Source organism: Geminicoccus harenae, assembly GCF_019800005.1.
Taxonomy (GTDB): Bacteria; Pseudomonadota; Alphaproteobacteria; order Geminicoccales; family Geminicoccaceae; genus Geminicoccus; species Geminicoccus harenae.
The window spans coordinates 1-57671 of record NZ_JABGCL010000002.1; the positions used below are offsets into that span (position 1 = coordinate 1).

The 57671-nt window shown below is 69.5% G+C and carries 48 protein-coding genes (1 of these 48 running past the window's edge); 12 read left to right on the top strand and 36 right to left on the bottom strand.

Annotated features, from left to right (window positions below; all coding sequences use genetic code 11):
* A partial coding sequence (locus HLA95_RS01385) for a hypothetical protein (protein WP_222182149.1) occupies positions 1-287 on the top strand: 287 nt, incomplete at its 5' end.
* A 229-nt stretch (positions 288-516) separates the two neighbouring features.
* On the opposite strand, the gene HLA95_RS01390 is transcribed toward HLA95_RS01385, so the two are convergent.
* Entirely contained in the window at positions 517-870 is a 354-nt protein-coding gene (locus HLA95_RS01390; protein WP_191061739.1) for an FtsB family cell division protein, read from the bottom strand.
* A 432-nt stretch (positions 871-1302) separates the two neighbouring features.
* On the opposite strand from HLA95_RS01390, the gene pdhA reads away from it, so the two are divergent.
* Genes pdhA through HLA95_RS01425 form a run of 7 tightly spaced genes read left to right on the top strand, consistent with a single transcriptional unit; the run spans position 1303 to position 8661 of the window.
* Positions 1303-2322 carry a pyruvate dehydrogenase (acetyl-transferring) E1 component subunit alpha gene (gene pdhA, locus HLA95_RS01395; protein ID WP_191061738.1) on the top strand — a complete coding sequence of 340 codons (1020 nt, stop codon included), beginning with the start codon at positions 1303-1305 and terminating at the stop codon, positions 2320-2322.
* Positions 2323-2339: 17 nt separating this feature from the next.
* Positions 2340-3788, top strand: coding sequence for a pyruvate dehydrogenase complex E1 component subunit beta (locus HLA95_RS01400; protein WP_222182150.1), 1449 nt, complete (start codon positions 2340-2342; stop codon positions 3786-3788).
* Between the two features lie 25 nt (positions 3789-3813).
* Positions 3814-5187 carry a pyruvate dehydrogenase complex dihydrolipoamide acetyltransferase gene (locus HLA95_RS01405; protein ID WP_222182151.1) on the top strand — a complete coding sequence of 458 codons (1374 nt, stop codon included), beginning with the start codon at positions 3814-3816 and terminating at the stop codon, positions 5185-5187.
* 14 nt (positions 5188-5201) lie between these two features.
* Positions 5202-5771, top strand: a complete 570-nt coding sequence (locus HLA95_RS01410; RefSeq protein ID WP_191061173.1) for a mismatch-specific DNA-glycosylase — start codon at positions 5202-5204, stop codon at positions 5769-5771.
* The gene (gene lpdA / locus HLA95_RS01415) at positions 5771-7171 is read left to right on the top strand and encodes a dihydrolipoyl dehydrogenase (RefSeq protein ID WP_191061174.1); all 1401 of its coding nucleotides are present in this window, start codon (positions 5771-5773) and stop codon (positions 7169-7171) included. Before HLA95_RS01410 ends, lpdA begins: the two co-directional genes overlap by 1 nt.
* Positions 7172-7228: 57 nt before the next feature.
* A complete protein-coding gene (gene lipA / locus HLA95_RS01420; protein WP_191061175.1) occupies positions 7229-8167 on the top strand; it encodes a lipoyl synthase in 939 nt (312 codons plus the stop codon).
* A complete protein-coding gene (locus HLA95_RS01425; RefSeq protein ID WP_222182153.1) occupies positions 8167-8661 on the top strand; it encodes a type II toxin-antitoxin system RatA family toxin in 495 nt (164 codons plus the stop codon). The genes lipA and HLA95_RS01425 overlap by 1 nt, the downstream gene beginning before the upstream one ends.
* Before the next feature lie 48 nt (positions 8662-8709).
* Here the strand turns inward: HLA95_RS01425 and HLA95_RS01430 are convergent, their stop codons facing one another.
* From HLA95_RS01430 to HLA95_RS01455, 6 genes are all read right to left on the bottom strand, one after another.
* Positions 8710-9852 carry a calcium-binding protein gene (locus tag HLA95_RS01430; protein ID WP_191061638.1) on the bottom strand — a complete coding sequence of 381 codons (1143 nt, stop codon included), beginning with the start codon at positions 9850-9852 and terminating at the stop codon, positions 8710-8712.
* Positions 9853-9937: 85 nt separating this feature from the next.
* Positions 9938-11080 carry a calcium-binding protein gene (locus HLA95_RS01435; protein ID WP_191061639.1) on the bottom strand — a complete coding sequence of 381 codons (1143 nt, stop codon included), beginning with the start codon at positions 11078-11080 and terminating at the stop codon, positions 9938-9940.
* 245 nt (positions 11081-11325) lie between these two features.
* Positions 11326-12462, bottom strand: a complete 1137-nt coding sequence (locus tag HLA95_RS01440) for a calcium-binding protein (RefSeq protein WP_222182155.1) — start codon at positions 12460-12462, stop codon at positions 11326-11328.
* A gap of 217 nt (positions 12463-12679) precedes the next feature.
* Positions 12680-13831 (bottom strand): calcium-binding protein, encoded by a 1152-nt coding sequence (locus HLA95_RS01445; RefSeq protein WP_191061255.1) that lies wholly within the window; start codon positions 13829-13831, stop codon positions 12680-12682.
* A 267-nt stretch (positions 13832-14098) separates the two neighbouring features.
* Complete coding sequence (locus tag HLA95_RS01450) at positions 14099-15019, bottom strand: calcium-binding protein (protein ID WP_191061256.1); 921 nt, start codon at positions 15017-15019, stop codon at positions 14099-14101.
* A gap of 117 nt (positions 15020-15136) precedes the next feature.
* Positions 15137-16273 (bottom strand): calcium-binding protein, encoded by a 1137-nt coding sequence (locus HLA95_RS01455; protein ID WP_222182157.1) that lies wholly within the window; start codon positions 16271-16273, stop codon positions 15137-15139.
* Between the two features lie 410 nt (positions 16274-16683).
* Between HLA95_RS01455 and HLA95_RS01460 the strand changes: the two genes are divergently transcribed.
* On the top strand, positions 16684-17283 hold the full coding sequence (locus HLA95_RS01460; protein WP_191061751.1) for a DUF4136 domain-containing protein: 600 nt from the start codon (positions 16684-16686) through the stop codon (positions 17281-17283).
* 40 nt (positions 17284-17323) lie between these two features.
* On the opposite strand, the gene gyrB is transcribed toward HLA95_RS01460, so the two are convergent.
* From gyrB to HLA95_RS01530, 14 genes are all read right to left on the bottom strand, one after another.
* The gene (gene gyrB / locus HLA95_RS01465; RefSeq protein WP_222182159.1) at positions 17324-19729 is read right to left on the bottom strand and encodes a DNA topoisomerase (ATP-hydrolyzing) subunit B; all 2406 of its coding nucleotides are present in this window, start codon (positions 19727-19729) and stop codon (positions 17324-17326) included.
* The gene (gene recF, locus HLA95_RS01470; protein ID WP_222182161.1) at positions 19722-20888 is read right to left on the bottom strand and encodes a DNA replication/repair protein RecF; all 1167 of its coding nucleotides are present in this window, start codon (positions 20886-20888) and stop codon (positions 19722-19724) included. The genes gyrB and recF overlap by 8 nt, the downstream gene beginning before the upstream one ends.
* On the bottom strand, positions 20885-22012 hold the full coding sequence (gene dnaN, locus HLA95_RS01475; RefSeq protein WP_191059582.1) for a DNA polymerase III subunit beta: 1128 nt from the start codon (positions 22010-22012) through the stop codon (positions 20885-20887). Before dnaN ends, recF begins: the two co-directional genes overlap by 4 nt.
* A 158-nt stretch (positions 22013-22170) precedes the next feature.
* On the bottom strand, positions 22171-22788 hold the full coding sequence (locus tag HLA95_RS01480) for a hypothetical protein (protein WP_191059583.1): 618 nt from the start codon (positions 22786-22788) through the stop codon (positions 22171-22173).
* Between the two features lie 30 nt (positions 22789-22818).
* Positions 22819-23727 (bottom strand): GIY-YIG nuclease family protein, encoded by a 909-nt coding sequence (locus HLA95_RS01485; protein ID WP_191059584.1) that lies wholly within the window; start codon positions 23725-23727, stop codon positions 22819-22821.
* 78 nt (positions 23728-23805) lie between these two features.
* Complete coding sequence (dnaA, locus tag HLA95_RS01490; protein ID WP_191059585.1) at positions 23806-25185, bottom strand: chromosomal replication initiator protein DnaA; 1380 nt, start codon at positions 25183-25185, stop codon at positions 23806-23808.
* A gap of 488 nt (positions 25186-25673) precedes the next feature.
* Complete coding sequence (gene rpsT / locus HLA95_RS01495) at positions 25674-25949, bottom strand: 30S ribosomal protein S20 (protein ID WP_191059586.1); 276 nt, start codon at positions 25947-25949, stop codon at positions 25674-25676.
* A 99-nt stretch (positions 25950-26048) separates the two neighbouring features.
* Positions 26049-26822 carry an enoyl-CoA hydratase gene (locus tag HLA95_RS01500; RefSeq protein ID WP_191059587.1) on the bottom strand — a complete coding sequence of 258 codons (774 nt, stop codon included), beginning with the start codon at positions 26820-26822 and terminating at the stop codon, positions 26049-26051.
* 3 nt (positions 26823-26825) lie between these two features.
* Positions 26826-28454: an OpgD/OpgG family glucan biosynthesis protein gene (locus tag HLA95_RS01505; protein ID WP_191059588.1), complete on the bottom strand. Its 1629-nt coding sequence runs from the start codon at positions 28452-28454 to the stop codon at positions 26826-26828.
* A 73-nt stretch (positions 28455-28527) separates the two neighbouring features.
* Complete coding sequence (gene nikE / locus HLA95_RS01510; RefSeq protein ID WP_222182164.1) at positions 28528-30096, bottom strand: nickel ABC transporter ATP-binding protein NikE; 1569 nt, start codon at positions 30094-30096, stop codon at positions 28528-28530.
* Positions 30093-30920 carry an ABC transporter permease gene (locus HLA95_RS01515; protein ID WP_191062337.1) on the bottom strand — a complete coding sequence of 276 codons (828 nt, stop codon included), beginning with the start codon at positions 30918-30920 and terminating at the stop codon, positions 30093-30095. The genes nikE and HLA95_RS01515 overlap by 4 nt, the downstream gene beginning before the upstream one ends.
* Positions 30913-31854, bottom strand: coding sequence for an ABC transporter permease (locus HLA95_RS01520; protein ID WP_222182166.1), 942 nt, complete (start codon positions 31852-31854; stop codon positions 30913-30915). The genes HLA95_RS01515 and HLA95_RS01520 overlap by 8 nt, the downstream gene beginning before the upstream one ends.
* A gap of 41 nt (positions 31855-31895) precedes the next feature.
* Positions 31896-33359 carry an ABC transporter substrate-binding protein gene (locus HLA95_RS01525; protein ID WP_191062161.1) on the bottom strand — a complete coding sequence of 488 codons (1464 nt, stop codon included), beginning with the start codon at positions 33357-33359 and terminating at the stop codon, positions 31896-31898.
* Complete coding sequence (locus tag HLA95_RS01530) at positions 33356-34366, bottom strand: P1 family peptidase (RefSeq protein ID WP_222182168.1); 1011 nt, start codon at positions 34364-34366, stop codon at positions 33356-33358. The genes HLA95_RS01525 and HLA95_RS01530 overlap by 4 nt, the downstream gene beginning before the upstream one ends.
* A gap of 152 nt (positions 34367-34518) precedes the next feature.
* On the opposite strand from HLA95_RS01530, the gene HLA95_RS01535 reads away from it, so the two are divergent.
* Complete coding sequence (locus HLA95_RS01535) at positions 34519-36186, top strand: thiamine pyrophosphate-dependent enzyme (RefSeq protein WP_191060857.1); 1668 nt, start codon at positions 34519-34521, stop codon at positions 36184-36186.
* A gap of 180 nt (positions 36187-36366) precedes the next feature.
* Here the strand turns inward: HLA95_RS01535 and HLA95_RS01540 are convergent, their stop codons facing one another.
* The 10 genes from HLA95_RS01540 to HLA95_RS01585 form a co-directional block, all read right to left on the bottom strand.
* Entirely contained in the window at positions 36367-37716 is a 1350-nt protein-coding gene (locus HLA95_RS01540) for a glutamine synthetase family protein (RefSeq protein WP_191060858.1), read from the bottom strand.
* 113 nt (positions 37717-37829) lie between these two features.
* Positions 37830-38150 (bottom strand): thioredoxin TrxA, encoded by a 321-nt coding sequence (gene trxA, locus HLA95_RS01545; RefSeq protein WP_191060859.1) that lies wholly within the window; start codon positions 38148-38150, stop codon positions 37830-37832.
* 94 nt (positions 38151-38244) lie between these two features.
* The gene (gene addA / locus HLA95_RS01550; RefSeq protein ID WP_222182170.1) at positions 38245-41685 is read right to left on the bottom strand and encodes a double-strand break repair helicase AddA; all 3441 of its coding nucleotides are present in this window, start codon (positions 41683-41685) and stop codon (positions 38245-38247) included.
* Positions 41682-44606 (bottom strand): double-strand break repair protein AddB, encoded by a 2925-nt coding sequence (addB, locus tag HLA95_RS01555; protein WP_222182172.1) that lies wholly within the window; start codon positions 44604-44606, stop codon positions 41682-41684. Before addB ends, addA begins: the two co-directional genes overlap by 4 nt.
* A 9-nt stretch (positions 44607-44615) precedes the next feature.
* Positions 44616-45551 (bottom strand): aminoglycoside phosphotransferase family protein, encoded by a 936-nt coding sequence (locus tag HLA95_RS01560; RefSeq protein WP_222182174.1) that lies wholly within the window; start codon positions 45549-45551, stop codon positions 44616-44618.
* Positions 45548-46030 carry a tRNA (adenosine(37)-N6)-threonylcarbamoyltransferase complex ATPase subunit type 1 TsaE gene (tsaE, locus tag HLA95_RS01565; protein ID WP_306422228.1) on the bottom strand — a complete coding sequence of 161 codons (483 nt, stop codon included), beginning with the start codon at positions 46028-46030 and terminating at the stop codon, positions 45548-45550. The genes HLA95_RS01560 and tsaE overlap by 4 nt, the downstream gene beginning before the upstream one ends.
* The gene (gene ahcY, locus HLA95_RS01570; RefSeq protein ID WP_191062137.1) at positions 46027-47322 is read right to left on the bottom strand and encodes an adenosylhomocysteinase; all 1296 of its coding nucleotides are present in this window, start codon (positions 47320-47322) and stop codon (positions 46027-46029) included. The genes tsaE and ahcY overlap by 4 nt, the downstream gene beginning before the upstream one ends.
* 152 nt (positions 47323-47474) lie before the next feature.
* On the bottom strand, positions 47475-48350 hold the full coding sequence (locus HLA95_RS01575) for a DMT family transporter (protein ID WP_222182176.1): 876 nt from the start codon (positions 48348-48350) through the stop codon (positions 47475-47477).
* A gap of 88 nt (positions 48351-48438) precedes the next feature.
* The gene (locus tag HLA95_RS01580; RefSeq protein WP_191062113.1) at positions 48439-49152 is read right to left on the bottom strand and encodes a transcriptional regulator NanR; all 714 of its coding nucleotides are present in this window, start codon (positions 49150-49152) and stop codon (positions 48439-48441) included.
* Between the two features lie 26 nt (positions 49153-49178).
* Positions 49179-50486, bottom strand: coding sequence for a four-carbon acid sugar kinase family protein (locus HLA95_RS01585; protein WP_222182178.1), 1308 nt, complete (start codon positions 50484-50486; stop codon positions 49179-49181).
* 72 nt (positions 50487-50558) lie between these two features.
* Here HLA95_RS01585 and oiaX point away from each other — a divergent pair, with 72 nt between their 5' ends.
* The gene (oiaX, locus tag HLA95_RS01590) at positions 50559-51833 is read left to right on the top strand and encodes a 3-oxo-isoapionate-4-phosphate decarboxylase OiaX (protein WP_191059843.1); all 1275 of its coding nucleotides are present in this window, start codon (positions 50559-50561) and stop codon (positions 51831-51833) included.
* Positions 51834-52072: 239 nt separating this feature from the next.
* The gene (locus HLA95_RS01595; protein WP_222182180.1) at positions 52073-52411 is read left to right on the top strand and encodes a hypothetical protein; all 339 of its coding nucleotides are present in this window, start codon (positions 52073-52075) and stop codon (positions 52409-52411) included.
* Positions 52412-54220: 1809 nt separating this feature from the next.
* On the opposite strand, the gene HLA95_RS01600 is transcribed toward HLA95_RS01595, so the two are convergent.
* The 5 genes in view from HLA95_RS01600 to rpoN are tightly spaced (at most 29 nt apart) and all read right to left on the bottom strand, a layout consistent with a single transcriptional unit that may run on beyond the window.
* The gene (locus tag HLA95_RS01600) at positions 54221-54496 is read right to left on the bottom strand and encodes an HPr family phosphocarrier protein (protein WP_191059845.1); all 276 of its coding nucleotides are present in this window, start codon (positions 54494-54496) and stop codon (positions 54221-54223) included.
* A gap of 19 nt (positions 54497-54515) precedes the next feature.
* Complete coding sequence (locus HLA95_RS01605; protein WP_191059846.1) at positions 54516-54923, bottom strand: PTS sugar transporter subunit IIA; 408 nt, start codon at positions 54921-54923, stop codon at positions 54516-54518.
* Positions 54920-55807 carry an RNase adapter RapZ gene (gene rapZ / locus HLA95_RS01610; protein WP_223861522.1) on the bottom strand — a complete coding sequence of 296 codons (888 nt, stop codon included), beginning with the start codon at positions 55805-55807 and terminating at the stop codon, positions 54920-54922. Before rapZ ends, HLA95_RS01605 begins: the two co-directional genes overlap by 4 nt.
* Complete coding sequence (locus HLA95_RS01615; protein WP_191059847.1) at positions 55804-56208, bottom strand: HPr kinase/phosphorylase; 405 nt, start codon at positions 56206-56208, stop codon at positions 55804-55806. Before HLA95_RS01615 ends, rapZ begins: the two co-directional genes overlap by 4 nt.
* Positions 56209-56237: 29 nt before the next feature.
* Positions 56238-57671: the 3' portion of an RNA polymerase factor sigma-54 gene (gene rpoN, locus HLA95_RS01620; protein WP_222182182.1), read on the bottom strand. It continues 27 nt past the right edge of the window; only the last 1434 of its 1461 coding nucleotides appear in the window; its start codon lies off the right edge, out of view — the gene reads right to left on this strand; it ends in the stop codon at positions 56238-56240.

The following is a 57671-nucleotide window of genomic DNA, read 5'->3' on the forward strand; positions in this document are numbered from 1 at the left end:
TCGCCGAGGCGCGCCAGTACGGCAAGCCGGTGATCCCGTTCATCTGGCCGCAGATCCACAACTGGAACTCCAGCGACGGCCGCAAGTACATGTCCGGCAGCTTCTGGAAGACCCAGCTCAAGACCGTCCACAGCCTGGCTGATGGCGTGGTGATCTGGGGCTCGATGACCACCAAGAAGGGCAAGAGCGGCTGGGACACCTGGAAGAGCGGCGCCGAGTGGTGGAAGGTCACCAAGGAGTTCGCCAAGTCGAACGGCACCGCCAAGTTCAGCGGCTGCAAGGCGTAACTTCCAAGACAAGGGCACGGTGCCGCGACGGAGCGGCCCGTACCCGGCAGGAAGACAGAAAGGGCTGTGCCAAGGGGCGCAGCCCTTTTTTCGTGTTCGAGGCAGCTTGTCCGGCCCGCTGGCCGGCCGCGGGATCGCCACTGATAGTTCTGGCAGCCCGACCGATGCGGTGGTCGCATGGATGCTGCGAGATGAGCGAGCGGCCCCCAGGCGGGCCGCCATGTCCCGGCTACTTGTTCAGCGCGTCGCCGATCATGTGGTCGGGAATGAACACGTCACCGCGGCGTGCCCAGCCCAGGCCCAGCAGCTTCTCCTCCAGGAGATCGGCGTCCATGGTCCGGTCGCCGAGCAGGGCCTGCTGGCGCTTGAGCGCGTCGCGCCTGGCCACGAGCTCGGTCAGGTCCTGCTCCAGCACCTGCACCGAGCGGCGCTGGTCCATATAGGCATAGAAGCCGCGCGAGCCATGCAGCGCGTGCCAGGCGAACCAGGCGCTGAGGAGGAGCAGGAGGCTGCCGAGCCAGCGCCAGCGGATCTCCCGGCGCAGCCAGATCCAGAATCGGTCGACATAGTCTGCCGCGATCATGTTCGCTCCAACTCCGCATGGTAGCGGAACTAGCGCGAATTCGCGCGTGCGGCGAGTGGAAATCCGGTCGCCATCGCCGCGGCCAGCCCGGCTGCGTCCGCCCGGTGCCCCGGAACCTGATCCGGGCTCGGACGCTGTTCAGGGGTGGTACAGTCACGCCGGTCTGGCCGGTGCCACAGTCGGGACGAAGTATCGGGGGAAGACATCCGTTGTGCAATGCAGCATACGCCCGTCGTTCTAGCTGCGCATGACGCCCATGCATCGTCGAGGACTGTCAGGGCCGACCGGTTGATGGCATCTGCACGTGGAAGCCATGCAGCTTCGGACTTGCGCAAAACGCGCCGCCGCCACAGGTTGCCGGCCAGCGAAGGCGGCCGGCGCTGCACGAGTGCCTAAGACGCCGCTATCCAGGGGGGAAGCTGGATGACCGCCATGAGCAAGCGCAAGAACGGGAACGGTGGGGAGGCTGCCGCGGCCGGCAGTAATCTGCCCCAGCCCGAGACCCTGATGGCTTGGTACCGGGAGATGTTGCTGATCCGCCGGTTCGAGGAGAAGGCCGGCCAGCTCTACGGCATGGGCCTGATCGGTGGCTTCTGCCATCTCTATATCGGCCAGGAAGCGGTCGCGGTCGGGATCCAGCATACGCTCACCGAGAAGGATTCGGTGATCACCGGCTACCGTGACCATGGCCACATGCTGGTGTGCGGGATGGAACCGCGCCGGGTGATGGCCGAGCTGACCGGCCGCGAGACCGGCTATTCCAAGGGCAAGGGCGGCTCGATGCACATGTTCGCCAAGGACAAGAAGTTCTATGGCGGCCATGGCATCGTCGGCGCGCAGATCCCGCTCGGTACCGGCATCGCGTTCGCGCACAAGTATGAAGAGGATGGCGGGCTGTGCGCCGCCTATTGCGGCGACGGCGCGGTCAACCAGGGCCAGGTCTACGAATCGTTCAACATGGCGGCCTTGTGGAAGCTGCCGGTGCTCTACGTGATCGAGAACAACCGCTACGGCATGGGCACCTCGGTGCAGCGTGCGGCGGCCGGCGAGCGCCTGTGCGACCGGGGCCGGGCCTACGGCATCCCGGGCGAGCAGGTCGACGGCATGGACGTGCTCGCGGTGGAGGCGACCGCCAACCGGCTGGTCGAGAAGATCCGTGCCGGGGAAGGGCCGCAGATCCTGGAAGCGATGACCTATCGCTATCGCGGCCACTCCATGTCCGACCCGGCCAAGTACCGCACCAAGGACGAGGTCGAGGAGATGCGGACCCAGCACGACCCGATCGAGAACCTGAAGCGGATCATCGAGGTCAACGGCTTTGCCGACGAGGCCACGTTCAAGGCGATCGACAAGGAGATCCGCGACGTCGTGAACGAGAGCGCCAAGTTCGCCCAGGACAGCCCCGAACCCGACCCGTCCGAGCTTTGGACCGACATCCTGGTAGAATCCTGATCCTGGGGCGCGACGCCATGCCGACCGAGATTTTGATGCCGGCCCTTTCGCCGACCATGACCGAGGGCAACCTCGCCCGCTGGCTGAAGAAGGAGGGAGACCCGGTCAGGTCGGGCGACGTCCTGGCCGAGATCGAGACCGACAAGGCGACGATGGAATTCGAGGCGGTCGACGAGGGCGTGCTCGGCAAGATCCTGGTGCCGGAAGGCACCCAGGGAGTCGCGGTGAACACCCCGATCGGCGTGCTGCTGGAAGAGGGCGAGAGCGCCGACGCCGTCCCGACCAGCGCTTCCGCGGCGACCGGCGGCCGCGCCAAGGGCGACGAGCCGCGCACCGCCGACCATGCGCCCGTCGGCGAGAAGCCGGCCAGCGAGGCGCCGGCGGCCCCCACCGAGGGCGAAGCGCCAGCACCCGCCGCCAAGGTCCCGGCCGAGGCGAAGAAGCCGGCCGCGGCCGATCCGGACCTGCCGCCGGGCACGACCTTCGTGAAGCAGACGGTGCGCGAGGCGCTGCGCGACGCAATGGCCGAAGAGATGCGCCGCGATCCCAAGGTGTTCCTGATGGGCGAGGAAGTCGCCCAGTACCAGGGTGCCTACAAGGTCAGCCAGGGCCTGCTGGACGAGTTCGGCGCCAAGCGGGTGATCGACACCCCGATCACCGAGCATGGTTTCGCAGGATTGGGCGTGGGTGCGGCCATGGCCGGGCTGCGGCCGATCGTCGAGTTCATGACCTGGAACTTCGCCATGCAGGCGATGGACCATATCATCAACTCGGCAGCGAAAACGCTGTACATGGCCGGCGGCCAGATGGGCTGCCCGATCGTGTTCCGCGGGCCGAACGGTGCCGCGGCGCGCGTAGCGGCCCAGCACAGCCAGGAATACAGCTCCTGGTACTCCCATTGCCCGGGCCTGAAGGTGGTCGCCCCCTGGTCGGCGGCGGATGCCAAGGGCCTGCTCAAGGCCGCGATCCGCGACCCGAACCCGATCGTGTTCCTCGAGAACGAGATGCTCTACGGCCAGAGCTTCGAGGTGCCGCAGATCGACGACCATGTCCTGCCGATCGGCAAGGCCAAGGTGGTGCGGGAAGGGACGGACGTCACCATGACCGCCTTCTCCTTGATGATGGGCCATGCGGTGGCCGCCGCGGACGCCCTGGCCGAGCAGGGCATCTCGGTGGAACTGATCGACCTGCGCACCATTCGGCCGCTGGATGTCGAGACGATCGTGAACTCGGTCAAGAAGACCAACCGGCTGGTCTCGGTCGAGGAAGGCTGGCCGCAGTCGGGCATCGGCTCGGAGCTGGCGGCGCTGATGATGGAGCACGCCTTCGACTATCTGGACGCGCCGGTGGTGCGGGTGACGGGCAAGGACGTGCCGATGCCCTATGCCGCCAACCTGGAGAAGCTGGCGCTGCCGCAGGTGCACGACATGGTGGAGGCGGCCAAGGCCGTCTGCTACCGGACTTGATGGGGAAGGCGGGGGAAACGACCGGATGAGCATACAAATCCTGATGCCTGCGCTCTCGCCGACGATGAGCGAAGGCAATCTGGCCCGCTGGCTCAAGAAGGAAGGCGACGCGGTCAAGTCCGGCGACGTCATGTGCGAGATCGAGACCGACAAGGCGACGATGGAGTTCGAGGCGGTCGACGAGGGCGTGCTCGGCAAGATCCTGGTGCCGGACGGTACCCAGGGTGTCGCCGTCAACACGCCGATCGCCGTGCTGCTGGAAGAGGGTGAGGATGCCTCGGCGGCCGAAGGCGCCGCCGCCACCGCGCCTAGCCAGCCGGCGCCCGAGGCGCCGCGCGCGGCAGCCGAGGGCCCGGTCGAGGCCGAGCGGATGAAGGCGGCCGGCCCGGGACCGGGCGGCGATGCCAAGCCCGCCGGGGTCGCGGGCGCACCGGGTGCCGGGTCCAACACCGGCACCGCGACGGCCCAGCCCGCCAAGGCGGACGGCGACCGGGTGTTCGCCTCGCCGCTGGCCAGGCGGATGGCGGCCCTGGCCGGGATCGACCTCGGCACCATCACCGGCAGTGGCCCGCACGGGCGCATCGTGAAGGCCGACATCGAGAAGGCGGCGGGTGCCCCCAAGGCTGCGGCCAAGCCGGCCGAGGCGGCGGCCCCGGCACCGGCGGCAGCCCAGGCTCCGGCGGCGGCACCGGCCGCGATCCCGGCCCCGGCCGCGCCGCACCAAGTCATCCAGCTCAGCAACATGCGCAAGGTGATCGCGCGCCGCCTGACCGAGGCCAAGGCGACCATCCCGCACTTCTACCTGACGGTGGATGTCGAGCTGGATGCGCTGCTCAAGCTCCGCGAGGAGCTGAACGGGCGGCCGAAGGTCGACTACAAGCTCTCGGTGAACGACTTCGTCATCAAGGCGGTCGCCCAGGGCATGAAGAAGATCCCGGGCGTGAATGCCGCCTGGGGCGGGGACAAGGTCTACCAGTTCGACGACATCGACATCTCGGTGGCGGTGGCGATCGAGGGCGGCCTGATCACGCCGATCATCCGCAAGGCCGACCAGAAGGGCCTGTCCACCATCTCCGCGGAGATGAAGGACCTCGCCAAGCGGGCCAAGGACGGCAAGCTCAAGCCCGAGGAGTTCCAGGGCGGCGGCTTCTCGATCAGCAATCTCGGCATGTACGGGGTGAAGGACTTCGCCGCGGTGATCAACCCGCCGCAGGCCTGCATCCTGGCGGTCGGCGCCGGCGAGAAGCGCCCGGTGGTGAAGAACGACGCGCTCGCGATCGCCACCGTGATGAGCGTCACGCTCTCCACCGACCACCGGGTGGTGGACGGCGCGCTGGGTGCCGAGTTCCTGCAGGTGTTCAAGAGGACGGTGGAGGACCCGCTCTCGCTGCTGCTGTGAGGGCTGCCCGCGCTATGCCCGGACAAGCCACGGTCCCGCTGGGGGAAGATGTCCTCGACGACGTGCTGGGGCCGGGCCTGCGCGTGGTGTTCGTCGGCATGGCGAGCGGGCGGGCGTCGGCCCTGCGGCGCCGCCACTATGCCGGGCCGGGCAACAAGTTCTGGCCGACCCTGGCCGCGGTCGGCCTCACCCCGGAACGGCTCACGCCGGACCGGGAGCGGGAGATCCTCCGCCATGGCATGGGCCTGACCGACGTGCAGAAGCGCCAGTCCGGCAGTGACGTCGAGATCGAGGTGACACCCCGCGACGTCGCCCTGCTGCGCGCCAAGCTGGCGCGGATCCGGCCAAGGCGCATCGCGTTCAACGGCAAGCGGGCGGCCAGCCATTGGCTGGGGAAGCCGACCGCTGCCTTGTGCTACGGGCCGGCGGCCGATCCGCATGGTGCCGCCGAAGAATTGTTCATCCTGCCGTCCACGTCGGGTGCGGCCTCCGGCTTCTGGGACGTCCGGCCATGGACCGACCTGGCCCGCCGGGTGCTGCGTGACCTGCCGTCGCAAACGGCTTCTCTGAGTGGGATTAGCTAATGGCCAACCACAGTTTCGATCTGGTGGTCGTCGGCGGTGGGCCGGGTGGCTACGTGGCGGCGATCCGGGCAGCGCAGCTCGGCATGAAGACCGCGCTGGTGGAGCGCGAGCACCTGGGCGGGATCTGTCTCAACTGGGGCTGCATCCCGACCAAGGCGCTGCTGCGCTCGGCGGAGGTCTACGACCATATGGGTCACCCTGAAGCGTTCGGCCTGAGCGTCAAGGAGCGGGGCTTCGATGCCGCGGCGGTGGTCAAGCGCAGCCGCGGCGTCGCGGCGCAGCTCTCCGGCGGCGTGAAGCACCTGCTCAAGAAGAACAAGGTGACCGTGTTCGACGGGGCGGGCGCGCTCGCCGGCAAGAACACGCTGAAGGTCACGACCAAGGGCGGCGAGGAGACGCTCTCGGCACCGCACATCATCCTGGCGACCGGTTCCCGCGCACGGGTGCTGCCCGGCCTGGAGCCGGACGGCAAGCTGGTCTGGACCTACAAGGAGGCGATGGTCCCGCCGGCGATGCCGAAGTCGGTGCTGGTGGTGGGCAGCGGTGCCATCGGCATCGAGTTCGCGTCGTTCTACCGCTCGATGGGCGCCGAGGTCACCGTGGTCGAGGTGCTGGAGCGGGTGCTGCCGGTGGAGGATGCCGAGATCTCGGCCCTCGCGCAAAAGCAGTTCGAGAAGCGCGGCATGAAGATCCGGGTCGGCACCAAGGTCGCCAAGCTCGACAAGAAGGCCGATTCGGTGGTCGCCACGCTGGAGATGCCGGGCGGCAAGACCGAGCAGGTCGAGGTCGAGCGGGTCATCTCCGCGGTCGGCATCGTCGGCAATACCGAGCATATCGGCCTGGAAGGCACCAAGATCAAAGTCGAGCGCTCCCATGTGGTGGTCGACGAGTGGTGCCGGACCGGTGAGCCCGGCGTCTATGCGATCGGCGACCTGGTGGGGGCGCCGTGGCTCGCGCACAAGGCCAGCCACGAGGGCGTCATGTGCGTCGAGAAGATCGCCGGCAAGGGCAACCCGCACCCACTCGACCTGACCAAGATCCCGGGCTGCACCTACTGCACGCCGCAGGTGGCGAGCGTGGGCTATACCGAAGAGGCGGCCAAGAAGGCCGGCTACGAGGTCAAGGTCGGCCGGTTCCCGTTCATCGGCAACGGCAAGGCGATCGCGCTCGGCGAGCCGGACGGGCTGGTGAAGACCGTGTTCGACGCCAAGACCGGTGAGTTCCTGGGCGCGCACCTGATCGGCGCGGAAGTCACCGAGCTGATCCAGGGCTTCGTGATCGCGCGGCAGATGGAAGCCACCGAGGAGGACCTCATGGCGACGATCTTCCCGCATCCGACCCTCTCGGAAATGATGCACGAGTCGACGCTTGCGGCCTATGGTCGGGCCATCCACTTCTGAGGTGCATGCCCGCCCTTGTCCGATCCTGGGCGGGCCGGTTTGGTTGAAGGGTAGCTGATGGCCACGGTCACGATCACGCCGCCGCAGTTCCAGCGCAAGCCCGCCTGGATCCGGGTCAAGGCGCCGACGTCGGAGACCTATCACGAGGTCCGCAAGCTGATGCGGGCCAAGAAGCTGCACACCGTGTGCGAGGAAGCCGCCTGCCCGAACATGGGCGAGTGCTGGCAGCAGAAGCACGCGACCTTCATGATCTTAGGGGACACCTGCACCCGGGCCTGCGCGTTCTGCAACGTCAAGACCGGCATGCCGGTGGCGGTCGACCCGCACGAGCCGCGCCATGTCGCCGAGGCGGTGGAGGCGATGGGCCTCAAGCACGTGGTGATCACCTCGGTGGACCGCGACGACCTGCCCGACGGCGGTGCCTTCCAGTTCGTCCGGGTGATCAACGCGATCCGCGAGCGCTCGCCGGAGACCACGGTCGAGATCCTCACCCCGGACTTCCTGCGCAAGCCCGGTGCCATCGAGAAGGTCGTGGCCGCCAAGCCCGACGTCTACAACCACAATCTCGAGACGGTGCCGCGCCTCTACCGGACGGTGCGGCCGGGCGCGCGCTACTTCCACTCCCTGCGCCTCCTGCAGAAGGTCAAGGAGCTCGACCCCTCGATCTTCACCAAGTCCGGCGTGATGCTGGGTCTGGGCGAGGAGAAGCGCGAGATCCATCAGGTGATGGACGACATGCGCTCGGCCGAGGTGGACTTCATCACGATCGGCCAGTACCTGCAGCCGACCCGCCGGCACCATCCGGTGATCCGCTTCGTGGAACCCGCAGAGTTCGAAGCGCATTCCAGGATGGCGCGTGCCAAGGGCTTCCTGATGGTGTCGAGCTCGCCGCTGACCCGGTCCTCGCACCATGCCGGCGACGACTTCGCCCGGCTGAAGGAAGCGCGCGACGCGCAGCTCGCCCGTCAAGGACTACGCTTCGAAGCAGCCGAGTAATGCCGACCCACTCCGAACGCCGCTACCTGCCCTATACCCCGAACCAGCTCTACGAGATCGTCGCGTCGGTCGACCGCTACCCGGAGTTCCTGCCCTGGTGCTCGGCGGCGCGGATCACCGAGCGGCAGGACGACATGTTCCTCGCCGACCTGGTGATCAGCTTCAAGGTCTGGCGGGAGAAGTTCACCTCGAAGGTCACGCTCGACCGGATGGAGCGAACCATCCACGTCGAGTATGTGAATGGCCCGTTCAAGTACATGAACAACTACTGGAAGTTCCTGGACGGCCCCGAGGGGGGCTGCATCCTCGACTTCCATGTGGAGTTCGAGTTCAAGTCCCGGGTGCTCCAGCAGCTCATCGGGCTCCTGTTCGACGAGGCGGTGCGCCGGATGGTCGCCGCCTTCGAGGGCCGGGCCCGCAAGCTGCACGGCGACCGCGGGCCGTCGCGACCGGTCACTGCGACCGGCGAGATCGGGCTCCTGCCGCGCGGGTGAGGTACGCGGACCGGCTGCGGCGAGCACCGCAGCCGGCCGGTTCCCTGTTCAGCCGAACCAGGACGCATCCACGCCGGTGACGCCGGTGAGCGTCACGGTGTGGTCGAAGCCCAGGTTCAGGATGGTGCTGCCGTCCACCACGCTGGCGCCGGCGATCGCGTTCTCCACGCTGTTGCCGTAGCCGCGCAGCTCGATCTTGTCGGTGCCGGCCTGGAAGTCGGTGATCGTGTCCTGGTCGCCGGCCACCCGCAGGATGATGAAGGTGTCGGCACCCGCACCACCGGTCATGGTGTCGTTGCCGAACTGGCCGTTGATGATGTCGTCGCCGGTACCACCGTCGATCACGTCGTCGCCGACCCCGCCGGCGATGAAGTCGTTGCCGCTGCCGCCATCGATCACGTCGTTGCCGGCCCCGCCATCGACCAGGTCGTCCCTGCCGCCGGCATGGAGCGTGTCGTCGCCCAGCCCGCCGAAGATCCGGTCCGCACCGTCCGGTCGGTTCGGGTCGTTGTCGCCATAGATGACGTCGTTGCCGGCAGCACCATAGAGGATGTCGTCGTCCGAGCCGCCATAGACCGTGTCGTCGCCGGCCCCGCCGGTGATCACGTCCTTGCCGGTGAAGCCGCCCCAGAGCTCGTCATTGCCGGTGCCGCCGTCGATATAGTCGTCGCCCCACTCGCCATAGATCAGGTCGTCGCCGTCGCCGCCATACATCCGGTCGGCACCGCCCTCGCTGGGCGACACGTCCCAGTCGACGCTCTCGCGGTCACCGCGAATGACGTCGTTGCCTTCGGCGCCATAGATCGTGTCGTCGCCCTTGCCGCCGAGGATCCGGTCGTCGCCGGCGCCGCCGCTGATGATGTCGTTGCCGTCCTGCCCGAAGATCCGGTCCACGCCATCCCCACCGAACAGGATGTCGTTGCCGGCATAACCGAACAGGGAGTCGTTGCCGGCCTCGCCATAGAGCCGGTCATGCCCGCCGGCGCCATAGAGCGTGTCGTTGCCGGGCCCGCCATAGGCGACGTCATCGCCAGTGCCGCCATTGAGGATGTCGTTGTCTTCGTCGCCGAACAGGTGGTCGTCGCCGCCTTGTCCGTTGATGCTGTCGGCACCGGCCAGGCCGCGGATGATGTCCGCTTGGTTGGTGCCGTCGAGCACGTCATTGCCGGGCGTGCCGTTGATCACTGCCATCGGTTGGCCTCGTTCCGAAGGATGAGGGGACAGGCACCCCATGCCGCAGGCGCGGCATGGGGCGGGGAGGGCTGTCGCGGCGGCTTCAGCCGAACCAGGACGTGTCGACACCGGTGACGCCGGTGAGCGTCACGAGGTGGTTCAGGCCGAGATTGAGCACGGTGTTGCCCTCCACCACGCTGGCCCCGGCGATCGCGTTCTCCACCGTGTTGCCGGCGCCGCGCAGGTCGATCTTGTCGATGCCCACCTCGAAGTCGGTGATCGTGTCCTGGTCGCCGGCATTGCGCAGGATGATGAAGGTGTCGGCACCGGCCCCGCCGGTCATGGTGTCGTTGCCGAACTGGCCGTTGATCGAATCGGCGCCATCGCCGCCGTTGATGGTGTCGTCGCCATCGCCGCCGGTGATGAAGTCGTCGCCGGCCCCGCCCTCGATCACGTCATTGCCGGCCTTGCCGTCCAGGATGTCGTTGCCGGCCCCGCCGTCCAGCACATCGTCGCCCAGGCCGCCGAACAGGCCGTCATCGCCGTCCTCGCCGAACAGCTGGTCGTCGCCGAGCGCCCCGAAGATCGTGTCGTTGCCATCGCCGCCATAGACGGTGTCGTCGCCGGCACCACCGGTCATGCGGTCGTCGCCGCTGTCGATCAGGCCCAGCGCGTCGCCGCCATAGATCAGGTCGTTGCCGGCCCCGCCATCGACCACGTCGTCGCCATACTCGGCGAAGATCTGGTCGTCGCCGTCGCCGCCATAGATCAGGTCGGCGCCGCCGGTCTTGAAGATCACGTCCGGCCGGTGCCGGTCGCCATGGATGAAGTCGTTGCCAGCGCCTGCCGAGATGGTGTCGTCACCCAGCCCGCCATAGAGGCGGTCGTCGCCGTTGGCGCCGATCAGGATGTCGTTGCCGTTCTCGCCGAACATCCGGTCACGGCCGTCGCCGCCGCGCAGGATGTCGTCGCCGCTGCCGCCATACAGCACGTCGTCGCCGGCCTGGCCCTCCAGGACATCGGCGAACGCGCCGCCGCCGCCATAGAGCGTGTCGTTGCCCACGCCGCCGAACAGGATGTCGGCGCCTTCGCGGCCATCGAGAATGTCGTCGCCGTCCTCACCATAGAGAAAGTCATCACCAAGCTGACCATAGATGACGTCGTTACCGCCGCGGCCACGAATCACGTCATTCTCGGGAGTTCCCAGGATCTCGTCGTTCCCGGGGGTACCGTTGATCGTAGCCACGAGGCGCTCCTTTTTATCATCTGTATCTACGTCAGTCAGAATCCTATGCGCTCAGGCGCAAGGACCCGTTGCGCCTATTGGGTTACCAATCGTCCATGAGCATGTCGACCCCTTGATCACCCCGTTGCCGGAAAGGTGCCAAGGTGCTGACGACGTTGTGATCCGGCACCAGAAACGGCACGGCCCCGACCGCAACGGGTGCGATCGGGGCCGGCCATGATGAGGAAGATGGGGTAGGGGCTGGCTCAGCCGAACCAGGTGGCGTCCACGCCAGTCACGCCGTTGAGGGTGACGGTGTGGTTGAGGCCCAGGTTGAGCACGGTGTTGCCCTCGACCACCGTAGCGCCGGCGATCGCGTTCTCGACCGTATTGCCCGCACCACGCAGCGAGATCGTGTCCGTGCCGACCTCGAAGTCGGTGATGATGTCCTGATCGCCCTCGGTGCGCAGGATGATGAACAGGTCCTCGCCGGCCCCACCGGTCAGCGTGTCGTTGCCGGCCTGGCCGTTGATCTGGTCGTTGCCCGCACCACCGTCCAGCGTGTCGATGCCGGCCCCGCCGGTCATCCGGTCGTCGCCCTCGCCGCCGATCAGCGTGTCGTTGCCGTCCTTGCCGTCCAGCTCGTCGTTGCCGAGCCCGCCGTCGACCGTGTCGTCGCCCAGGCCGCCGAACAGGCCGTCATTGCCGTCCTCGCCGAACAGCTGGTCGTCGCCGACCGCACCGAAGAACCGGTCGTCGCCGTCGCCGGCCCGGATGATGTCGTTGCCGGCACCGCCCGTACCGATGTCGTTGCCGGTGTTGACCGCGTTGGTCGGGCTGCCGCCCCAGATCAGGTCGTCGCCGGCACCCCCATCGAGGCTGTCGTCGCCGAACTCACCGGAGATCTGGTCGTTGCCCTCGCCGGTGAAGATCCGGTCGGCCGAGCCGGCGGTGGCCTCGACATTGACGTTCATCCGGTCGCCCCAGGCCAGGTCGTCGCCGGCACCACCGGCGATCGTGTCCGTGCCGAGCCCGCCATAGAACCGGTCGGCACCATTGCCACCGATCAGGACGTCGTTGCCCTCGTGGCCATACATCCGGTCGAGCCCGTCGCCGCCGCGGATGATGTCGTCGCCATTGTTGCCGTACAGGTCGTCGTTGCCGGCCTGGCCTTCCAGCGTGTCGTTGCCGCCTGCGCCGAACGCGATGTCGTTGCCGATCCCGCCGAAGATGACGTCGTTGCCACCCTCGCCGTTCATCTGGTCGTCGCCGTCCTCGCCGAACAGGAAGTCGTTGCCGGCTTGGCCGAGGATGTTGTCGTTGCCACCGCGGCCGTGGATCTCGTCGGATTCGGGGGTGCCGACCAGGTTGTCGTTGCCGGGCGTGCCGTTGATGAGCGCCATGGAGAGTTTCCTTGTGAAGTTCTAGCCGCGTCGGATGCGGTTCAAGCCAAGCAGGGAGCAATCAGGGACGGCGTCCGCCTGCACGGATGCCGTCGGTCAGCATTGTACCGCGGCCGCGGCCGCGAAGAGAAAAATGGTCCGCCGGGGAACGCGCCCGCCTGCCCGCCGGCGATGTGCCGATCGAGGCGGACGCGCGCCGGAGCCGGCCGGTGCTGCATCAGCCGAACCAGGACGCATCCACCCCGGTGACGCCGGTGAGCGTCAGCGTATGGTTCAGGCCGAGATTGAGAATCGTGCTGCCGTCGACGGTCTGTGCCTGGGCCAGCGCGTTCTCGACGGTGTTGCCGGCACCGCGCAGGTCGATGCGGTCGGTCCCCACCTCGAAATCGGTGATCGTGTCCTGGTCGCCCTGGCTGCGCAGGACGATGAAGCTGTCGGCGCCGGCTCCGCCGGTCATGGTGTCGTTGCCGAACTGGCCGTTGAGCTCGTCGGCGCCGCTGCCGCCGTCCAGGAAGTCGTCGTCGTCGCCGCCGGTGATCTTGTCGTCGCCGCCATCGCCGAACAGCCGATCGATGCCGGCCTTGCCGTCCACGATGTCGTTCTGGCCGCCGGCATGGATCTCGTCGTCGCCAAGCCCGCCGAACAGCCCGTCCGCACCATCCGGCCGGTTCGGATCGTTGTCGCCATAGATGAGGTCGTTGCCGACCGCACCGAAGATCGTGTCGTCGTCGGAGCCGCCGGTGATGTGATCGTCACCGGCCCCGCCGGTGATCACGTCCTTGCCGGTGAAGCCGCCCCAGAGCTCGTCATTGCCCTCGCCGCCGTCGATCGTGTCGGATTCCCACTCGCCGAAGATCAGGTCGTCGCCGCCGCCGCCATACATCCGGTCGGCACCACCGCTCGACGCGATCACGTCGAATTCCGGGTCCTCGCGGTCGCCGCGGATGTCGTCGTTGCCCTCGCCGCCATAGATCGTGTCGTTGCCGGCCCCGCCCAGGAAGCGGTCATTGCCCTCGTTGCCGAGCAGCGTGTCGTCACCGTCCTGGCCGAACAGCCGGTCGTCATTCTCGCCGCCACGGATGAAGTCGGCGCCGGTGAAGCCGAACAGGCTGTCACGGCCGGTACCGCCGTCGAGGAGATCAGCACCGCCGGCACCGAACAGCGTGTCGTTGCCGGGCCCGCCGAACACGCTGTCATTGCCGGTGTTGCCGTTCAGGATGTCGTTGCCTTCGTCCCCGAAGATCGCATCGTTGCCACCCAGGCCCTGGGCGCGGTCATCACCCGCCAGGGCGCGGATCACGTCGTCCTGGTTGGTCCCGGTGATCTGCGGATCCAGATCGTTGCCCGGGGTGCCGTTGATGATCGCCATGCGTTCCCACCCGTTCGTCTCGAAGCGTGCGACGAGATTATTCACACCGACTTGCCGATGTTACGGCGCCAGGAACGCCGCGCATCGATCCGGAGGACAGTAGCCGAGCATTCCCGGCTTTTCGATCCTGCAAGCGTCGCAGGCCGGCGGTCCCCGCCGCGGCGGCCCCGGCTGTTGCGGGGCTGCCGCAGCAGGCCATGGGAAAAAGCGAGGAACCGCCGATACCTGGCATCGAAGGTTACCGGAAAGGGTGAAGCCGCGCTTTGCTCAGCCGAACCAGCTCGTGTCGATCCCGGTCACGCCGGTGAGCGTCACGAGGTGGTTCAGGCCGAGGTCGAGCACCGTGTCGGCACCTACCACCTGGGCATTGGCGATCGCGGCCTCGGGCGTGTTGCCGGCACCGCGCAGGTCGAGCTTGTCCATGCCGATCTGGAAGTCGGTGATCGTGTCCTGGTCACCGGCACTGCGCAGCAGGATGAAGCGGTCCGCGCCGCTGCCGCCGGTCATGGTGTCGTTGCCGAACTGGCCGTTGATCTGGTCGTCGCCCTCGCCGCCGGTCAGGATGTCGTCGCCGGTCCCGCCGACCAGATGATCGTTGCCCTCGCCGCCGTCGACCACATCGTCGCCCGAGCCGCCCTCCAGCCAGTCATTGCCCTCCCAGCCGGCGATGGTGTCGTCGCCGATGCCGCCCATGATCCGGTCGTCGCCGTCCCGGGTCCACTTGTCGCTGTCGCCGCTGATGACGTCGTTGCCGGCCGCCCCGTAGATGATGTCGGCCCCGTCGCCACCATGGATCTCGTCGTCGCCGGCCCCGCCGGTGATGATGTCGTTGCCCTCGTTGCCGCCCCAGAGGATGTCGTTGCCGGCGCCGCCGTCGATATAGTCGTCGCCCCACTCGCCATAGACCTGGTCGTTGCCGTCGCCGGCATAGACGCGGTCGCCAGCACCCTCGGCCGGCACCACGCCCACCTGCTCGCGATCGGTGAAGATCACGTCGTTGCCGGCCCCGCCCCACAGCGTGTCCGAGCCCCCGCCGCCATAGATGCGGTCGTCGCCGTCCTCGCCGATGACCACGTCATTGCCGAGTCGCGCGAAGATCCGGTCCAGCCCGGCAAAGCCGCGGATCACGTCGTCGCCGGAGCCGCCGAACAGGTTGTCGTTGCCTGGGGTGCCGTTGATGATGGCCATGGGGCGCTGCCTCGTCTGGTTCTTATGCCCGCCAATGCGGGCCGCCGACTGGTTTCAACATGAAGGCAGGCCCCAGAAGGGGCCTGCCGGGACGAAATGGGGTGACGACGGTCCGCGTCAGCCGAACCAGGAGGCGTCCACGCCAGTCACGCCGTTGAGCGTGACGGTGTGGTTGAGGCCCAGGTTGAGCACGGTGTTGCCCTCGACCACCGTAGCGCCGGCGATCGCGTTCTCGACCGTATTGCCCGCACCACGCAGCGAGATCGTGTCCGTGCCGACCTCGAAGTCGGTGATGATGTCCTGATCGCCCTCGGTGCGCAGGATGATGAACAGGTCCTCGCCGGCCCCACCGGTCAGCGTGTCGTTGCCGGCCTGGCCGTTGATCTGGTCGTTGCCCGCACCACCGTCCAGCGTGTCGATGCCGGCCCCGCCGGTCATCCGGTCGTCGCCCTCGCCGCCGATCAGCGTGTCGTTGCCGTCCTTGCCGTCCAGCTCGTCGTTGCCGAGCCCGCCGTCGACCGTGTCGTCGCCCAGGCCGCCGAACAGGCCGTCATTGCCGTCCTCGCCGAACAGCTGGTCGTCACCGACTGCGCCGAAGAACCGGTCGTCGCCGTCACCGGCCCGGATGATGTCGTTGCCGGCACCCCCGGTGCCGAGGTCGTTGCCGGTGTTGATCGTGATCTCGACGCTGCCGCCCCAGATCAGGTCGTCGCCGGCACCGCCATCCAGGCTGTCGTCGCCGAACTCGCCGAAGATCTGGTCGTTGCCGTTGCCGGTGAAGATCCGGTCGGCCGCACCCACGGTCGGCGTCACGTTCGGCTGCACCCGGTCGCCATGGGCGAAGTCGTTGCCTTCGCCGCCGGCGATCGTGTCGGCGCCGTTGCCGCCATAGAACCGGTCGTCGCCGTTGCCGCCGATCAGGACGTCGTTGCCGTCGTTGCCCTGCATCCGGTCGAGACCGTCATTGCCGCGCAGGATGTCGTCGCCCGTGTCGCCGAACATGTCGTCGTCGCCGGCCTGGCCATCCAGCGTGTCCGCACCGGCCGCGCCGCGCATCACGTCGTTGCCGATCCCGCCGAGGATGACGTCGTCGCCGCCTTCGCCGAACAGCTGGTCGTTGCCGTCTTCGCCGAACAGGAAGTCATTGCCGCCCTGGCCCGCGACGACGTCGTTGCCGCCCAGGCCGTGCATCTCGTCGGATTCGGGGGTGCCGACCAGATTGTCGTCGCCAGGAGTACCGTTGATCAAAGCCATGAACCGATCCTTCTCGGCGGGTAGCCGGTGGTCCTGACGGGCGGCCCGATCCCGCGACCAGTCCCCTGCCGCGCGACCTCACGCCACCCCGGCAGGAGGGCCCGACCGGTTGCGAGGGTTAACTGGTTAGACATCTACCGTCCTAGTGCCGATCGTACAGCTGGCGAAGAATTGAATTTGCTGCACCCTGATGCGTCGTGCGGCCGCAACGCCGTACCCGGCGACGGGCAGCGGGCGTCCCCGGCCGGGATGCAGCGGCGGGCGACGATGCCGGACCCGAAGAGTTCCCGCGGCCGAATTACCGCCGGGGTCGGCCGGACACTTGGCACGGGCCTGGATCAGCCGGCCGCGATACTTGCGGGGCAACCGGGCCGGGTCTAGCGTCCGGCGACAATGCAGTTGGAGGCAAGATGGCGGTTCCCTCGGTCGCGCGCGCAGCACTCCTGGTCCTGGCGCTGGCCGGTTGCGCCACCAGCCCGACCATCCGCTCGGACTATGATACGAGCGCGAATTTCGCCGCCTATCACAGCTTCGGCTTCGCCGAGAAGCTCGGTACCGACAGCGCCGGCTATGCCAGCCTGCTGACCCAGCGGCTGAAGGAGGCGGTATCCCGGGAGATGGAAGCCCGCGGCTACGCGTACACGGAGGAGAAGCCGGATCTCCTGGTCAATTTCCAGGCCCGGCTGGAGGACAAGGTACAGGTCTATCGCGCCCCCGCCGCCTGGGGGCCCTGGCCCCGTGGCTATTACGGCTATCGCGGCGGGTTCTACGACCCCTGGTTCGGCTATGCCGGCGACACCCAGGTGGTGAACTACACCGAAGGCACCCTCAACATCGACCTGGTCGACCGGGAGCGCCGGCAGATGGTGTGGGAAGGGGTGGCGGTCGGCGAGGTGGACGAGAGCGAGGGCGTGCCCGGCCAGGCCAAGATCGACGAGGCGGTGAAGGACATCTTCGCCAGGTACCCGTTCCGGGCCGGCAGTGCTGCGGCGGTGGTGCCGGCCTCCTGAGGAGGCCGGACCCGGCCGGCAGGCGGCTGCGATGCCGTAATCAGACGTCCAGGTTGACCACGCGCAGCGCGTTGCTCTGAATGAAGTCGCGGCGCGGGTCGACCACGTCACCCATCAGCGTGGTGAAGATCTCGTCGGCCTCGTCGGCATGGTCGACCTTCACCTGCACCATCGAGCGCTTGGTCGGGTCGAGCGTCGTTTCCCAGAGCTGCTCCGGGTTCATCTCGCCCAGCCCCTTGTAGCGCTGGATCTGCATGCCCTTGCGGCCGAGCGTGGCGACCCGCTCCATGAGCTGCAGCGGGCCGCTGATCGGCATGATGGTCTCGCCCTGGACCAGGGCGGGCTGCTCACCCCACAGGCCGACCAGCTCCTCCACCATCGCCGCGACCTTGCGCGCTTCCAGCGAACGGAGGCCGACCGGCTCGATCCGCCAGCGCTCGCGGCGCTCGCCGCGGGTGCGGTGCATGATCAGCACGCCGTCCACGTCCTGGGTCGCCTGCCAGTGGCCGTAGCCGGCCTGGACCAGATGGCGCGCCAGCGCCTGGCCCTGCTCCAGCCCCGGATCGGCCTCGGCGCCGATCAGCCGGGTCACGGCCAGGGCCTCGACCAGCTCGGGCGGCAGCCGCCGGGCCAATCCCCGGATCGCCTGGGCGGCCTGGCGGGACAGCTCGAAGGCCCGGTCGGCGGCCTCCCCATCGAGCGGCGTGCCGTCGCGGCCGGTCAGCACCACCTCGCCGCGCACGGTCGCCAGCAGATAGTCGTCCAGGGCCGCGTCGTCCTTGAGGTAGAGCTCCTCCCGGCCGCGCTTGATCCGGTAAAGGGGCGGCTGGGCGATGAACAGGTGCCCGGCCTCGATCAGCTCCGGCAGGTGCCGGTAGAAGAAGGTCAGGAGCAGGGTGCGGATGTGCGAGCCGTCCACGTCCGCATCGGTCATGATGACGATGCGGTGGTAGCGCAGCTTGGCGATGTCGAAATCGTCGCGGATGCCGGTGCCGAGCGCCGTGATCAGCGTGCCGATCTCCTGGCTGCCCAGGATCTTGTCGACCCGCGCCCGCTCGACGTTCAGGATCTTGCCGCGCAAGGGCAGGATCGCCTGGAACTGCCGGTCGCGGCCCTGCTTGGCCGAGCCGCCCGCACTGTCGCCCTCGACCAGGAACAGCTCGGACTTGGCCGGGTCGCGTTCCTGGCAGTCGGCGAGCTTGCCCGGCAGGTTCGCGATGTCGAGCGCGCCCTTGCGCCGCGTCAGCTCACGGGCACGCCTGGCCGCCTCGCGGGCGGTGGCGGCTTCCACCACCTTGCCCATGATGATCTTGGCCTCGGCCGGATGCTCCTCCAGCCAGCGGGACAGCGCGTCGCCCACCAGGTTCTGCACGATCGGCGTGACCTCGGACGAGATCAGCTTGTCCTTGGTCTGCGAGGAGAATTTCGGGTCCGGCACCTTCACCGACAGGACCGCGGTCAGACCCTCGCGCATGTCGTCGCCGGACAGGCTGACCTTCTCGCGCTTCAGTGTTCCGCTGTCCTCGGCATACTTGTTGAGCACGCGGGTCAGCGCCTGGCGGAAGCCCTGGAGGTGGGTGCCGCCGTCACGCTGCGGGATGTTGTTGGTGAAGCACAGGCAGACCTCGTGGTAGCCGTCGTTCCACTGCATCGCGACCTCGACCACGATGCCGTCGCGCTCGCCGCCCACGGTGATCGGCGGCTGGAAGACCGGGGTGCGCGAGCGGTCCAGCCAGGTCGCGAAGGCGGCGAGGCCACCCTCGTAGAACAGCAGCTCCTCGCGCGGCTCCTCGCCGCGCAGGTCGCGCAGGAGGATCTGCACCCCGGAGTTCAGGAAGGCCAGCTCGCGCAACCGGTGCGCCAGCTGGTCGAACACGAACTCGGTGCCGGTGAACACCGAGGGCGAGGGGTAGAAGGTGACCCTGGTGCCGCGCTTGCCCTCGGCCGGGCCCACCACGTCCAGCGGCGCCTCGGGCCGACCGCCATCGACGAAGCGGATGAAGTGCTCGAACCCGTCGCGCCAGACGGTCAGGTCCAGCCGGTCGGACAGGGCGTTGACCACCGAGACGCCCACGCCATGCAGGCCGCCCGACACCTTGTAGGAGTTCTTGTCGAACTTCCCGCCGGCATGGAGCACGGTCATGATCACCTCGGCGGCCGAGATGCCCATCTCCTGGTGGATGTCGACCGGGATGCCGCGGCCGTCATCGACCACGGTGCAGGAGCCGTCGGCGTTCAGCACCACCTCGACGCGGGTGGCGTGGCCGGCCAGCACCTCGTCGATCGCGTTGTCGACCACCTCGAACACCATGTGGTGCAGGCCGGAGCCGTCATCGGTGTCGCCGATATACATGCCCGGTCGCTTGCGGACGGCCTCCAGGCCCTCCAGGACCTTGATGGAGCTGGCGTCGTAGGCGGGGGTGGAAAGAATCGGCGTGTCAGACATGATCGGCGAGGTCGCCTCGGTGCAGGTGGAGGAAGGCGGCCTGGTCGCGCAAGGGCGCGAAGGGCGCATGGTCGGTTCCGGTCAGCCAGGTCTGGCCCGGCAGGCCGGTGATGCGGTCGAACAGCGCCTGACGGCGCGGCTCGTCCAGATGGGCCGTGGCCTCGTCGAGCAGCAGGATCGGCACGAGGCTGCCGGCCTGGCGCTTGCGCGCGATCTCGCCCAGCACGATTGCGACCAGCAGGGCCTTCTGCCGGCCGGTCGAGCAGCGCGCCGCGGCCGTGCCGGTCTCGGCGTCGATCGCGACCAGGTCGCTGCGGTGCGGGCCGATCGAGGCACCGCCCGCCTCGCGATCCACCTCCCGGCTGGCCTGAAGGCGGGCGGCCACCGCCTCCTCGACATCCAGGGCCGGCCGATCCTCGAGCAGGGCTTCCAGCTCGCCGGCCAGGGCCAGGCGGACCGCGGGGAAGGGGCCGCCGGCGGCGGCCACCACCCGGTCCAGGCTCTGCACCCGCTCGGCACGCACCGCGGCGATCGCCACGGCATCGGCCGCCAGCCCCGCCTCCAGCGCATCCAGCCATACCGCATCGGGCCGGCCGCTGCGCAGCACGGTCGAGCGCTCGCGCAGGCGCCGCTCATAGCGCGACGTGAGGCCGGCATAGGCTGGATCGTCCGTGGCGATCAGCCGGTCGAGAAAGCGGCGGCGCTCGGCCGGCGGATCCTGGAACAACCGGTCCTCCGCCGGGGTCAGCCAGATCACCCCGATGATGCCGGGCAGTTCCTCGCGCGCGGCGACATCGCGGCCGTCCAGCCGGAAGCGGCGGCGCTCCTGACCGGGCTCCAGGCCCGTGGCGATCGTGTGCGGTCCATCTGGACCTTCCATATGGGCATGAATCGCCCAGCCACCAGTTCCGCCATTGCATGCCTGCTCGGCCGCCCGCGCCCGGCGCAGCCCGCGCCCCGGCGCCAGCATCGAGACCGCTTCCAGCAAATTGGTCTTGCCGGCGCCGTTGTCGCCGTACAGCACGACCGGCCCGCTCGGCAGGTCGAGCCGGCGGTCGGCGAGATTGCGGAACCCGGTGAGCTGGAGGCGGCGCGCGGCGCAGGCAGGCGGGTGGGAAAAAGCGTCGGCAGCGGCAGGCGCGCTGGCGGAAGCGATCATACGCGCATCGGCATCAGCACGTAGATGGTGGCGACATCCTCGGGATCGCGGATCAGGGTGGGCGAGGCGGGGCTCGCCATCTCCAGCCGGATCTGGTTGCCCTCGACCTGCTGGGTGATGTCCAGGACGTAGCGGGCGTTGAAGCCGATCTCGATCTCGCCGCCGGACAGCTCGCAATCGACCTCGTCCTGGGCGCGGCCGGCTTCGGCGCTCACCGCAGACGCCAGCACCCGACCTTCGGAAAAGCCGAGCTTGACCGCGCGGACCTTGTCGGTCGCGACCGTCGACACCCGGTCGATCGCCACCGCGAAGGCCTTGGCGTCGACCAGCGCCGCCTTGTCGTTGGCGTGCGGGATGACCCGCTCATAATCGGGGAACACCCCGTCGATCAGGCGCGACACCAGCACGGTCGTGCCGATCTGGAAGCGGATGCGGGACGGCGACAGGGCGATGCCGACCGCGGCGTCCTGGTCGAGCGCCTCGAGCAGGCGGCGGGCCTCGCCCACGGTCTTCTTCGGCACGATCACCGGCGGGATACCCTTGGCACCCTCGGGCAGCGGCGTCTCGACCCGGGCCAGCCGATGGCCGTCGGTCGCCACCGCGCGCAGCGTCGCCGCGGCACCGTCGCCGCGAGTGGCGTGCAGATGGACGCCGTTCAGGTAGTAGCGGGTTTCCTCGCTGGACATGGCGAAGCGGGTCTTGTCCAGGAGCTTGCGCAGCACCTGGGCCGAGAGCTCGAACGATACGCCCAGATCCTCCTCGTTCATCGCCGGGAACTCGTCGGCGGGCAAAGAGGGCAGGACGAAGGACGAGCGGCCCGAGCGCAGGTTCAGGTCGGCACTGCCATTGGGCTGCTCCAGCTCCACGATCGCACCCTCGGCCAGGCGGCGGACGATCTCGTAGAGCGTGTGCGCCGCCACCGTGGTGGTGCCGGGCTCGCTGATCTCGGCGGCCTCGCGCGAGACCAGGGTCAGGTCCATGTCGGTCGCGGTGAGCAGGAGCTCGCCGTCGCGCGCCTCCAGCCGGACGTTGGACAGGATCGGGATCGTCGTGCGGCGTTCGACGACGCTCTGGACATAGCCGAGCGACTTGAGCAGGGGCGCGCGCTCGATGGTCAGCTTCATGGTCAGGGCAAGTCGCTATGCTCGAGGGAACCCCGACCACGAACATCGCGTCGGGCCCCGAATCTAGCAGGCTCCGCCGCTAAGTTCACGAATTTTCGACAAAATCGGGCGGCCAAGCCGGGAAACGGAAGCAGATGCGGCCCCCTGCCAGGCAAAGCTCACGATCTGAGCAGGCTCGCCAGCACGTCGAAGCGCCCGCGCCAGTCCGCCAGCTCCCGGGTCTGGCCGATCTCCTCCTTGGTACCCGGCTGCAACGGGTACTTGTAGAGATAGATATGCGCGCCCCGCCCGTTCACCCGGCGGCCGGCCGCCACCCATTCACGTACCACGGTGCCGGGAACCAGATAGTAATCGACAAAGGGCCTCACCGGGATCGGCTTGCCGGCGAGCCGACCCACCCGGCCGTCCAGGACCACGCCCAGATCGACGGCCAGGAGCAGGTCGACGGCCAGGTCGGCCGCGGCCGGGTCGGGGCTGTGGGCCCAGCCGATGCTCTCGACGAAGCTGTTGCCCTTGAGCTGGACGCGGATCCGCCCGTCGACCAGGAAGTCGTAGCCCGGCTGGTTGCGCCGGATATGGTTGGCGTCCTGGACCGGGCAGACCGGTGCGAGCTGGCTGAAGAGGGCGTCGGCCGCCTCCGTCGCCAGCCGGTCCGACAGCCGCGCCCGCTCATGGCCCCGGATCGGTGCCGGTCGGCGCAGCACCGAGGCATGGACGCAGCTTTCCAGCAGCGCGCGCTCAGGCTCGTCGGGCCGGAAGTTCGGGTCGTGCAGCATCGGATCGCTTCGCCTTTCCGGCCGGTGGATTCAGCCGAGCACCCGGCGGAAGAAGCCGACAGGCCCACGCGATGTGGCAGGGTCCGGCCAGTTGGTCCTGGTGATGTCCGCGCCGCCATAAACGAGCGGGCAGGGGACGACGCGGTGCTGCGGAGGCACGGCCTCGATCGCCACCGCTGCCGCGCTGGCGTCCCTCGGGCGGGTGCCGAGGGGCTTGGGGCGGTCGAGCGGAATGGGACGGATGCCGAAATCCGCCAGATGGGCAGCCACCAGATCGGAGCGGGTCTCCGGCCGCAGCCATCCCACCTGCTCGCTGTCGGGTGTGCCCATCCGCTCCTGGACGCTCTGCCAGGCCTGCTGGAGACGGGCGTTGAGCGGGCGGTTGCGGTCATCCTCGGCAGGCACCGCATCTTCATGCTCGAAGCCGGCGACCAGCCGCACCGGCCAGGGATTATAGGTGAAGGCATAGCGGAAGGCGGTGTCGTGGAGCGCGCCATAGGTCAGCTTCAGGCGCCCCTCCGGGCTCTCCTCGCGGAACAGCCAGGCCTGCCAGCGAAAGCCCGCCACGGCTGGGCGATGATCGCGCCAGTCGTCATAAAGGCGCGCTGATCTGGGCAGCTCGGGCGGACCCGCCGGCTGTGCCGTCCGGGCGTCCAGAACGCCGGCAGCCGCCAGGCGCTGCACCGCTTCCCGCGGCGACAGGTCGAACCACTCGTTCACGTCACCAGGGCGACGGTGTGCCGCCAGCAGGGCATGGGCGGCACGCTCGGCCTGCTGAACGGCCGCCTTGCCGTCGAGTCGGAAGAGGCCGGCGACCTGGATACCGCGTGGCGTGTGGCAGCGCGTCTGCCTGTAGCGCGACGGCCAGTTCTCGTCCTTGCCGATCTTGCAGGCAGCGGGGACACCAGGGTCGGAGAAGACGTAGATGACGTGGGACATGACCCATCCGGAGGCAGATGCAGCATCGCCTCCGCAGGGTCGCCGGCTGGCCGCGCCCGGGTCGGTGACCCGGGCGGTTCAGCTCATCAGGCGCCGCTTCAGCAGTTCCACATCGTCGGCGAGCTGCCGGTCCTCGGCAATCAGCTTCTCGATCTGGCGCACCGCATGCATCACCGTGGTATGATCACGGTTGCCGAACTTCTTGCCGATCTCCGGCAAGGAGCGTGGCGTGAGCTGCTTGCACAGATACATCGCGGCCTGCCGGGGCCGGGCGATGGCGCGCGAGCGGCGCGGGCCGGTCAGGTCGGCCATCTTCATCTGGTAGTGCTCGGCGCAGGCCTTCTGGATTTCCTCGATGGTGACGCGCCGGTCGTTGGCGCGCAGCAGGTCGTGGAGGATCTCCTGGGCCATCTCCACCGAGACCGCCCGGTTGGTCAGGCTGGCCTGGTGCACCATGCGGTTGAGCGCACCTTCCAGCTCGCGGACGTTGGAGGTGATCCTGGCGGCCAGGAACTCCAGCACGCGCTGCGGCACGTCCGAGCGCAACTGCTCGGCCTTGGCCTGCAGGATGCCCAAGCGCAGCTCGTAGGTGGTGGGGTGGATGTCTGCCACCAGGCCCCAGCCCAGGCGCGAGCGGATCCGCTCCTCCAGCCCGGACAGGTCGGACGGGCTGCGGTCGGCCGAGATCACGATCTGCTTGCCGCGGTCCACCAGCGTGTTGAAGGTGTGGAAGAACTCTTCCTGGGTGCTGTCCTTGCCGGAAATGAACTGCACGTCGTCGACCATCAAGAGGTCGACCGAGCGGAACATTTCCTTGAACGCGATCGTTTCCTTGATCCGCAGCGCACGCACGAACTGGTACATGAACTTTTCTGCGGTCATGAACACGATCTTCTTGGTCGGGTCGATCTGCAAGACCCGGTGGCCGATCGCGTGCATGAGGTGGGTCTTGCCGAGGCCGACCCCGCCATACAGGAACAAAGGATTGAACATGGGCTTGGGCGAGGTCGCGACCCGCTCGGCGGCGGCCACCGCGAACTCGTTGGGCTTGCCCACCACGAAGTTCTCGAAGGTCAGGCGCGGGTCGAGCTGCACGGACAGCTCGTCCGGCGAATCGTTCACCGGGCGCGGCTGAGGCTCAACCACGCGCAGAGGCGGCTGCTCGCGGTTGACGATGGTGCCGGGCGAGCCCTTGCCCTGCGCCACCACCAGGCTGATCGAGCGGACCTGGCTGTTCACCCCGTTCCAGAGCGTGCGGATGCGGTCGGCATAGTGCGCCGCCACCCAGTCGCGCATGAACTGGGTGGGCACGGAGACCAGGCCCCGGTCACCTTCGATGCCGAGAGCCAGGAGCGGCTTCAGCCAGGTGCTGAAGGCCGTATCCCCCACCTCCGCCCGAAGGAGGCCACGCACCTGCGTCCACTGTGCCTCCAGATCGCTCGACTGCGGCACGATCATCCGTACCCCGACCCGGCTGTCGCGTTGTCACCATGGCCCCGCCGGCTGGGCAAGAACACCCGCAGGCCGGACCGCGCTTCGTTCGTATACTCGCCACAAAACGACAACATGACCTCCCTGCTCCGGGAGGCCCGGCTACCGAAAGCGGGTAGATTGCAGCCCATCGAGGGCCGGAACCGAGATTGCTTCGACTTTGGCGATAGAACAACCTGTCCAGGGACAGTTGAGTTACTACACCACTGCAGAACAGTCTTTGGTTCGCGACCCTAAATACTCAGCTGCAATCAGGCGCCTGTGCGTGGCGGCCGAACGTCTGGTGATAGTAATGCCGGGCCTGGGGGGAGGCAAGCACCCGTTCTGCCACAGTCGAAAATTCTCTCAAAGGTTGAATAATCACGAACAACTAATATGAGAGAACTGCGATGCAACAAAACAGGCGACGAGGACTCGCGTCCTCGTCGCCTGTTTTGACGAACTGCTGGAAACTCTCAGGCAGCGGCGCTGGAGAGCTTCTTCACCATCTGGGCCAGGCGCGAGATCCGGCGGGACGCCGTGTTCTTGTGCAGGACGCCCTTCGTGACCCCGCGCGCGATCTGCGGCTCAGCCTGCCGGAAAGCAGTGGTGGCGGCTTCCGCATCGCCCTTGGCGACCGCGGCTTCCACCTTCTTGATGAAGGTCTTGATCTGGCTGGTGCGAGCCCGGTTGCGTGCAGTCCGTGCTTCGGTCTGCCGCACCCGCTTCTTCGCCGAAAGGGTGTGCGCCACGATGCGATTGCCCAATGTTCTGAAAGTGAGAGGGGCTCTTATCCCCAGGCTGCGTCTACGTCAACCCGGGCTTGCCCACAAGGTGCTCGCCAATGCGGTTCAGCGGTGCCGAAATTCCGCCGAGCGCTTCTCCACGAACGCGTTCATGCCCTCGGTGCGGTCCTCGGTGGCGAAGCTCGCATAGAAGGCGCGCCGCTCGTAGCGCAGCCCCTCCGCGAGGCTGGTCTCGAACGCGGCATTGACCGCGTCCTTGGCCATGCGCACGGCGATCCGGCTCTTGGCGGCGATCGCCTGGCCGATCTTGAGCGCCTCCTCGACCAACTCGCCCGCCGGCACCACCCGGGTGACCAGGCCGGACCGCTCGGCCTCGGCCGCGTCCATCATCCGGCCGGTCAGCACCATGTCCATGGCCTTGGCCTTGCCCACCGCGCGCACCAGGCGCTGGGTGCCGCCGGCACCGGGCAGCGTGCCGAGATTGATCTCCGGCTGGCCGAAGCGCGCATTGTCGGCGGCGATGATGATGTCGCACATCATCGCCAGCTCGCAGCCGCCGCCCAGGGCATAGCCGGCCACCGCCGCGATCAGCGGCTTGCGCTTGTCGGCGATGCGTGCCCAGGCGGCGATGAAGTCGCTCTCATAGGCATCCGCGAAGCCCATCTGCGCCATCTGCTTGACGTCCGCACCGGCGGCGAACGCCTTTTCCGAGCCGGTGATCACCGTGGCGGCGATCTCCGGGTCGGCATCGAACCCGTCCAGGACCAGGTTCAGCTCGGCGACCAGCTCGTCGTTCAGGGCGTTGAGGGCCTTGGGCCGGTTGAGCGTGATCAGCCCGACGGCGTCGCGCCGGTCCACCAGGATGTTGGTATAGGCCAAGATTCACTCCTCCCCGAAGCCCGAGGGCCCGGCCGCAAAGCGGAACGGATGGTACTGGTAGAGCCAGGTCTCGGTGAGCGCGGCATCGCCCTTGCGCAGGAACAGGCGCAGGTCGACCGGCTCCTCACCCTCGACCAGGAGCTCGAACATCGCCCGCCAGCGCCTGGTCCCGACGATCTGGAACGCGAAGGCGCGGGTGATCTCGCCGCGCGAGGTGGCCACCACCGCCTGGACGTCCTCGCCCTTGCGCAGCGGCTCGAGCGACGGCCCCTCGAAGTCGACGGCGAACAGCTTGAGGTCGCGATCCTGCGCCGCCCCGGGCGCGCCGCCCTTGCCGATGCGGGTGGCGATGCAGCGGGCGGCCGAGGGGTCCTGCGGGATGCCGTCCTGCCAGTAGAGCCGCCAGGCGAGGTCGAAGCGCATGCCCGCCTCGGTCTTGACCTCCGGCACCCAGTAGGCCGCGATGTTGTCGTGGATCTCGACATTGGTCGGGATCTCGACCAACTGCACCGTCCCCTTGCCCCAGGGCTGCAGCGGCTCGACCCACAAGGACGGTCGCCGCTCGTAGAACAGGGAATCGTCCTCGTAGGAATGAAACTCCCGGTCGCGCTGCAGGAGGCCGAACCCCTTGGGGTCGGTGTCGGAAAAGGACGAGACCGTCATGGCCCGGGGGTTGTTCAAAGGCCGCCACAGACGCTCGCCGGCGCCGGTCCAGATCGCCAGCCCGTCGCTGTCGTGGATCTCGGGGCGCCAGTCGGTGGCGGTGTGGTGGTTGGTCTCGGAGAACCAATACATGCTGGTGAGCGGGGCAATCCCTAAGCGCTGCACGCCGTGGCGCATGAACAGCTTGGCCTCGACGTCCATCACCACCGCACCCGGCCGCTTCACCAGGAACCGGTAGGCCCCGGCCAGGGCCGGGCCGTCCAGGAAGGCGCAGATGACCAGGTCGTCATTGTCCGGTGCGGCCCGCTCGATCCAGAACTCGCGGAACGCCGGAAATTCTTCAGGCGTGGGCAGGCCGATGTCGATCGCCACGCCGCGCGCGGAGATCCCGTACTGGTCGTGCTCGCCGGATGCCCGGAAATAGGAGGCGCCCAGGAACGACAGCCAGTCGCCGCCGCCCTGCTTGTTCATCACCCGGAACCCGGCGAAGCCCAAATCCTCGGGCAGGCCGGTGACGAAGGAGGCCTTCTCGCCGAACTCGAACAGCCAGGGCTCGTAGAGGATCTCGCGCGCCTGGCCGTTCTCGACCAGGTTGATGTGGACCGGTCGCTTGAACCAGCGGCCGGGGTGGTGGAAGCGGATGGGCCACGGGCCGCTGCCGTCCGCCCAGAGCGCCTGGTCCGGCCGGAAGCGGATGTCGGCGAACACTTCCGGGTCGATCCGGTCCAGGATGTCGTCGAACCGGATGATCGGGGACGCATAGGGCTGCTTGGCCGCCGCCTCCGCCTGCGCCACCAGCTGCTCGAACGAGAAGGGGCTGGGCTCGGAGAAGCGCAGGCCGGTCTGGGGCGGGGGCGGTGCCGCCGCCTCCTCCTGCGCGACCGCTTCCCGCAATGCGGTCAGTCCGGTCAGCCCGAGCAGGGAAAGGGCAGAAAGACCGAGCGAGACCGAGCGCCGAGTGGCGTCCATGCATTCCTCGAAATGATGTTGGGAATTGCCCAACCTGTCCAACGGCTCTCGTCGCGCCGGGTGCCGAAGCTCGTCATGGTTCATAATCCCACGCCTTCGGCGGTGCAACCGGAGGGGCGGGCGAAGGGGCGGGCGGGGCCAGCCGCGCCGCCAGCAGGGCACGGGCCGCCGCGGAGGCCGGCTGGAGCAGCACCTGGCCCACCGGCCCCTCTTCCACGATCCGCCCCTCGGCCATGACCAGCACCCGGCTGCACAGGCGCCGCACGATGTCGAGGTCGTGGCTCACCAGGAGATAGGCCAGGCCGTGCCGCGTGCGGAGCGCTGCCAGCAGCTCCAGCACCTGCTCCTGCAGGGCCCGGTCGAGGGCCGAGATCGGCTCGTCCAGGACCACCAGGCGCGGATGCGCCACCAGGGCCCGCGCGATCGCGATCCGCTGGCGCTGCCCGCCCGAGAAGGCGTGGGGATGGCGGCCGACCGCTTCCGCCGGCAGGCCGACCTCGGCCAGCGCCGCCAGCACCCGGCGGTGGCGTTCGGCAGGGTCCAGGCGGAGCCCGTGCAGCGGCTCGGCCAGGATCCGCCCGACCCGCCAGCGCGGGTCCAGGGAATCGAACGGGTCCTGGAACACGAGCTGCACCGGATGGCGGGGAACGGCCGGCTCGGCCGGATCGCGGCCCTCCAGGCGGACGACGCCGGCATCCGGCCGCTCCAGCCCGGTGAGGAGCCGCACCAGGGTCGACTTGCCGCTGCCCGAGGAGCCTACCAGTCCCACGGCCTCGCCCGGGGTGATCGTCAGGTCGACCCCGTCCACCGCCTGCCGCGTGGCACCGCCCGGCAGGCGATAGCGCCGGCTCACGCCGCTGGCGGTCAGCAGGGCCGGCGGGTCGGCGCGGCCTGGAGGCTGCGGTGGCAGGACGGCGCCGGCCGTGGACGGGGCGGCAGCCGGCCCGGCACGGACGATGCGTCCCCCCGCCATGACCAGCACGTGGGGGCACATCCGCGCGATCACGCCCTCGTCATGGCTGACCAGCAGCAGCGCCAGGCCCTTTGCGGCCACCAGCTCGTCCAGGAGGTCCAGGATCTGGCGCTGGGTCACCAAGTCCAGGGCCGTGGTCGGCTCGTCGGCCAGGAGCAGGTCCGGCCCGGCGGCGAGTGCCGCTGCGATCAGCACCCGCTGGCGCTGCCCGCCCGACAGCTCGTGAGGGAACGAATCCGGGGAGGCGCGCTCGGGCGGCAGGCCCACCGCGCGCAGCAGTGCCGCTGCCCGCGCCGTCCGCTCGAGCGACGTGCCCAGCCCGTGGATCGCCAGCGGCTCGGCCACCTGGCGGCCGATCCGGCGCGCCGGGTCCAGCGCGGTGAGCGGTTCCTGGAACACCATGGCAATGCGCCGCCCGCGCAGCCGGGCCAGCTCCGCCTCGGGAAGGTCCAGGATCTCCCTGCCGTCGAGGCGGACCGAGCCTTCCGCGGTCAGCCCGTCCGGGAGCAGACCGGCGATCGCGAGGGCGGTCAGCGACTTGCCCGATCCCGACGCCCCGACAATGCCCAGGCGCTCGCCGCGCGCGACCTGGAAGCTCACCTCCCGGACCAGGGGCGGGCCGCCCGGGCGGCGCACGGTCAGGCGCTCGACTTCCAGAAGCCCGGTCATGGCTGCCGGCCCAGCCGGGGGTCGAGCCGGTCGCGCAGCCCGTCCCCTAAGAGGTTCAGGCCCAGCACGGCCAGCGCGATGGCGAGGCCCGGCAGGATCGCCAGGCGCGGCGACACGGCCAGGAAGCTCTGCGCATCCGCCAGCATCCGGCCGAGCGTGGGTGCCGGCGGCGGCACGGACAGGCCGAGATAGCCAAGCCCCGCCTCGGTCAGGATGGCCAGCGCGAGTTGCAGGGTCACCTGCACCAGCAATTGGTCGAGGATGTTGGGCAGGATGTGCTCCAGCGTGATCCGGGTCCGGGACTTGCCCGACAGGCGGGCGGCCTGGACGAAGGCGCGCGGCCAGATGCGCACCGCGGCGGAGCGGGTGACGCGGGCGAAGACCGGCAGGTTGAACAGGCCGATCGCCAGGATCGCCACGCCCATGGACGGGCCCAGTGCGGCGGCCAGCATGATCGCGGTCAGCACGGCGGGAAAGGCGAACAGGAGGTCGCTGCCGCGCATCAGGAGATCGTCGAGCCAGCCGCCCCGCGCCGCGGCCAGCGCACCGAGCGGCACCCCGATCCCGACGCTGAGCGCCACTGCGCCCAAGGCGATGCCGATCGAGTTGCGCGCACCCGCCATCAGCAGGGACAGGACGTCCCGGCCGAACGGGTCGGTGCCGAGCGGATGAGCCGGGCTCCAGCCCTGGAGGCGGGCCTTGATGTCGATCGCGGCCGGGGGATAGGGGGTCCAGGCGAGCGACAGGGCGGCCGGCAGCACGATCGCCAGGGTGATCGCCACGCCCAGCCACAGGCTCCAGTTGCGGTCCGGGTGCTCAGCCACGGTGCCGGAGCCTCGGGTCCAGCCGCAGCAGCAGGAGGTCGACCGCGAGATTGACCGCCACCACGGCGGTGACCAGCAGCATGACCAGGCAGGCCAGGGTCGGCAGGTCGCGGCCGCCCACCGACTGGACTACGAGTCGGCCCAGGCCGGGCAGGTAGAAGACGTTCTCGACGATCACCGCACCGGCCAGCAGGAAGGAGAATTGCAGGCCCAGCACGGTGACGATCGGGGGCAGGGCGTTGGGCAGGGCGTGGCGGCGCAGCGCCTCCGTCCGGGTCAGGCCGAACGAGCGGGCGGTGCGCACGAAGTCCAGCCGCATGATCTCGACGATGGCGGTCCGGGTCACCCGGGCCAGCACCGCCGCCTGGGGCAGGCCCAAGGCGATGGCCGGCAGGATCAGGGCGGCGATGCCGGGGGCGATCCCGGCACCCCAGCCAGGAAAGCCGCCGGCCGGCAGCCAGCGCAGCCCGATCGCGAACAGGAGGACCAGCAGGATGCCGATCCAGAAGGCCGGCACCGACAGGCCGACCAGAGCCACCGCCATGGTGGCGAGGTCGCCGGTGCGGCGGTGCCGGGTGGCAGCGAACAGGCCCGCCGGGATGCCCAGGCCGACCGCGATCAGCAGGGCCAGGAGGGCCAGGGGCAGGCTCACCACCGCGCGCGCGGCCACCAGCTCGGCGACCGGCACGCCGTAGGTATGGCTGGTGCCGAGCTCACCCCGGGCCAGGCCGGTCAGCCATTGCCACCAGCGCAGCGGGAGGGGCTGGTCCAGCCCCATCTGCCGGCGCAGGGCCGCCAGCGTGTCCGGCCTGGCCTCGGTGCCGAGCATCACCGCGGCCGGGTCGCCCGGCAGGACGTTGAGCGCCAGGAACACCAGGACCGAAGCCAGGACGATGGTCAGGAGCGCCGCGGCGATGCGCAGGAGGCTGCGCATGAGACCGGGCGGGATCCCGCCCGGCCTGATCCCGCCCGGCCTCACTCCGCCCAGCGCACGCCGGTAAGATCGGTCGCCTGGATCGGGGCGTTCGCCCACATCCCCTCCAGCCTGGCGTTCCACACACCCTGCTTGGGCAGCTCGAACAGGAACGCGTTCACCGCGTCGGCCGCCAGCATCTCCTGGGCCTGGCCGTAGAGCGTGTTGCGTTCTGCCTCGTCGGCCTCGGCCTCGATCCTGGCGATCAGCGCCTGAAACTTGCGATTGTGATAGTTGAAGTAATAATCGTCGCGCGCATAGATGCCGATGTCGAGCTGCTCGGTGTGGCTCACGATCGTCAGGTCGTAGTCCTTGTTGGCGAAGACCTGCTCCAGCCACTGCGCCCATTCGACCGGCACCAGCTCCGCCTGGATGCCGACCTCGGCCAGTTGCGCCTGGATGATCTCGCCGCTGCGCCGTGCATAGCTGGGCGGCGGCAGCTTGATGGTCAGCTTCAGGTCACCGGCCCCGGCCTCGGCCAGCAGCCGGCGGGCCAGTTCCGGGTCATGGGCGGACTGGCCGGTCAGGTCGAGATAGGCCGGGTGGCTCGGGCTGAAATGCGAGCCGATCGGCTGGCCGTAGCCCATCATGGCGCCGTCGATCAGCGCCTGGCGGTCGATCGCATGGCCGATCGCCCGGCGCACCCGCACGTCGTCCAGGGGCTCGCGCCGGTTGTTGATCGCGAGCAGCGTCTCGCCTTCGGTGGTGCCGATCACCACGGCAAAGCGCGGATCCGCCTCGAACTGGGGCAGGGCCTCAGGTGCCGGGAAGTTCAGGTAGCCGTCGACATCCTCGGCCATCAGCGCCGCGGTCGCGGCCGCCGGATCGGCGATGAAGCGGAAGGTGACCTGGGCCAGCGCCACGTCCGCCCCCTCGCGGCGGCTCAGCACCAGCCGGTCGCCCTGGCGCCACTCGGTGAACTGGAACGGCCCGGTGCCGACTGGGCGGGTCCGGTTGGTCTCGGCACTCTCCGGCGCCACGATCACCGCGTCGCCCCAGGCGAGGTTCCAGGGCAGGAGGCCGGTCGGCCGCTTCAGCCGGAACACCACGGTGGCGGGGTCCGGCGTCTCGACCGCCGCGATCGGCTCGAACAGGCCCTTCTGGGCGTTCACGCTGTCCTCGGCCAGCGCCCGCTCGATCGAGAACTTCACGTCTGCGCTGTCGAATGACGTGCCGTCATGGAAGGTCACGCCCTGCTTCAGGTGGAAGGTCCAGGCCAGCTCGTCCGGGGCCACCTCCCAGGAGGTGGCGAGCTGCGGCTGCACGCTGCCGTCCGCGGCGATGCGGGTCAGGCCCTCGAAGACGTTGGCATAGACGATCTCGTCGATCGCCGCCGCGGCACCGGCGGTGGGATCGAGATGGGGCGGCTCCAGGGCCTGCCCGAGCGTCACCGTGTCCTTCGCGACGGCCGCATCCGCCAGTGCCGTCACCAGCAGCGCCGATGCCAGGAGCCGAGCCAGCTTCATCCGTTCCCCCCATGCGCGCGTTCCCGCCAGGACGGGACCGTGCCGAGCGAGCGCGCCGCGAGCACGCCGCGCGCCACGGCGCGGGCGGTGCAGTCTGCGGCGAGCGCACCCAGCCGCATCAGCACCTCCGGTGTCACCGCGAGGTCCTGCCGCCCGGTCGCCAGCGCGAAGATCGTATCCCCGTCGAACGGCGTGTGGATCGGCCGAAGCGAAACGGCAAGCCCGTCCTGCGCCATGATCGCCATCCGCCTGGCCTCGGCCTTGGTCAGCGGCGCATCGGTGGCGACCACGCCGATCGTGGTGTTGGCGCCGAGCGTGGGATGCTGCTTGGTGCGCAGCGCGAGGTCGACCGGCCCCGATGGCGGGGGCTGGTTGCCCATCTCGCCGACCTGCTCCAGGTACCAGGCGAACAGGGTGCGTCCGTCGGGAAAGCCCGGCTCGCCGACCGCATTGACCGCGATCAGGGCCGCGACCGTACAGCCGGTCACCGGGCAGACCGCCGAGGCGCTGCCGAGGCCGCCGGCGACCGAGCCGGCACGGGCACCCGCGCCGGCACCCACCGAGCCCAGCTCCAGGGGCGCATCGATCGCGGCCAGCGCGCGCAGCGCCAGGGCACGATAGGGCGGCGTCTCGCCCCAGGCCTTGTCGCCGCCATTGGCCAAGTCGAACAGGATCGCCGCCGGCACGATCGGCACGACGGCGCCCGCGACCCGCAGGCCGATCTCGCGGGTCGCCAGCCGGTTGCGCACGGCACCCGCCGCGTCCAGGCCGAAGGCGGAGCCGCCGGAAAGCACCAGCGCATGGACCTCGGTCACGCTGTTGGCCGGGTCCAGGAGCTCGATCTCGCAGGTGCCGGGCGCACCACCGCGCACGTCCACGCCACCCACCGCCGGCCGCTCGGGCAGGACCACCGTCACCCCGCTGCGTACCCGGAAGTCCTGGGCATTGCCGACCCGGATGCCGGGGACATCGCAGATCGTGTTGCTTGGTCCCGGAACCGCGCTCACGGTGGCGGCTCCGGCAGGGCGGGATGCGGCAAGATGCTGGTCCTCCGGGCTCTGCGCGGAGGCTTAGCAGGGTCGTGCCCGGCCTGCACGGGGCTTGCGCCCGGGCCGTCCGGGCGTCACTGGACCGTCAGGGCAGCAAGGGAGCCGAAGCAATGACGTCACGCAGCGGCGGGCGGATCCTGATCGACCAGCTGGCGATCCAGGGCGTGCGGACGATCTTCGGCGTGCCGGGCGAGAGCTATCTGGAAGCCCTGGACGCGCTGGTGGACAGCCCGATCCGCTTCGTGACCTGCCGCCAGGAGGGCGGGGCGGCCATGGCGGCCGAGGCCTATGGCAAGCTCACCGGGCAGCCCGGCGTGTGCTTCGTCACCCGGGCCCCTGGCGCCACCAACGCCGCCTCGGGCGTCCATGTCGCCCAGCAGGACAGCACGCCCATGGTGCTGCTGGTGGGCCAGATCGAGCGCGCCGCCCGCTACCGCGACGCCTTCCAGGAGGTCGACTACCGCCTGCTGTTCGGCGGGATGGCCAAGCTGGTGCTGGAGATCGACGATGCGGCGCGCCTGCCGGAGCATGTGCATCGCGCCTTTCGCACCGCCACCTCCGGCCGGCCGGGCCCGGTCGTGCTGGTGCTGCCCGAGGACATGCTGACCGACCGGGTCGAAGTCGCGGACGGGATTGCCGCGGAGCCGACGATGGCCTGGCCGGATCCGGCCGCGATCGACCGGCTGCACGAGCTGCTGGCAAGGGCGCAGCGGCCGATGGTGATCCTGGGCGGCTCGGCCTGGGACACGGCCGGCCGTGCTGCTCTGGAGCGCTGGATCGACGCGAACGACCTGCCGGTGGCCTGCGGCTTTCGCCGCCAGTCGCTGTTCGACAATCTCCATCGCTGCTGGGCTGGCATGGTGGGCCTCGGCCCCGACCCGCAGCTGGCCCAGCGGGTGAAGGATGCCGACGTGCTGATCGCGTTCGGCTCGCGCCTCTCCGAGACCGCGACCGGCGGCTACACGCTGCTGAGCCCGCCGCGCATGGGCAGGACCTTCGTGCAGATCCACCCGGACCCCCACGAGATCGGCCGGGTCTATCAGCCGGACCTGGCGATCGCGGCCGATCTGTCCGCCACCGCCATCACCCTGGCCGGCCACGCGCCGGTGGCCAGCCGGCCCTGGGCAGCGAAAGCGGAGACGCTGCACGCCCGCTACCTGGCCTTTTCCGAACGGGTCGAATCGCCCGGTGCCCTGAACATGGCCGAGGTGGTCCGCCAGGTGCAGGAACGGCTGCCGCCTGACGCGGTGGTCTGCAACGGGGCCGGCAACTTCGCGACCTGGGTGCATCGATTCTGGCGCTACCGCACGCCCGGCAGCCAGCTCGCCCCGACCTCGGGCTCGATGGGCTATGGCCTGCCCGCCGCGGTCGCAGCGGCGGTCGCGGCACCGTCCCGCGCCGTGGTGGCGTTTGCCGGCGACGGCGACTTCATGATGACCTGCCAGGAGCTCGCCACCGCCGTGCAGGCGGAAGCGAAGCTCCTGGTGATCGTGGTCGACAACGGCATGTACGGCACGATCCGGATGCACCAGGAGCGCGAGCATCCCGGCCGCGTGTCCGGCACCGCTTTGAAGAACCCCGACTTTGCCGCCATGGCGCGCGCCATGGGTGCGCATGGCGCCACGGTCCGGGCCACCGGCGAGTTCGCCGCTGCCCTGGACGCAGCGCTGGCGGCCGATGGACCGGCACTCCTGCACCTGATCCAGGACCCGGAGGCGATCACCCCGGTGCGCTCGCTGACGAAGATCCGGGAGGAGGCACAGGCGGCGGGGCGCTAACGGGCGCCATCTGGGGGCACGATCATGCCGGGGGAGCCTGCCATGGACCTTCATCTCCTGCGCCATGGCATGACCAGCGGACCTGCCGCCACCAGCCGGCCACGGCGTCGCCGGCATCGCTCGATGACATGAGGAAGGCCATGGCTGCCGGCCAGAGCTGCTGCGTGTCCATAGTGGCCGCTACACCATCGACAGGTACCACTCGTACTCGGTCGGCGTGATGCGCATGACGAAGCGCTCGCGCTCGACGTCGCGGCAGGTGGCATAGACGCGACAGAACTCGGCGCCGAAATAGTCGTGGAGCGGCGAGGGCTGTTCGAACGCCTCGATCGCGTCCTCCCAGGTGACCGGGATGGTGACCGGGACCTGCTCATAGGCGTTGCCCTTGATCGGCTGGCCGGGATCGCCGCCCTTCAGGAGCCCGTCCAGCATGCCGGACAGGACCGCGGCCAGGACCAGGTAGGGATTGGCGTCGGCGCCGGCGACCCGGTGCTCGATGCGCCGAGCCCTGGCCGAGCCTGCCGGGATGCGGAAGGCGACCGTCCGGTTGTTCCAGCCCCAGGTGGGGGCGGTGGGCGCGTAGGAGAGCAGGCGGAAGCGCCGGTAGCTGTTGGCATTGGGTGCCAGCGCCAGCATGGACGGGCTCAGCAGCCGCTGCATCCCGGCAACGCAGCGCCGGAGCGTGGCCTCGCCGTCCGCGGTCTCGCTGAAGACGTTGCGGCCCTCCCCGTCGAGCAGGCTGACATGGACGTGGAAGCCGGAGCCGGCGGTCTCGGGGAAGGGCTTGGCCATGAAGGTCGCGCGATGGCCGGTATCGAGGGCCGCTGCCTTGATCAGCCGCTTGAACATGATGCCCTGGTCGGCCACCTCGACCATGTCGGTGCCGTGGCCGAGATTCACCTCGAACTGGCCGGGCGCATATTCCGAGACCACGCCCTTGTAGGGCAGCGCCTGCTTATCGCACCACTGCTCGACCCGCTCGAAGAACGGGCCGAAATCATCCAGCGTCTCATGGGTCCAGACCTCGCCCTCGCGGGCATGGCGGCCGAAGCGCTCCAGATGGGGCAGGACCGGGAAGCCGTCGCGGTCCGGGGTCTTCTCGACTAGGTAGAACTCGAATTCCAGCGCGGCGCAGGGGGTGAGGCCCAGCTCGGCCAAGCGCGCCGCCACCTGGGCCAGCACGGTGCGCGGGCTGTAGGGGAACGGGCCGCCGTCATGGTCGCGCAGCTCGCCCAGCACCTGACAGGAAGCCGGGCGCCATGGCACCGGGGCCAGGGTTCGCGGCTCCAGGTAGAGCGGCCGGTCGGCATCGCCCTCTTCCCAGACCAGGCCCGAGCGGTCGACGTTGGTGCCGGTCGTGTCCAGGCTGTAGAGCGAGCTGGTGAAGATCGAGCCGCCAGAGAGCGCGGAAACTACGTCGGCCTTGGGGATCCGCTTGCCGCGCGGGATCCCCACCAGGTCCGGCAGCAGCAGGTCGGCATGCTCGACCAGCGGATGTTCGTCGAAGAAGGTCTGAACAAGCGGGTGCATGATGAAAACGGCCAGCGTCGGTTGCCCGGCGCCGGCCGTTTCCTCGAACGATGAAGAACCGGCGGACGCACGTCCTTCCACCTAGTCGGGAAGGGGTGCGGTCGCCAAGCCGGTTAGATGCTGTCCTGCACCCACTCCACGAGCTTCGACTTCGGCATGGCACCGACCTTGGTGGACGCCAGCTCGCCGTTCTTGAAGATCATCAGGGTCGGGATGCCGCGCACGCCATACTTGGTGGGGGTGAGCGGATTCTCGTCGATGTTGACCTTCACGACCTGGATCTTGTCGCCCAGCTCGTTCTGCAGGTCCTCCAGGTGCGGGGCGATCATGCGGCAGGGCCCGCACCACTCCGCCCAGAAATCGACCAGGACCGGCTTTTGCGCCTTCAGCACATCCGTGTCGAAGCCGACGTCGGTCGTCTTTTCTACACCCATGATCGAATGCCTTCGCGATCACGACCCGACGGGGGTCGTGTCCTTGTGCCTGAAGTAGGTATCGACGGAGCGCTGCGTCAAGCTCACCGGCCCGTCATGGCTGGGCTGCGCCGGGGCCCAGCGGGACATGGCGGCGCAGCAGCTCTGCCGGCAGCGGCATCACGGTGAGCGTATCGGTCCAGACCAGCGATGCCCGGACCGGCCGGTCGGGGAAGCGCCGCTCCAGCAGCGCCGCATAGGCCGCAAGCTGGCGCAGATAGGCCACCGGTGCCGCGTCCGCGCTGGGCGGGGCGGCACGCGCGGTCTTGAAGTCGACCAGGTGGATGGCATCCGGCCCGATCGCGATCCGGTCGATCTGGCCGCTCACCGGGACGCTGCCGAGCGTGCCGGTGATCGCCTGCTCGGCGCGCGATCCCGGCCCGAACAAGGGACGCAGCTCCGGATGGTCGAGCACCGCCAGCACCTGTTCGGTCAGGCGCTGGCGCAGCTCCGGTGGGAGCTCGGCGGCAAAGCGGCCGGCATAACGCAGGGCAGCCGCGGGGCGGTCCGACGCGGGCAGTTCGGGGAGGAACTGGAGCAGGCGATGGGCATGGAGGCCGAAGGCGCGCGCCTCCGGCCCGGCGCCTGAGGCCGGGGGGTCGTCGCCGCCAGCGCGCGAGGGGGCCAGGCTGCGTACCGGGGCCGGTTCCTCGGGCGGGGCTGCACGCAGCCAGGCGGGCTCGGCCGCGTCCGCACGGGCCGGTGCGGTGGCCAGAGGCTCAGGCGGTGCCGCCATGTCGCCGCCCAGGCGGCGCAGCAGCACTTCGCCGCCCAGGAGCGCGCTCGCGGCATCGACCCGGCGTTCGCAGCTGCCGGCAGCTTCCAGAGCAGCGCAGAGCCGCGCATGCCAGCAGGGCTCCGCCTTGTCGGAGGGCTCGCCCCAGCCCGCCAGGTAGAGCCGGTCGCGCGCCCGGGTGAGCGCCACGTAGAGCAGGCGGCGTGCTTCCTCGGCCTCCCGGCCGGCCTGGGTCTGGACGAGTTCCTCCACCAGCGGCGGCCGGGCTCCCTTGCTGCCGCGCAGGAACACCAGGCCGCTGGACGGGTCGTGGATCAGGCTGCCCTGCCGCCCGCCCTGGCCGGGCCCGGCATCGGCCAGGATCACGACCGGTGCTTCCAGGCCCTTGGAACCGTGCACGGTGAGCACCCGCACCTCGTCGCGGGCACTTTCCGGGTCGCGCTTGAGCTGGGCGTCCGAAGCGGACAGCCAGTGGAGAAAGCCGGACAGGGAGGCCGGATGGCCGCGCTCATATTCCAGGCACTGGCCGAGAAAGGCCTCCAGCGGCTCGACCACCTCGCGGCCCATCCGCTCGACGAAGCGCTGGCGCGCCCCGCCCGTGCCCAGCACATGGCAGAACAGTTCGTAGGGCGGCATGAAGTCGGCGCGGCGAATCCACTCGCTCAGGCGCCCGTAGGCTTCGGCAAGGCGCGGCGAGGTCTCGGCAAACGCGCGCAGCCGCTCCATCAGGCTGGTCTGGCCGCGGCCATGGGCCAGGAGGAACAGTTCGTCCTCGCCGAGCTCGAGCAACGGGCTCTTGAGCACGCAGGCCAGCGACAGGTCGTCCTCGGGCAGCACCAGCACGGCACCGAGCGCCAGCAGGTCGCGCACCGCCAGATGCTCGACCAGGGTGAAGCGGTCCGCGCCCGCCACCGGGATGCCGCGCCGCTTCAGCGCACGGATCACAAGGTCCTGGATGCGGCCGCGCTTGCGCACCAGCACGAGGAAGTCCTGGGCGCGCAGGTGCTGGCCCGACGAGTCCAGGGGCTCGCGCCGCGTGATCGCATCCTCGATGAAGCTGGCGATCGCGGCCGCGACCTTCTGCTGCCCGGTCTCGACCAGGTCGGGCCGGCGGTCCGGCTGCCAGGGGTCATAGCCCGTCTTGTCGTCGCCAGGGGCCAGCGGCCAGATCCCGACCAGGCCGGGTGCCCCCCGGCGTGCGGTGGCGTGGCGGAGCATGACACCGTCCGCCAGCACGCCCGGCCGGGCGTCCTCGGCGGCGAACACCTGGTCGACCACCTCCAGCACCGCCTCGGTCGAGCGGAAGGACGTGTCCAGCACCACGGTCCGGATCGGCTGGCCGGCGCCCGCGGCCTTGGCCTCCAGCCTGGCGCGCACCTCCTGGAGCGAGGTGAGGTCGGCACCCTGGAAGCCGTAGATCGACTGCTTCTCGTCGCCCACCACGAACAGGGTGCGGTGCCGGTTGCCGGCTCCCTCGCCTGTGAAGAAATCCTCCACCAGCCGCTCGATGATCGCCCATTGCGCCGGGCTCGTGTCCTGCGCCTCGTCGACCAGGACATGGTCGATCCGGGCGTCCAGCTTGTAGAGCACCCAGTCGCGCACCGACGGGTCGGCGAGCAGCCGGCCAGCCAAGGCGATCAGGTCGTCATAGTCGAGCTCGCCCTCGAACGCCTTCTGCTGCTCGGCATGGGCGATCGCGAAGAAGCCGGCGGCGAGCAGCGCGCCGGTCACCTCGGCGCACTCGGCGGCGACCAGCCGCTCCATGGCACCCAGCACGCGGGCCTGCTCGGTGGCACAGATGTCGGCCAGCGCCGCGTCGGCCTTCTTCATCGCGGCGGTGACGATGTCCTTGATCGGCTCGCCCTTGTCGGTGGTCCAGGCCCGGACATAGGCGGGCCAGCCGGCCGCGCGGGCGCCGGCATCGGCCGCCTCCAGCCAGGCCTGCAGCCGCTGGGCCCGTGCCTGATAGTTCTTGCTGCCGCCGGCCAGCGCCGCCTGGACCTTGCGCAGGGCCACGAGGTCGAAGGCGCCATCGGCGCAGAACTCGGCCAGGAGATCCTGGCAGCCATGCCGGACCCCCAGGGTCTCGGCCAGGGACTGGGCCAGTTGCTCGACGCCGCCGGCACCGGCCGGGCCGTCCAGGAGCTGGCGGCGCAGGCCGATCACCTCGGAGATCAGCTCGTCCACCGTCTGATCAGCGAAGCGCTCAGCCAGCACGCTCACCGCCTTGGCCATCGGGGTGCCCGGCTGGGCCGCCGCCTCGAACAGGGCCGCCTTGGCCGCAGCCAGGCGCTCGGCGGCGGTGCGCTCGTCGAGCACGGAGAAATGGGGCGACACGCCGGCTTCCAGCGGGAAGCGGCGCAGGAGCGAGGAGGCCAGGCTGTGGATGGTGAAGATCGACAGGCCGGCCGGCAGGTCCAGGACCCGGTCGAACAGGCCGCGCGCCGCGGTCACCTCCTGGGGTGTGGGATCACGGCCGAGCACGCCCGTAAGGTCGGCCAGAAGGTCGGCCTCGGCTGCGGCCGACCAGGCGGCCAGCCGCCCCTCGATCCGCTCGATCATCTCGGCCGCGGCCGCCTTGGTGAAGGTCAGGCCCAGGATCGTGTCCGGCGGGCTGCCGGCCAGGAGCAGGCGCAGCACCCGGTCGGCCAGCACGCGGGTCTTGCCGGTGCCGGCATTGGCGGTCACCCAGACCGAAACGGTGGGGTCCGCGGCGGCACGCTGCTCGGGCGTGGGCGGGGGCGGCAGCTTCCAGCTCAAAGGCCGGGCCCGCCCGCGTCCAGCCGCTCCGGCTCGGCCGTCCATTCCGCCACCCGGGACAGGTGGTCATAGGTGTCCTGCCGGCGCGCGATCTCGGCCTTGGCCACCGCCACGTAGGGATTGCCCGGGTCGTCGTACCAGGCGAGCAGGCGCAGCACGGCTTCCTCCAGCCGGTCCAGATGCGGGTCCAGTTCGTCCGCGAGCGAGGTCGCAAAGCCCCCCCGCCCGGCCAGGCTCCACAGGGCCAGCTCGGCCAGCGCGCAGCGTTGCAGATGGCCGAACCGGCCGTTGCGGGCGATCAGCCCCTCGATCAGGATCTGCGGCCGGCGCAGCCCTGCCACCTCGCTGGCTCTCGGGATGGCGCCGGTCTTGTAGTCGATGATCGCGACCCGGCCGTCCGGCAGGCATTCCAGCCGGTCGGCCTTGGCCTTGAGCTCGACCCGCCGCCCAGGCAGCTGGACCTGCCAGCTCCCGGTCCGCTCGGCCAGGACCTGGATGCCCTGGCAGCGCCGCGCCGCTTCCTCGGCCAGCACCTGCTCGGCCGCCCGGAGGAAGCGCGGCCACCACAGGGCGCGGACCTGCGGATAATGGCTGAACCGGGCGAAGGCTATCTCGCCCATCTTCTGCAGCACGGCGAACGGCTCGTCCGGCAACAGCTCCGGATGGGCGCGCACGAAGCGCTCCATTGCCTGATGCACGGCCACGCCGCGCTCCGCGGCACCGGCCTGGGCGTCCACCGGCTCCAGCTCGCGCAGGCCCAGGATCTTGCGGACGTAGAAGAGGTAGGGGTCGTCCAGCAGGGTCTCGACCTCGGTGGCCCAGATCTCGGCGGGCCTGGCCTGACGGCCGGGCCTGGGCCTGGGCCGCTCGATCCGCCGCGTCGCCGGATGGCTGGCGTCCAGCCGTTCCACCAGCGTGGCGCGCGCCTGGCCGGCCTGGACCCGCCCCAGCAGGCCTGGGCCGCGCAGGGCAGCTTCCAGGCGCACCAAAAAGCGCGAGGGCGTGGTCGGACTGCCGCCCGGGTCGCGCCGGGAGCGCACCAGGATCAGCTCGTCGGCGGCGAACTGGCCCAGCAGGTCATGGCCCGCCATGCCGATCCGGGCGTCGACCGGCGGCAGGCCCAGCGTCTGGCGCATCGCCCGGTTCAGCCATGGGCCCGCATCGCTGTCCTCGGGCCAGGCTCCCTCGTCCAGCCCGGCCACCACCACCCGGTCGGCATCCAGGAGGCGCGCCTCGAACCGGCCGCGGATCGCGATGCGCGGATGGCGCGGCCGACGCGGTCGGACCGGGATCTCGGCCATCAGCACCGCCAGAAGCGCCGGCCAGGCCGAGGGCGGCATCGGCGCCTCGTCGGCCAGCGCCAGCTCCAGCCGCGGTAGGAAGGCCGCGATCTCCGCCCCGGCCTCACGGGCGAAGAACTCGGCATCGCTGCCGTCCTCATCCGTGGTGAGCCAGCGGATCAGGGCCAGGTGGCGGCGCAGGATCTCGGCGGGCAAAGCCGGCTCGCCGCTGCCGAGCAGCTCGGCGAGCGGTGCCGCCGCCCGGGCCAGCTCGGCGAACCACTCGGCCAGCCGCTCCTGGGCCACCGGTGCCGCCCAGCGGGTACTGGGCTCGCGCAGCATCGCCAGCACGCCGTCCAGCCCGCCCGCCGGGCGGGGACCGCGCAGCACGCCGCGCTCGAGTGCCCGCACCAGTCGGCGAAAATTGCCCTGGTCCTGGCCACCCCGGGTCAGCGGGTGCTTGAGCAATGCCAGCAGGGCAGCCGGCGGGAAATGCGCCACGGCGGCGTGAGCTGCCAGCAGCAGCAGGCTGCCGGGCGGGGTCTGGTCGAGCGGCGTGCCGGCACTGTCGTCGACCACGATGCCGTAGCGGCCGAGCTCGATCGCGACCCGGCGCGCGAAGTTGCGGTCGGTGGTCACGAGCGCTGCGGTGCGGTCGGGCTGCTCCATGGCCTGGCGCAGATGCAGCGCGACCGACACGGAAGCGGCCGCCGGCTCCCGCCAGGTCTCGATCGTGAGCCCATCCACCACCTCCTCCGGCAGGTCGGCACCCGCGGCGGGCACCACTTCGCCGATCCGCCGGGCCAGCCGCTCGCGCGGCCGCGCCGCCGCCGCACCCGGCCAGGGACGCACCTCCCGCGGCGTGGCACCGATCCGCTCCAGCAGGGTGGTCAACGGGGCCAGCGGGTGGGTCGGGCCGGCCACCTCGGCGCTGGTCGGGTCGAGGCCCTGGAGGACCAGATGCCCGTCCGGCAGGCCGGCCACCACCGCCATCAGCCGGGCCACGGCCGGGATGCTGCCGGTGACCCCGGCGACGATCACCGGGTGGCCGGGCGGGCGGAGCAGCCAGCTCTCCGCCCGGGCGTCCAGCAGCATGCGCCGGCGCTTGGCCGGGTCGACCCTGCCTTCCTCGTTCAGGACCGCGGGCCAGGCCTGGTCCAGGATCTTCAGGAAGGAGAGGGTGCGCTGCCAATGCTCGGCCAGCTCCTCCGGCACCAGCCGGTCGAGCCCGACAGCATCGACCTCCTCGGTCTGCAGCTCGTCCAGGAAGCGGGCGAGGTCGCCGGCCAGGCGGAGCGAGCGGTCCATGTTCGGGGTATGGCCGGAAGCCTGCTCGACCGCCCGGACCAGCCTCGCCAGCAGCAGGCGGCGGCGGATCGTGCAGATCGCCGGCGGCAGGTCCAGGGCACTGGCCGGGTCGAGCAGGAGCGCATCCTCCTCGATCTCGCCGATCGGCTGGATGCGCGGGCAGAGCCGGGTCGAGCCGTCCTCCGGCCGCAATGCTTCACGCAGTGCCAGCACCGCGCGGCGCGAGGGCAACAGGATCAGCGCGTCTTCCAGCCGCTCGCCGAACATCTGGTCCAGGCCCTGGACCAGGGCCGGCAGGAAGGGCGTGGTGAAGGGGATCGTCCACAGGCTCATCGTGAGCCTTCAGCTACCCAAACCGTGCCGCGCATGCCAGTCCCGGATGGGCGCGAGCGTCGGATGGTCCAGCGCCTGCTGCAATTGGGTACGCACCCGTGGCAGCAGCGCTTGGTAGGCGGCCTTGCCGTCGCGCACCGCCAGGCGCCGGAACAGGCCCAGGATCTTGGTGGTGCGCTGGGCGGCCATGATCGCGCAGGCCGCGGTGAATTCTTCGGCATCCAGGTCCGGCCGGAGGGCCAAGTAACGACCGGCGGCGCTGGCCACCGTGTCCTCCGCGACATCGCGCCGGGCATCGACCAGGAGCGAGACCAAGTCATAGGCGGGCGGGCCGATCCTGGCACCTTGGAAGTCGATCAGGGCGAAGCGCTCGCCCACCGCCAGGAGGTTCAGGGCGTGGAAGTCGCGATGGACCACCACATCCCTGCCGACCCGCGCCGCCGGCAGCACGTCCCGCCAGCGCCGGAGCAGGTCGTCGCGCACATGTGCCGGCAGGTCGCCTGCCGCCCATTCGGCGAAGATGCCGATCTCGAACAGGAAGAACGCGTCGTCATAGGCCGGCAGGAAGTCCGGGACCGGTGCTGCCTGCAGGCGCACGAGCTCGGCCACCGCCCGGTCATAGAGGCTGGCCTCGGCCTCCGGCCGCTCCGTGCAGAGCCGGGCCAGCAGCCCGTCGCCCAGGTCCTCGACCAGGAGGAAGCCCGCTTCGGCATCTGCCCGATGGATCTTTGGCGCCAGCAGGCCCTGGTCACGCAACCAGCCCGCCATCCGCACGAACAGTGCCGTGTCCTCGGGCGGCGGGGCGTCGACCAGCAGGGCAGGCGAGGGGCCACCCGCCAGCCGCTCGTAGCGGCGCAGGGAGGCGTCGCCGGCGAGCGGCCGGCGCACTGCCCCCGCCCAGGGGGAGTCCGCCAGGAATGCGGCGAGCGCGGCGTCACGGGTCACGCAGCGAGCTCCGCCAGCCGGTCCGCCCAGCCAGGGCCGGCCGTGATCGTCAGCCGCCTGCCATTCGGCCGGTCGGTCTCGGCAAGCGCCAGCAGCAGCTTCTCGCCCGGCAGGCGATCACCGCCATGTTCGGGCCATTCGACCAGCAGCGCGCCATCGCGCAGCACCTCGTCCAGGCCGAGCGTCACGACCTCGTCCGGGTCGCCCAGCCGGTACAGGTCGGCATGGCCGACCAGCAGGCCCGGCAGGTCGTAGAGCTGGAGCAGGGTGAAGGTAGGCGAGGGCACCTCGATCTCGGCGCCGGCCAGCGCCCGGATGGCGGCCCGCGCCAGCTCGGACTTGCCTGCACCCAGGTCGCCGCTCAGGCCGACCAGGTCGCCCTTGCGGAGCAGCCGGCCGAGCCTGGCCGCGAACGCATGCGTCGCGGCCAGGTCCGCCAGCTCCAGTTCGAGCGTCGTGGCCAGCTGGCCCTCGCTCAGTACCGGTAGTGCTCGGGCTTGAACGGGCCCTGCGGGGTCACGCCGATATAGGCGGCCTGCTGCTCGTTCAGCTTGGTGAGCTTCACGCCCAGCTTCTCCAGATGCAGGCGCGCGACCTTCTCATCCAGGTGCTTGGGCAGGGTGTAGACCTTCTTCTCGTACTTCTCGGCGTTCTGCCAGAGCTCGATCTGGGCCAGCACCTGGTTGGTGAAGGAGGCCGACATCACGAAGGCCGGGTGGCCCTTGGCGCAGCCGAGATTGACCAGCCGGCCCTTGGCCAGGATCACGATCCGCTTGCCGTCGGGGAACTCGACCTCGTCGACCTGCGGCTTGACCTCTTCCCACTTGTAGTTCTGCAGGGCTGCGATCTGGATCTCGCTGTCGAAGTGGCCGATGTTGCAGACCACCGCGGAGTCCTTCATCGCCCGCATGTGGTCGATGGTGATCACGTCGATGTTGCCGGTCGCGGTGACGAAGATGTCGCCGATCGGGGCCGCATCGTCCATGGTCAGGACCTGGTAGCCCTGCATCGCCGCCTGCAGCGCGCAGATGGGATCGACCTCGGTCACGACCACGCGGGCACCCTGCGAGCGCAGGCTTTCCGCCGAGCCCTTGCCGACATCACCGAACCCGGCCACGACCGCGACCTTGCCGGCCATCATCAGGCCGGTGGCGCGCTTGATGCCGTCCACCAGCGACTCGCGGCAGCCATACAGGTTGTCGAACTTCGACTTGGTGACGCTGTCGTTCACGTTGATGGCCGGGACCATCAGCTTGCCGGCCTTGGCCATGTCGTAGAGCCGGTGCACGCCGGTGGTGGTCTCTTCCGAGATGCCACGGACGTTCTTCATCAGCTCCGGATAGTCGTTGTGCATGACCAGGGTCAGGTCGCCGCCGTCATCCAGGATCATGTTCGGCGTCCAGCCGTCCGGACCCTTGATGGTCTGGCGCAGGCACCAGTCGTACTCTTCCTCGGTCTCGCCCTTCCAGGCGAACACCGGGATGCCCTGCTTGGCGATCGCGGCGGCGGCCTGGTCCTGGGTCGAGAAGATGTTGCAGGACGACCAGCGGATCGACGCACCCAGATGGGCCAGCGTGCGGATCAGCACCGCGGTCTCGATGGTCATGTGCAGGGAGCCGGCGATCCGGGCGCCCTTCAGGGGCTGGCTGTCGCCATACTCGGCGCGGAGCGCCATCAGGCCGGGCATCTCCTTCTCGGCCAGCAGGATCTCGCGCAGACCCCAGTCGGCGAGGCCGATGTCGGCGACCTTGTAGTCGGTGAACTGAGCCATGGTGTTCTTCAGGATTCCGGTCTGGTGGCGGTGCGGGACATCACTCGTCGCGCCGGGCCGTTGCCGGGGACAGGAGGGAGGAGGCCGCCCGCGTGGTTCGGGGGATATAAAGCATAATGCATATGTTCGGCAAGCCGGCCGAGTGGCCGCTGCTACCGCCGGTCCGGCCGGGTGGCCAGGGTCAGCGCCACCGCCACCGCGGCCACGCCGAGCAGCAGCGACCAGCCGATCGGCTCGCCCAGCGCCACCGCACCGGCCACCCCGGCCGCGACGGCATTGGTGGTGATCGCCATGGCCACGCGGGTAGGGGTGGTGCGCGCAATCGCCTCGGCCCAGAGCCAGTAGGCGAGCGCACCACCCACCAGGCCCACGTATAGCGCCACCAGCGCCTGGGCCCCGGTATAGTCCGCCAGCCCCGCCAGGCCGCCGTTCAGCCAGGCGATCAGGAACAGGATCGGCATCGACACCGCCATGCCCAGCGAGGTGAAGCGCAACGGGCCGGAGCGGACGATGAAGCGGCGCGACCAGATGTTGTAGAAGGCCAGGAACAGGGTGCCGCCCAGCATCATCAGGTCGCCCAGCCATGAATCGGCCGGCGCCTGGGCGAGCCCGCCCCAGAGCGCCACCGCCACCCCGCCCAGCGCGATCAGGGCCGCGATCGCCTTGCGCCAGGTGAAGCGCTCGACCCGCAGCAGGGCCGCCACCGCCATGGTCAGGAGCGGCAGGGTCGCCAGCGTCAGCGCCGCCCGTCCGGCGGTGGTGAACACCAGCGCCTGGTTCAGGATCACCGGGAACAGGACGAAGAACAGGATGCCCAGCAGCGCCACCACCGGCAGGTCGCGCAAACTGGGCCAGCGCTCCTGCTTCAGGCAGGCGATCGGGAACAGCACCAGGACGCCGATGCCGAACCGGATCGCGGCCAGGGTGAAGGGGTCGGTGGATGGCGCCAGATAGCGGATGCCGGTGATCGCGGTGCCGCCGAACACGGCCGAGCCCACGCCCGCCGCGATGCCTAGGAGTTCGGACAAGGAGGTTCCGGGTTCGAATGCGCAGGTGCCGCGGACCTGACCACGCCCGGGCGGTCGGGGCAATGGCCGGGCCGGCCGAAAGCTCCGATCAGCCGGCCGTGGGCCGCGGTCCGTACAGGTCCGCCGAGCGGTCCAGATGCCGGACCATCGCCGCCTCGGCCCCCTCGGCGTCATGCGCGGCGATCCGGTCGATGATCTCGGCATGCTCGCGCAGGGTCACCTCCTCGTTGCCGGGCCAGATCAGCAGGTCGGTGCGGTGCGCCTGCAGCCAGCTCAGCATCGCCTCGCTGACCGCCTCGAAGATCGGGTTGCCGGAGATCCTGGTGATCTGCCGGTGGAACAGCATGTCGGCCCGGATGAAGGCGGGCACGTTGCCGATCTCCCGGCGCTGGGCCGCCAGCGCGTCGCGCAGCTGCACTATGTCCTCCGGCGTGGCCTGCTCGGCGGCACTGCGCACCATGCCGCGCTCGAAGAAGCGCCGGGCCTGCTTGAGATGGTCGAGATTGGTGGGCGAGGCGTTCAGCAGCAGCTGGGCGGCCAGGTCCACCTGGCGGACCAGCGAGCGCGCGGTGATCTCGCGCACCTTGGCCCGCTCGCCATGGCTGATCTGGATCAGGCCGAGATTGGCCAGGGCCTGCATGGCCTCGCGGATCGCCGGGCGGCCGACGCCGAAGCGCTCCATCAGCACCCGCTCGGAGGGGAGGGTCTCGCCGGTGCCGATCTCGCCGGAGGTGATCATGCCGGCCAGGCGGTCGAACACCTCGTCGGAGAGCTTGCGGCGGACGATGTGGTCGTTGGTCATGGTCCCGATCGAAGCCTGTCGCCGGATCAGCCTAGGCCGTCCCGGATTCCGACGAAATAGTCGTCGCCGCCGATCTGCCCGCCCTTGAACGCCAGTTCCGGCCCGTCGCTGCCATCCGGGCGATGCGAACGGCACAAGGGCGAGCCCGGCGTGCGCGGCAGCGGCAGGCGCAGGGTAAGCGCCAGCACGCCCAGCTCGCCCAGCGCATAGCTGGATGTGTCGCCGCCGGCCACGACCGCGCGGGCGAGCCCGGTGGTGCGGATCAGCCGGTCCAGGATCCGGCCGAGCCGGCGGCCGAGCTCCGCCCGGCCGGCCTCGTCGACCGTGGCGGCGCTCTCCGGCCCGAGCGCGCTGGCCAGGATGACGCTCCTTCCGCCATCCAGCACCTCCAGCGCCGCCGCGACCGCGTGCTCGACCCCGCCTTCGCCCAGCAGTTCCTGCGGGCTGCGGGCCAGGAGCTGGAAGCCATGCGCCTCGGCATGGCGGATCTGGCGCTCGGTGGTCGGCGAAACGCTGCCCGACACCACGGCCAGCCGCTCGACGGCCCCGGGCGGCGCGAAGGTCGGGGCAGGCTCGAGCAGCCCCGCCTCCCGCCAGGCTGTCAGCAGCGCGTACTCGACGCCGGACGAGCCGACCACGAAGCGCGGGCGCCCCCGGGACAGGCGGGCGAGCTGCCGGCCCACTGCAAGCTGGCTCGCCCGGTCGGCGACGTCGAACAGGAGCACGGCGGCACGTTCGGCCAGCGCGTCGACCCGGGCATCCACGTCCGGCTGCTCCAGGGTCGGCAGGTCGACCAAGCCCAGCGACCGCTCCGTCTGCGCCGCCAGATGCCGGCGCAGGTCCGCTTCGGCCATCGGTGTTACCGGATGCCGGCTCATCACCGGGTGGCGGTCGATCCGGTAGACCTCGTCGCGATAGGCGGCGAAGAGCTGGCCCATGAAGGTGTAGCGGCGCAGCTGCGGCACGCCCACCACCACCGGCGTGCTGGCCTGGCCGAACAGGTCCGCGCCGATCTCCAGCGCCCGGCCGATGCTGCCGACCGTGGGTGCGCTGTCGAAGGTCGAGCAGACCTTGTAGTGGCAGACCGCTGCGCCTTGCCGGTGCAGCCAGGCGAACGCCGGCGGCAGGTACTGGTCCATCCAGGCGGGGCTCTGGCTGCGGCTGGTGCCCGCCAGCCCCACTGCGCCGAACCCGGAAAAGCGGCCCTGCTCCTGCTCGTCCGGCGGGCGGACGAACAGCACGGTCCGGATGCCGGCCGAGCCCAGCGCCTCCAGCGCGTCGGTGGATCCGGTGAGGTCATCACCATAGAAGGAAAGCAGGGGTGGGGCGGCCATCGTCCAGCACAGATCGGCTCTTGACGAGCTAGGTATACTGATCATACCAGTTCGCGTCAACCGGAGGATGAGATGGCGGGCGGGCAGGCAGCAGACGGGATCCGGGTCACCTACCGGATCGAGACGGCCGGGTCGATCGAGGCGCTGGCGGACAAGATCGCCAGCGACCAGTCGACCGGCACCTTCACCGAGGTGCCGGGTGAGACGGCGGAGCTGAAGGCGCGCTGCGCAGCCCGGATCGCCGCGATCCGGCGGCTGCCGGATACGGACCGCCCGGGCTTTCCCACGAACGAACCCGGGCCGTATCGGCGCGCCGACGTCGACATCCTGTTCCCCCTGGCGGTGGTCGGCACCGACATCGCGGCGCTCCTGACCATCTGTCTCGGCGGCGTGTTCTCCATCAAGGGCCTCACCGGCATCCGCGTCGTCGACCTCGACCTGCCGCCCGCGTTCATCCAGGCCCATCCCGGCCCGAAATTCGGCATCGAGGGCAGCCGGCGCCTGACCGGCGTGTGGGACCGGCCCCTGATCGGCACCATCATCAAGCCGAACCTGGGCCTCTCGTCCGATGACAGCGCCGCGATCGCCAGGGAGCTGGTCGAGGCGGGCGTCGACTTCATCAAGGACGACGAGAAGCTGATGAACCCCGGCTACTCGCCGCTCGAAGCCCGGGTGAAGGCGGTGATGCCCGTGATCCTCGATCATGAGCAGCGCACCGGCCGCAAGGTCATGTACGCGTTCGGCCTGTCCTCGGCCGACCCCGACCAGATGGCCCGCCACCACGACCTGATCGCCAAGGCCGGCGGCAATGCCGCGGTGGTCAACATCGTCTCGATCGGCCCGGCCGGCATGGCCTTCCTGCGCAAGCGCACCGAGCTCGTCCTCCACGCCCACCGCAACGGCTGGGACATCCTGACCCGCCACCCGGCACTGGGCTTCTCCTTCACCGTCTACCAGAAGATCTGGCGCCTCCTGGGCGTCGACCAGTTCCAGGTGAACGGCATCGGCGCCAAGTACTGGGAGCCCGACGAGAGCTTCGTCCAGTCCTTCAAGGACTGCAGCACGCCGATGCTGTCCCTCGCCGACCGCGCTCTGCCAGTCGTCTGCTCAGGCCAGTGGGGCGGCCAAGCGCCGGAGACCTATCGCCGGACCGGCCGCACCGTCGACCTCATGTACCTGGGCGGCGGCGGCATCGTCGGCCATCCCGGCGGCCCCGGTGCGGGCGTGCGCGCCATCCGCCAGGCCTGGGAGGCGGCGGTCCAGGACATCCCGCTGGAACAATACGCCAAGGCCCACCGCGAACTCGCCCAGTCCCTCGAGCGCTTCGGCGGCAAGGCGCCTGGCTGAGGGCTGGGTCGCGTTGCCGTGTGGCGGCGGGTTCGGGCCGGGGACACGCATTGCGGTTGGCCGACGCACATGTCGGGTACAGGCACAGGCCGGCCCGTCCGGGGCGACCGAGGTCATGGCACCCCGGGCGGCAAACCCTGCCGCTCCCGGCCCACATTGCCCTCGCGCAGGTAATCTCCGTCTGGAGGAACCTGCGCGAGGCCATCGCCGATCACGTAACAGGTGCCGGCATCGGCAGCATGAGCCGGCCCCAGAAGGCTAATGAAGAGAACAGGCATCCTGGCCAGAACGACGAGCCGGTAGAACACTTTCATGCAGTCCATCTAGTCAGCGCGCCTGATCAAGGCCTGCCGGAAGATGTGGATGTGGTGCCCATGGAAGAGCAGCTGTCGACACTATTGTATGCACCAGTACCCTCGCCGTTCCTCCGAGACCAAGAGAGCCTTGAGCAAGATGAAGGTTGCGTCATCGACTACCACATCCACAACGCCCTTCAAGGTACCTGCCAATTCGATGAGGCCGAGATCGGTGATATTATTGTAGGCGGATTCGCGCGGAGGAGCTACTTGAAAGCGTAGTTGGCTGCCGGTAGGGTAACTCCTGGTCGGTGATCCGGCCCGAAAGACCAAAGGCCCTTCACTCAGCGACGATGGTTCGCTTGTCCGAGGCGAGATGTCGTCACCTGTCGGCAACGGCAACCTGCGTCGGACCAGGTTGTCGTCGTCAGCCGAAAGGGACGACGGCCCGCTCTTTCAGGGATGGTCGTCGTTCCCCCCTCCTGGTTCGGCCTGCGCTTTGCTCGCGCGGCCCTCTGGAGCAGGTCATCGCCGGGTCCGAGAATTTCCCGCCTACGCTCATCGAATCGGTTCGCACGAGCCGATGTAGCGCCGAGCCGGCCGCATTGCCTGGCTCAGCTCCGTGCCGCACGGCTCGGGGCCTCAAAAATTGTCGTCAAAGTAGATAAAGTGATTGTAACTGATGGAGCCAATCGGCGCAACATGATCCGGCGCATGGCCGTGTAGATCATTGTCTCGCAGGTCTTGGGAGGACACTCGTAGACCTTGCTCAGGCGGCGTGACTGACCAAAACACGCAAAGGTTCGTTCGACGACCCATCATTGGTCACCAGGCCGATGATCCGTCTCCCGAAGGGACCGTGGTCAGCAGATCGCGGAGGCGCCTGGATAGCACATTGAACTTGTTCTCTGGCTTCTCTTTCAGCCCATAGCGCCAGAGCTGAGTGTCCGGGTGGCGTGACCCGTCCACGCGCCAGCCGCGCGTCTCCACAGACGATGGGCAAAGATACCGGTGTAGGCGCCGTCTCCCCACACCAGTTCAAGCTAGGACGGCACCATGGCTGGCTCAGCTTCGATCAGCCGCTGGCCTCCGACACGGTCGTGCAGATTGGCTGCATGAACACGAACAAGGAGGAGCAGCCTCGTGGCGTAGACCAGGACATGGCGCTTTTGGCCCTTTGTCCTTCGCGCCCTATCATATCCTCACTCCGGACCGCCGACGCTGCTGCACTTCACCAGTTGGCGGTCGATGATTCCTGCCGGCGTTCAGCCGAGTGGGACGTGCTTGTCCAGCAGCGATTCAAGGAGTGCCTACTCTTCATCTGACAGGTCAGTCAGATACGAGCGGCTGTGCGCAGGCGTGGCGGCAGTCTTCAGCAATCATGGACCGCCTGGCGCTACACGCATCCCCTTCCATGGCCCGCCATCGTTTCGAAGACCGTTCCAGCCCGACTGCGATGGTGGCGTTGGGAGCCGGGCGACAATCACTCCTTGCTGGCCTCGACCAGATGTTTGGGCCGGAGCGCCGACACACCCGCATGGCTGCAATCCGCACACCCACTCGGCCACCGGCATCTACAGGACAAACCAGCCGTATGGACGGGCCCCAATCCGTGTCGCCAGTTGGGGCCGCATTTCAGGCAACCGGTCGCACTGAGCGAGGCCGCTGCGCGTGTCATCGATCGCGCGCAGCACCCATGGACTTTAGGGCTGCGGCACAGGCTGTGCCGCCTCTGCGAGAGTTGGCGAGCGTCCATTCGTCGTTCCGAGCCGGCGCTGGCAACGCGCAATTTGGGATCGTTTCCGCTTCGCACGGCCGGAAGTCAGGTTTGCTCCCGCAGGTGAGTTGGCACCGAAACGCTGGCGGATCAGCCGCCAGTGTTCCGGCCTTGGCAGTTCCTGCAACATCCCGGCAGCCAGCATCGGACGATCCCCGGCTGGGTCAGGAGGCGCAGCGGGATCATTGAACCAACTCCCCAGGCACTGGATCCTCAGGGCTGGCCTGCCGGACTGAGGGCCCAACCAGAGCGTGGCGCAATGGGCGGCGTCGCCGGGCTCGAAAATCGCATGCAGAAGGCGACAGCCGGCGTGACTACTCGTCGAAACCGCGCCCGATCAGTTCGGCGATGGCCGCCAGTGCCTGGCGGGCTTCCTGGCCGCGGGCGGAGAGGCGCAGGGTGGCGCCCTTGGCAGCACCCAGCATCATCAGGCCCAGGATCGAGGTGGCGGTGACCTCGGCATCGTCCTTGCCGACCACCACCACCGCGTCGAACGTGTCGGCGAGCCGGACCAGTTTCGCGGCGGCACGCGCGTGCAGACCACGCGCGTTGCATACCCGAACCTCCACCGCCAGCCCGCTGTCCACCATCGGCCCGCCTTCTGCTGCCCTAGCCCTTGTCGCCGCTCAGTATCTGGCTGGCAACCTGGATGTACTTGCGCCCGGCGTCCTGGGCGCTGCGGATTGCCTGCGGCAGGGTTTCCGTCCCGCGCACCATGGCGAGCTTGATCAGCATGGGCAGGTTGATCCCGCAGATCACCTCGACCTGCGGCCGGTCGGTGATGGAGATCGCGAGGTTGGAGGGCGTGCCGCCGAACATGTCGGTCAGCATGATCACCCCGCTGCCGGTGTCGACCTGCTTGACCGCCGCCACGATGTCGGCCCGGCGCCGCTCGATGTCGTCGTCCGGCTCGATCGAGATCGCCGCCACGTCCGGCTGCGGCCCCACCACATGCTCCATGGCCGCGACGAACTCGTCCGCCAGATGGCCGTGGGTGACGATCACCAGACCGATCATGGCGTGCTCCCGGTCACGGCCACCGGTGCCACGGTGCGCGGGATGTCGCGGTGGTGGGTGCCCACCGCCCAGCCGGCATCGCGCAACTGCGCGGACAAAGCCTCGGTCACGAACACCGAGCGGTGCTTGCCGCCGGTGCAGCCGATCGCGATGGTCAGGTACGACTTGCCCTCGGCACGGTAGCGCGGGAGCAGGGGCAAGAGCAGGTTCACCAGCCGCTCCATGAACGAGGAGAAGTCCAGGTCGTTGGCGACATAGTCCTGCACCGGCCGGTCCAGCCCGGTCATCGGCCGCAGCACGTCGTCGTAATGCGGGTTGCGCAGGAAGCGCACGTCGAACACGAGGTCGGCCTCGCGCGGCAGCCCGTTGCGGAACGAGAAGGACATGACGTGGATCGCCAGGCGCTGTCCTTCGGCCGGGTCGAACAGGCCGGTGATAACCCGCTTGAGGTCGGCCGCGGTCAGTGCCGTGGTGTCGACGATATGGTCGGCCAGCCCGCGCAGCGGGGCCATGATCTGCCGCTCGTGCGCGATCCCGTCCTCCAGCGACCGATCGAACGCCAGCGGGTGGCGGCGGCGGGTCTCGCTGTAGCGCCGGCGCAGCACCTCGTCGTCGCAGTCCAGGAACAGGAGGCGAACCTCGGCCACGCCGGAGCCGCGCAGCCGCTCCAGCCGCGGCATCAGCGCATCCACGTCGAAGGTGCGCGAGCGCGGGTCGATGCCGATCGCGACATCGGTCTCGAGCGGGTCCAGTGCCTGGACCAGCTTGCGCAGCAGGTTGATCGGCAGGTTGTCCACCGCCTCGAAGCCCAGGTCCTCCAGGACCTTGAGCGCGGTGGTCCGGCCGGCACCAGCCATGCCGGTGACGATGACGATCCGGTTCACGGCACCTCGCGCACCAGCCGGAAGAGGGATGCCGCGACCAGGAAGCCGGCCCGGTTCAGATCATCCGGCATGATGTGGATCAGGGGCAGCACGACGCCGAGCATGCCGGTGGCAGCGGGAGGGGGCAAGCGCTCGATGGTAACACTCCGTGTCAGCTCGGCAACGAGGTCGACCGCTGCGGCATGCCGGCACGGCAGGCGGGCTAGGCCCAGCCGCCGCAGTTCGAGCTGGCCCCGGATCGACGCAGGGCAGGTCGCGATCAGGCGACCACCCTCACTCGTGAGCTCGACCGCGTCGTCCGCTACCAGCCAGCCGCCCATCGCCAGCAGCGAATGGCACAGGCTGGACTTGCCGCTGCCCGACGGGCCCAGCACCAGCACGCCCCGGCCATGGAGCTGCACGCAGGAGCCGTGCTGGAGGGTGCGCCCGGTCAGCGGAGCAGCGCCTTGGCGCGCCGGCGCTGCAGCGAGGAGGCGATCCCCAGCGATTCCCGGTATTTCGCGACGGTCCGGCGGGCGACCTGCATGCCCTCCTTTTCCAGGAGCAGGACGAGCCGGTCGTCGGACAACACGTCGTCGGGCGTTTCCCGCTCGATCATCAGCCGGATCCGCTGGCGGATCGCCTCGGCGCTGACGCTGCCCTCGCCATCGGCGGACGGCAGGCCGGTCGAGAAGAAATATTTCAGCGGATAGGTGCCGCGCGGCGTGCCCACATATTTGTCGCTGGTGGCCCGGCTCACCGTGCTCTCGTGCAGCCCGGTCACCTCGGCGATGTCGCGCAGCACGAGCGGGCGCAGCCGGGACGGGCCGTGGGTGAGAAAGCCTTTCTGCCGCTGGAAGATCGCCTTGGTGACCCGCAGCACGGTGCGGGCGCGCTGGTCGAGCGCCTTGACCAGCCAGTTCGCCGACTGCCAGCGCTCGGACAGATATTCCTTCGCCTTGCGGCCCTCGGCGCTGCTGCAGATCTCCGCATAATAACCGGTATCGGCCAGCACCCGGGGCAGAGTGCGCGGGTCGACCTCGACCCGCCAGTTGCCGCCAGGGGCCGGCAGGATGTGCACGTCGGGCGAGACCACCGGTGCCGGCTCCGGGTCGAAGCCGGCACCCGGCCTGGGGTTGAGCGCCCGGATCTCCGCGATCATGTCCTGCAGGTCGTCCTGGTCGACCCGGCACACCCGGAGCAGGAGCGTGAAATCGGCGCGAGCCAGGGCGGGCAGATGGTCCAGCAGCGCCTGCATCGCCGGATCCAGCCGGTCGAGATCCTTGAGCTGCAGCGCCAGGCATTCGCGCAGGTCCCGGGCACCCACGCCCGCCGGATCGCAGTTCTGCACGACCCGCAGCGCCTGCAGGAGCTCGTCCCGGCCTGCGGCCAGTTCCACCGCCAGTTCCTCGATCGGCTCGCGCAGGTAGCCGTCGCCATCCAGCCGCTCGACCATGGCAAAGGCCAGGAAGCGGATGGCCGGGTCGTCGGCGTCGGCCGCGACCTGTGCCAGCAGATGCTCGCGCAGGCTCACCGGCCGGCTGAGCGTCGCCTCCAGCGAAGGCAGGTCGTCCTCCGCGGCAGCGGAGCGGCGCTCGCGCCCGAGCGGGCCCAGCTCCGCACCGGCGGGCTCCCCGGTCTCGGGTGTCCAGTCCTGGCCATCCGCCGGATCGGCGGCAGGCTCGGCGGTCGCCCTCCCGTCCAGCGGCGCCTCCTGCTCGCCGGCCGGCTGGCCCTGCCGGTCGGCCACGCCATCGCTGCGGGTCAGGAACGGGTTCTCGGTCAGTTCCTGCTGGATGAACTGGTCGAGTTCGAGATTGGACAGCTGCAGGAGCTTGATCGCCTGCTGGAGCTGCGGCGTGATCACCAGCCCCTGGGACTGGCG

Excerpts from the sequence above, each read along its gene's own strand:
- HLA95_RS01390 (WP_191061739.1), bottom strand. The coding sequence starts at position 870 with ATGATCGCGGCAGACTATGTCGACCGATTCTGGATCTGGCTGCGCCGG.
- pdhA (WP_191061738.1), top strand. The coding sequence starts at position 1,303 with ATGAGCAAGCGCAAGAACGGGAACGGTGGGGAGGCTGCCGCGGCCGGC.
- HLA95_RS01400 (WP_222182150.1), top strand. The coding sequence starts at position 2,340 with ATGCCGACCGAGATTTTGATGCCGGCCCTTTCGCCGACCATGACCGAG.
- HLA95_RS01405 (WP_222182151.1), top strand. The coding sequence starts at position 3,814 with ATGAGCATACAAATCCTGATGCCTGCGCTCTCGCCGACGATGAGCGAA.
- HLA95_RS01410 (WP_191061173.1), top strand. The coding sequence starts at position 5,202 with ATGCCCGGACAAGCCACGGTCCCGCTGGGGGAAGATGTCCTCGACGAC.
- lpdA (WP_191061174.1), top strand. The coding sequence starts at position 5,771 with ATGGCCAACCACAGTTTCGATCTGGTGGTCGTCGGCGGTGGGCCGGGT.
- lipA (WP_191061175.1), top strand. The coding sequence starts at position 7,229 with ATGGCCACGGTCACGATCACGCCGCCGCAGTTCCAGCGCAAGCCCGCC.
- HLA95_RS01425 (WP_222182153.1), top strand. The coding sequence starts at position 8,167 with ATGCCGACCCACTCCGAACGCCGCTACCTGCCCTATACCCCGAACCAG.
- HLA95_RS01430 (WP_191061638.1), bottom strand. The coding sequence starts at position 9,852 with ATGGCAGTGATCAACGGCACGCCCGGCAATGACGTGCTCGACGGCACC.
- HLA95_RS01440 (WP_222182155.1), bottom strand. The coding sequence starts at position 12,462 with ATGGCGCTCATCAACGGCACGCCCGGCAACGACAACCTGGTCGGCACC.
- HLA95_RS01445 (WP_191061255.1), bottom strand. The coding sequence starts at position 13,831 with ATGGCGATCATCAACGGCACCCCGGGCAACGATCTGGATCCGCAGATC.
- HLA95_RS01450 (WP_191061256.1), bottom strand. The coding sequence starts at position 15,019 with ATGGCCATCATCAACGGCACCCCAGGCAACGACAACCTGTTCGGCGGC.
- HLA95_RS01455 (WP_222182157.1), bottom strand. The coding sequence starts at position 16,273 with ATGGCTTTGATCAACGGTACTCCTGGCGACGACAATCTGGTCGGCACC.
- HLA95_RS01460 (WP_191061751.1), top strand. The coding sequence starts at position 16,684 with ATGGCGGTTCCCTCGGTCGCGCGCGCAGCACTCCTGGTCCTGGCGCTG.
- gyrB (WP_222182159.1), bottom strand. The coding sequence starts at position 19,729 with ATGTCTGACACGCCGATTCTTTCCACCCCCGCCTACGACGCCAGCTCC.
- recF (WP_222182161.1), bottom strand. The coding sequence starts at position 20,888 with ATGATCGCTTCCGCCAGCGCGCCTGCCGCTGCCGACGCTTTTTCCCAC.
- dnaN (WP_191059582.1), bottom strand. The coding sequence starts at position 22,012 with ATGAAGCTGACCATCGAGCGCGCGCCCCTGCTCAAGTCGCTCGGCTAT.
- HLA95_RS01480 (WP_191059583.1), bottom strand. The coding sequence starts at position 22,788 with ATGCTGCACGACCCGAACTTCCGGCCCGACGAGCCTGAGCGCGCGCTG.
- HLA95_RS01485 (WP_191059584.1), bottom strand. The coding sequence starts at position 23,727 with ATGTCCCACGTCATCTACGTCTTCTCCGACCCTGGTGTCCCCGCTGCC.
- dnaA (WP_191059585.1), bottom strand. The coding sequence starts at position 25,185 with ATGATCGTGCCGCAGTCGAGCGATCTGGAGGCACAGTGGACGCAGGTG.
- HLA95_RS01505 (WP_191059588.1), bottom strand. The coding sequence starts at position 28,454 with ATGGACGCCACTCGGCGCTCGGTCTCGCTCGGTCTTTCTGCCCTTTCC.
- nikE (WP_222182164.1), bottom strand. The coding sequence starts at position 30,096 with ATGACCGGGCTTCTGGAAGTCGAGCGCCTGACCGTGCGCCGCCCGGGC.
- HLA95_RS01520 (WP_222182166.1), bottom strand. The coding sequence starts at position 31,854 with ATGCGCAGCCTCCTGCGCATCGCCGCGGCGCTCCTGACCATCGTCCTG.
- HLA95_RS01525 (WP_191062161.1), bottom strand. The coding sequence starts at position 33,359 with ATGAAGCTGGCTCGGCTCCTGGCATCGGCGCTGCTGGTGACGGCACTG.
- HLA95_RS01535 (WP_191060857.1), top strand. The coding sequence starts at position 34,519 with ATGACGTCACGCAGCGGCGGGCGGATCCTGATCGACCAGCTGGCGATC.
- HLA95_RS01540 (WP_191060858.1), bottom strand. The coding sequence starts at position 37,716 with ATGCACCCGCTTGTTCAGACCTTCTTCGACGAACATCCGCTGGTCGAG.
- trxA (WP_191060859.1), bottom strand. The coding sequence starts at position 38,150 with ATGGGTGTAGAAAAGACGACCGACGTCGGCTTCGACACGGATGTGCTG.
- addB (WP_222182172.1), bottom strand. The coding sequence starts at position 44,606 with ATGAGCCTGTGGACGATCCCCTTCACCACGCCCTTCCTGCCGGCCCTG.
- ahcY (WP_191062137.1), bottom strand. The coding sequence starts at position 47,322 with ATGGCTCAGTTCACCGACTACAAGGTCGCCGACATCGGCCTCGCCGAC.
- HLA95_RS01580 (WP_191062113.1), bottom strand. The coding sequence starts at position 49,152 with ATGACCAACGACCACATCGTCCGCCGCAAGCTCTCCGACGAGGTGTTC.
- HLA95_RS01585 (WP_222182178.1), bottom strand. The coding sequence starts at position 50,486 with ATGGCCGCCCCACCCCTGCTTTCCTTCTATGGTGATGACCTCACCGGA.
- oiaX (WP_191059843.1), top strand. The coding sequence starts at position 50,559 with ATGGCGGGCGGGCAGGCAGCAGACGGGATCCGGGTCACCTACCGGATC.
- HLA95_RS01595 (WP_222182180.1), top strand. The coding sequence starts at position 52,073 with ATGAGCCGGCCCCAGAAGGCTAATGAAGAGAACAGGCATCCTGGCCAG.
- HLA95_RS01600 (WP_191059845.1), bottom strand. The coding sequence starts at position 54,496 with ATGGTGGACAGCGGGCTGGCGGTGGAGGTTCGGGTATGCAACGCGCGT.
- HLA95_RS01605 (WP_191059846.1), bottom strand. The coding sequence starts at position 54,923 with ATGATCGGTCTGGTGATCGTCACCCACGGCCATCTGGCGGACGAGTTC.